This window comes from Rhodococcus sp. H-CA8f (genome assembly GCF_002501585.1).
Taxonomy (GTDB): Bacteria; Actinomycetota; Actinomycetes; order Mycobacteriales; family Mycobacteriaceae; genus Rhodococcus_F; species Rhodococcus_F erythropolis.
Map to the genome: position 1 here is coordinate 2,362,843 of NZ_CP023720.1, position 57,671 is coordinate 2,420,513.

51 protein-coding genes (2 of these 51 only partly in view) are annotated in these 57,671 nt (G+C 63.3%); 32 read left to right on the forward strand and 19 right to left on the reverse strand.

Annotation, left to right across the window (positions count from 1 at the left end):
- The 3 genes from CPI83_RS11175 to CPI83_RS11185 all read right to left on the reverse strand — a co-directional run.
- Positions 1-875, reverse strand: the 5' portion of a protein-coding gene (locus CPI83_RS11175) for an MFS transporter (protein ID WP_020970000.1). 463 nt of this gene lie to the left of the window's left edge; only the first 875 of its 1,338 coding nucleotides appear in the window; it begins with the start codon at positions 873-875; its stop codon lies beyond the left edge, outside the window.
- A gap of 203 nt (positions 876-1,078) precedes the next feature.
- Positions 1,079-3,301 carry a glycoside hydrolase family 3 C-terminal domain-containing protein gene (locus tag CPI83_RS11180; RefSeq protein ID WP_097388175.1) on the reverse strand — a complete coding sequence of 741 codons (2,223 nt, stop codon included), beginning with the start codon at positions 3,299-3,301 and terminating at the stop codon, positions 1,079-1,081.
- A 71-nt stretch (positions 3,302-3,372) separates the two neighbouring features.
- Entirely contained in the window at positions 3,373-4,047 is a 675-nt protein-coding gene (locus tag CPI83_RS11185; protein ID WP_019749082.1) for a TetR family transcriptional regulator, read from the reverse strand.
- A 127-nt stretch (positions 4,048-4,174) separates the two neighbouring features.
- Between CPI83_RS11185 and aroQ the strand changes: the two genes are divergently transcribed.
- From aroQ to CPI83_RS11200, 3 genes are read left to right on the forward strand one after another with little or no spacing between them, the layout of a single operon-like run.
- The gene (aroQ, locus tag CPI83_RS11190) at positions 4,175-4,624 is read left to right on the forward strand and encodes a type II 3-dehydroquinate dehydratase (RefSeq protein ID WP_029538345.1); all 450 of its coding nucleotides are present in this window, start codon (positions 4,175-4,177) and stop codon (positions 4,622-4,624) included.
- Positions 4,624-5,502, forward strand: coding sequence for a shikimate dehydrogenase (locus tag CPI83_RS11195; RefSeq protein ID WP_097387218.1), 879 nt, complete (start codon positions 4,624-4,626; stop codon positions 5,500-5,502). Before aroQ ends, CPI83_RS11195 begins: the two co-directional genes overlap by 1 nt.
- Positions 5,499-7,412: a sugar phosphate isomerase/epimerase and 4-hydroxyphenylpyruvate domain-containing protein gene (locus CPI83_RS11200; protein ID WP_046378772.1), complete on the forward strand. Its 1,914-nt coding sequence runs from the start codon at positions 5,499-5,501 to the stop codon at positions 7,410-7,412. The genes CPI83_RS11195 and CPI83_RS11200 overlap by 4 nt, the downstream gene beginning before the upstream one ends.
- Here CPI83_RS11200 and fdhD read toward each other — a convergent pair.
- Together fdhD and CPI83_RS11210 are read right to left on the reverse strand one after the other, a co-directional pair.
- Positions 7,363-8,232 (reverse strand): formate dehydrogenase accessory sulfurtransferase FdhD, encoded by an 870-nt coding sequence (gene fdhD, locus CPI83_RS11205; protein ID WP_097387219.1) that lies wholly within the window; start codon positions 8,230-8,232, stop codon positions 7,363-7,365. The genes CPI83_RS11200 and fdhD overlap by 50 nt on opposite strands.
- Position 8,233: 1 nt before the next feature.
- On the reverse strand, positions 8,234-10,543 hold the full coding sequence (locus tag CPI83_RS11210) for an FdhF/YdeP family oxidoreductase (RefSeq protein ID WP_192804730.1): 2,310 nt from the start codon (positions 10,541-10,543) through the stop codon (positions 8,234-8,236).
- A gap of 120 nt (positions 10,544-10,663) precedes the next feature.
- Here CPI83_RS11210 and CPI83_RS11215 point away from each other — a divergent pair, with 120 nt between their 5' ends.
- The 3 genes from CPI83_RS11215 to CPI83_RS11225 all read left to right on the forward strand — a co-directional run bounded on the left by CPI83_RS11215 (position 10,664) and on the right by CPI83_RS11225 (position 14,395).
- The gene (locus CPI83_RS11215; RefSeq protein WP_019749076.1) at positions 10,664-11,671 is read left to right on the forward strand and encodes an iron-siderophore ABC transporter substrate-binding protein; all 1,008 of its coding nucleotides are present in this window, start codon (positions 10,664-10,666) and stop codon (positions 11,669-11,671) included.
- Between the two features lie 63 nt (positions 11,672-11,734).
- Complete coding sequence (locus CPI83_RS11220) at positions 11,735-12,349, forward strand: GNAT family N-acetyltransferase (RefSeq protein WP_003944518.1); 615 nt, start codon at positions 11,735-11,737, stop codon at positions 12,347-12,349.
- Between the two features lie 12 nt (positions 12,350-12,361).
- Positions 12,362-14,395 carry a S9 family peptidase gene (locus CPI83_RS11225; protein ID WP_046379955.1) on the forward strand — a complete coding sequence of 678 codons (2,034 nt, stop codon included), beginning with the start codon at positions 12,362-12,364 and terminating at the stop codon, positions 14,393-14,395.
- Between the two features lie 72 nt (positions 14,396-14,467).
- Here CPI83_RS11225 and CPI83_RS11230 read toward each other — a convergent pair whose 3' ends face one another.
- Entirely contained in the window at positions 14,468-15,169 is a 702-nt protein-coding gene (locus CPI83_RS11230; RefSeq protein WP_097387220.1) for a hypothetical protein, read from the reverse strand.
- Between the two features lie 172 nt (positions 15,170-15,341).
- Here CPI83_RS11230 and CPI83_RS11235 point away from each other — a divergent pair, with 172 nt between their 5' ends.
- From CPI83_RS11235 to proB, 9 genes are all read left to right on the forward strand, one after another.
- Complete coding sequence (locus CPI83_RS11235; RefSeq protein WP_024487630.1) at positions 15,342-18,023, forward strand: valine--tRNA ligase; 2,682 nt, start codon at positions 15,342-15,344, stop codon at positions 18,021-18,023.
- Positions 18,020-19,459: a folylpolyglutamate synthase/dihydrofolate synthase family protein gene (locus CPI83_RS11240; RefSeq protein WP_019749072.1), complete on the forward strand. Its 1,440-nt coding sequence runs from the start codon at positions 18,020-18,022 to the stop codon at positions 19,457-19,459. Before CPI83_RS11235 ends, CPI83_RS11240 begins: the two co-directional genes overlap by 4 nt.
- Positions 19,456-19,911: a DUF4233 domain-containing protein gene (locus CPI83_RS11245; RefSeq protein WP_097387221.1), complete on the forward strand. Its 456-nt coding sequence runs from the start codon at positions 19,456-19,458 to the stop codon at positions 19,909-19,911. Before CPI83_RS11240 ends, CPI83_RS11245 begins: the two co-directional genes overlap by 4 nt.
- Positions 19,912-19,929: 18 nt before the next feature.
- Positions 19,930-20,349: a nucleoside-diphosphate kinase gene (ndk, locus tag CPI83_RS11250; protein ID WP_019749070.1), complete on the forward strand. Its 420-nt coding sequence runs from the start codon at positions 19,930-19,932 to the stop codon at positions 20,347-20,349.
- Between the two features lie 471 nt (positions 20,350-20,820).
- Positions 20,821-24,084, forward strand: a complete 3,264-nt coding sequence (locus CPI83_RS11255) for a translation initiation factor IF-2 N-terminal domain-containing protein (RefSeq protein ID WP_097387222.1) — start codon at positions 20,821-20,823, stop codon at positions 24,082-24,084.
- Between the two features lie 319 nt (positions 24,085-24,403).
- Positions 24,404-24,715 carry a 50S ribosomal protein L21 gene (gene rplU / locus CPI83_RS11260; RefSeq protein ID WP_003944533.1) on the forward strand — a complete coding sequence of 104 codons (312 nt, stop codon included), beginning with the start codon at positions 24,404-24,406 and terminating at the stop codon, positions 24,713-24,715.
- A gap of 42 nt (positions 24,716-24,757) precedes the next feature.
- Positions 24,758-25,027, forward strand: a complete 270-nt coding sequence (gene rpmA / locus CPI83_RS11265) for a 50S ribosomal protein L27 (RefSeq protein ID WP_003944532.1) — start codon at positions 24,758-24,760, stop codon at positions 25,025-25,027.
- Positions 25,028-25,239: 212 nt separating this feature from the next.
- Positions 25,240-26,691, forward strand: a complete 1,452-nt coding sequence (obgE, locus tag CPI83_RS11270) for a GTPase ObgE (protein WP_019749068.1) — start codon at positions 25,240-25,242, stop codon at positions 26,689-26,691.
- A 44-nt stretch (positions 26,692-26,735) separates the two neighbouring features.
- Entirely contained in the window at positions 26,736-27,839 is a 1,104-nt protein-coding gene (gene proB / locus CPI83_RS11275) for a glutamate 5-kinase (protein ID WP_019749067.1), read from the forward strand.
- Here proB and CPI83_RS11280 read toward each other — a convergent pair.
- The gene (locus CPI83_RS11280; RefSeq protein ID WP_097387223.1) at positions 27,812-28,669 is read right to left on the reverse strand and encodes an NAD-dependent protein deacetylase; all 858 of its coding nucleotides are present in this window, start codon (positions 28,667-28,669) and stop codon (positions 27,812-27,814) included. The two genes, proB and CPI83_RS11280, sit on opposite strands and share 28 nt — an antisense overlap.
- A gap of 50 nt (positions 28,670-28,719) precedes the next feature.
- Here CPI83_RS11280 and CPI83_RS11285 point away from each other — a divergent pair, with 50 nt between their 5' ends.
- Positions 28,720-29,241 carry a VOC family protein gene (locus CPI83_RS11285; RefSeq protein ID WP_019749065.1) on the forward strand — a complete coding sequence of 174 codons (522 nt, stop codon included), beginning with the start codon at positions 28,720-28,722 and terminating at the stop codon, positions 29,239-29,241.
- Between the two features lie 44 nt (positions 29,242-29,285).
- Here the strand turns inward: CPI83_RS11285 and CPI83_RS11290 are convergent, their stop codons facing one another.
- The 9 genes from CPI83_RS11290 to CPI83_RS11330 form a co-directional block, all read right to left on the reverse strand.
- On the reverse strand, positions 29,286-30,218 hold the full coding sequence (locus CPI83_RS11290) for a D-isomer specific 2-hydroxyacid dehydrogenase family protein (protein WP_054187685.1): 933 nt from the start codon (positions 30,216-30,218) through the stop codon (positions 29,286-29,288).
- A gap of 9 nt (positions 30,219-30,227) precedes the next feature.
- Positions 30,228-30,626: an ectoine synthase gene (locus CPI83_RS11295; RefSeq protein ID WP_003944463.1), complete on the reverse strand. Its 399-nt coding sequence runs from the start codon at positions 30,624-30,626 to the stop codon at positions 30,228-30,230.
- Positions 30,627-30,641: 15 nt separating this feature from the next.
- Positions 30,642-31,904 carry a diaminobutyrate--2-oxoglutarate transaminase gene (ectB, locus tag CPI83_RS11300; protein WP_020969986.1) on the reverse strand — a complete coding sequence of 421 codons (1,263 nt, stop codon included), beginning with the start codon at positions 31,902-31,904 and terminating at the stop codon, positions 30,642-30,644.
- Between the two features lie 48 nt (positions 31,905-31,952).
- Positions 31,953-32,468: a diaminobutyrate acetyltransferase gene (gene ectA, locus CPI83_RS11305; RefSeq protein ID WP_019749063.1), complete on the reverse strand. Its 516-nt coding sequence runs from the start codon at positions 32,466-32,468 to the stop codon at positions 31,953-31,955.
- Between the two features lie 160 nt (positions 32,469-32,628).
- Entirely contained in the window at positions 32,629-34,728 is a 2,100-nt protein-coding gene (locus CPI83_RS11310) for a DEAD/DEAH box helicase (protein WP_070386586.1), read from the reverse strand.
- Positions 34,729-34,767: 39 nt separating this feature from the next.
- Positions 34,768-35,589: a MerR family transcriptional regulator gene (locus CPI83_RS11315; RefSeq protein WP_024487633.1), complete on the reverse strand. Its 822-nt coding sequence runs from the start codon at positions 35,587-35,589 to the stop codon at positions 34,768-34,770.
- Between the two features lie 69 nt (positions 35,590-35,658).
- Positions 35,659-36,525, reverse strand: coding sequence for a ribokinase (locus CPI83_RS11320; protein ID WP_097387224.1), 867 nt, complete (start codon positions 36,523-36,525; stop codon positions 35,659-35,661).
- Positions 36,522-37,964 carry an MFS transporter gene (locus tag CPI83_RS11325; RefSeq protein ID WP_029255664.1) on the reverse strand — a complete coding sequence of 481 codons (1,443 nt, stop codon included), beginning with the start codon at positions 37,962-37,964 and terminating at the stop codon, positions 36,522-36,524. The genes CPI83_RS11320 and CPI83_RS11325 overlap by 4 nt, the downstream gene beginning before the upstream one ends.
- 243 nt (positions 37,965-38,207) lie before the next feature.
- Entirely contained in the window at positions 38,208-39,311 is a 1,104-nt protein-coding gene (locus tag CPI83_RS11330; protein WP_097387225.1) for an NADH:flavin oxidoreductase/NADH oxidase, read from the reverse strand.
- Between the two features lie 172 nt (positions 39,312-39,483).
- Between CPI83_RS11330 and CPI83_RS11335 the strand changes: the two genes are divergently transcribed.
- The 11 genes from CPI83_RS11335 to holA all read left to right on the forward strand — a co-directional run bounded on the left by CPI83_RS11335 (position 39,484) and on the right by holA (position 51,054).
- On the forward strand, positions 39,484-40,770 hold the full coding sequence (locus tag CPI83_RS11335) for a glutamate-5-semialdehyde dehydrogenase (protein WP_097387226.1): 1,287 nt from the start codon (positions 39,484-39,486) through the stop codon (positions 40,768-40,770).
- A 40-nt stretch (positions 40,771-40,810) separates the two neighbouring features.
- Entirely contained in the window at positions 40,811-41,722 is a 912-nt protein-coding gene (locus CPI83_RS11340; RefSeq protein ID WP_019749056.1) for a MoxR family ATPase, read from the forward strand.
- An 8-nt stretch (positions 41,723-41,730) separates the two neighbouring features.
- The gene (locus CPI83_RS11345) at positions 41,731-43,194 is read left to right on the forward strand and encodes a VWA domain-containing protein (RefSeq protein ID WP_021333409.1); all 1,464 of its coding nucleotides are present in this window, start codon (positions 41,731-41,733) and stop codon (positions 43,192-43,194) included.
- A gap of 18 nt (positions 43,195-43,212) precedes the next feature.
- Positions 43,213-43,929, forward strand: coding sequence for a nicotinate-nucleotide adenylyltransferase (gene nadD / locus CPI83_RS11350; RefSeq protein ID WP_003944462.1), 717 nt, complete (start codon positions 43,213-43,215; stop codon positions 43,927-43,929).
- A 46-nt stretch (positions 43,930-43,975) separates the two neighbouring features.
- A complete protein-coding gene (rsfS, locus tag CPI83_RS11355) occupies positions 43,976-44,422 on the forward strand; it encodes a ribosome silencing factor (RefSeq protein WP_003944502.1) in 447 nt (148 codons plus the stop codon).
- Complete coding sequence (locus CPI83_RS11360) at positions 44,419-45,093, forward strand: histidine phosphatase family protein (RefSeq protein WP_097387227.1); 675 nt, start codon at positions 44,419-44,421, stop codon at positions 45,091-45,093. Before rsfS ends, CPI83_RS11360 begins: the two co-directional genes overlap by 4 nt.
- Entirely contained in the window at positions 45,080-45,862 is a 783-nt protein-coding gene (gene octT, locus CPI83_RS11365) for a diglucosylglycerate octanoyltransferase (protein WP_097387228.1), read from the forward strand. Before CPI83_RS11360 ends, octT begins: the two co-directional genes overlap by 14 nt.
- Before the next feature lie 4 nt (positions 45,863-45,866).
- Positions 45,867-46,721 carry a DegV family protein gene (locus CPI83_RS11370; RefSeq protein ID WP_019749051.1) on the forward strand — a complete coding sequence of 285 codons (855 nt, stop codon included), beginning with the start codon at positions 45,867-45,869 and terminating at the stop codon, positions 46,719-46,721.
- 81 nt (positions 46,722-46,802) lie between these two features.
- Entirely contained in the window at positions 46,803-47,723 is a 921-nt protein-coding gene (locus CPI83_RS11375; RefSeq protein ID WP_097387229.1) for a ComEA family DNA-binding protein, read from the forward strand.
- A complete protein-coding gene (locus CPI83_RS11380; protein ID WP_097387230.1) occupies positions 47,720-50,080 on the forward strand; it encodes a ComEC/Rec2 family competence protein in 2,361 nt (786 codons plus the stop codon). Before CPI83_RS11375 ends, CPI83_RS11380 begins: the two co-directional genes overlap by 4 nt.
- Complete coding sequence (gene holA, locus CPI83_RS11385) at positions 50,077-51,054, forward strand: DNA polymerase III subunit delta (RefSeq protein ID WP_003944476.1); 978 nt, start codon at positions 50,077-50,079, stop codon at positions 51,052-51,054. The genes CPI83_RS11380 and holA overlap by 4 nt, the downstream gene beginning before the upstream one ends.
- Here the strand turns inward: holA and CPI83_RS30720 are convergent.
- Together CPI83_RS30720 and rpsT are read right to left on the reverse strand one after the other, a co-directional pair.
- Complete coding sequence (locus CPI83_RS30720) at positions 50,966-51,565, reverse strand: hypothetical protein (protein WP_020908211.1); 600 nt, start codon at positions 51,563-51,565, stop codon at positions 50,966-50,968. The genes holA and CPI83_RS30720 overlap by 89 nt on opposite strands.
- 155 nt (positions 51,566-51,720) lie before the next feature.
- On the reverse strand, positions 51,721-51,981 hold the full coding sequence (gene rpsT / locus CPI83_RS11390; RefSeq protein ID WP_003944567.1) for a 30S ribosomal protein S20: 261 nt from the start codon (positions 51,979-51,981) through the stop codon (positions 51,721-51,723).
- 197 nt (positions 51,982-52,178) lie between these two features.
- Between rpsT and CPI83_RS11395 the strand changes: the two genes are divergently transcribed.
- Genes CPI83_RS11395 through CPI83_RS11410 form a run of 4 tightly spaced genes read left to right on the forward strand, consistent with a single transcriptional unit; the run spans position 52,179 to position 56,501 of the window.
- Positions 52,179-53,801, forward strand: a complete 1,623-nt coding sequence (locus tag CPI83_RS11395) for a circularly permuted type 2 ATP-grasp protein (protein WP_019749047.1) — start codon at positions 52,179-52,181, stop codon at positions 53,799-53,801.
- Positions 53,802-53,857: 56 nt separating this feature from the next.
- Positions 53,858-54,829: an alpha-E domain-containing protein gene (locus CPI83_RS11400; protein ID WP_019749046.1), complete on the forward strand. Its 972-nt coding sequence runs from the start codon at positions 53,858-53,860 to the stop codon at positions 54,827-54,829.
- 8 nt (positions 54,830-54,837) lie between these two features.
- Positions 54,838-55,668: a transglutaminase family protein gene (locus CPI83_RS11405; RefSeq protein WP_007731033.1), complete on the forward strand. Its 831-nt coding sequence runs from the start codon at positions 54,838-54,840 to the stop codon at positions 55,666-55,668.
- 59 nt (positions 55,669-55,727) lie between these two features.
- Positions 55,728-56,501: an aquaporin gene (locus CPI83_RS11410; protein WP_019749045.1), complete on the forward strand. Its 774-nt coding sequence runs from the start codon at positions 55,728-55,730 to the stop codon at positions 56,499-56,501.
- Positions 56,502-56,531: 30 nt separating this feature from the next.
- Here CPI83_RS11410 and CPI83_RS11415 read toward each other — a convergent pair whose 3' ends face one another.
- Positions 56,532-57,065, reverse strand: a complete 534-nt coding sequence (locus tag CPI83_RS11415) for a type II toxin-antitoxin system PemK/MazF family toxin (protein WP_097387231.1) — start codon at positions 57,063-57,065, stop codon at positions 56,532-56,534.
- A 72-nt stretch (positions 57,066-57,137) separates the two neighbouring features.
- Between CPI83_RS11415 and lepA the strand changes: the two genes are divergently transcribed.
- Positions 57,138-57,671 carry the 5' portion of a translation elongation factor 4 gene (gene lepA, locus CPI83_RS11420; protein WP_097387232.1) on the forward strand. 1,359 nt of this gene lie beyond the right edge of the window, so 534 of the gene's 1,893 nt are visible here — the first part of the coding sequence; the start codon lies at positions 57,138-57,140; the stop codon falls past the right edge of the window.

Consider the following 57,671-nt stretch of genomic DNA (forward strand, 5'->3'; position numbering starts at 1 on the left):
ATGGCCACCCAGAGCATGGTCGACTTCGGGATCCCCACTTCCTCGGTGGTCGCGAAGGCGAGTCCGAAGACGGAGAAGATGGTCGAGACGACGGCGATGAAAGCGCAGCAGATCACGCGAATCAGATTTGCGCTGTGGGTGCGAAGGAGATCGGCAACAGGCAATTTGGCGACGGCCTTCGACTCCTGCTGCTCGGTGAACTCTTCCGGCTCTTCGAGCTTGAGACGCATGATGTATGCAGCCACGAGAACGATCAGGCTGCCCCAGAACGGGATTCGCCAGCCCCACGTGTAGAGGATGTCGTCGGGGAGTGCGGCGATGGGCAGGAAGACGAGGCTGGCGAGGATGAAGCCGGCCTGGGTGCCGTTGAGGGTCCAGCTGCAGAAGAATGCCCGTCGACCTTCGGGAGCATGTTCGAGAGTCAGTGAGCTGGCGCCACTCTGTTCACCAGCGGCGGAGATGCCCTGAGCGATTCTCATCAGGACCAGCAGTATCGGTGCAAGAACTCCGATCGAATCCGCGCTGGGAATACATCCGATGAGGAATGTTGCTGCGCCCATCATGATGAGCGTGAGCAGCATGATCTTCTTGCGGCCGACGCGGTCACCGAAATGGCCGAGGACTACAGCGCCGAGGGGACGCGCGACGTACGCGACACCGAAGGTGGCCAGCGAAAGCAGTGCCGCATGTCCGCTGTCCGGGAAGAACACGGTGGGGAAGATGAGTGCAGCGGCGGAGGCGTAGATGTAGAAGTCGTAGTACTCGAGCATGCTGCCGAGAAACGACGACGTTGCGGCGCGCTTGACCTTGGTCGTGTCCGGCCTGGCCAAGGATCCCGCCTCGGGGCCGGACGGTGTAACCGTGCTAGCTGACATGCTCATCTCCTGGGTGGAAGCGTCGTGGAGGCTCTACATCCGCCGATGGTGTTCGTCGAGGGTGTTCGTATCGAGAACGTCTGTGCGGAGAGCGATACAAGGAATGTAACCGACGCCACAGCGACTACACAAGATTATTAACCAAATAGTTCATAAAAATCTACCGGCGAACTCTTCGCACGTCGAAACCGCAGTTCAGGCGGTCAGGAGCCTGGCTGCGCGGCGGCCGCCACCAACTGCGCCACCTGTTCCTCGGTGATGCCGAGGCCGAAGGTGGCGAGTTTTCCGAGCGGCATCGAGCCTGCGAGTGCCATCATCTCGGGGCTGACCGCCTGTGCACCGTCGCCCGCTGCGGCAGCCATGGCGGCGCCGAGAACTGCGCTGCCGACGGGATGGGCGAGCCATTCGCCGATGGTCGACATGGCGTCGAGCGTGCCGACGCCGACGTTCCCGGCCAGGGTGATCGTGTCGGTGGTTGCGATGTCCCGAGACGAAAAGCCGACGCGGATCTCGTAGTCGCCAGGTTCGATCGCCCAGTCCTGCGCCGCGACGGACCAATAGGCAAATGCCCTCGTGTCGAGCGTGATGGTCACAGTCGCGGATTCGTCGGGGTCGAGGTGGACCTTGGCGAAGCCCTTCAATTCCTGCGCGGGTCGATCGATGCTTGCCGAGGAGTCGTGGACGTAGACCTGAACGACGGTGCTGCCCGATCGGTCGCCGCTGTTGCGCACGGTGACGGTCACTTCGGCGGAGTTCTCACCGGCCTCGACGGAGGTATCGGTGATGTCGAAGGTGGTGTAGCTCAGCCCGAACCCGAACGGGTACGCCACTTCGCGCAGCGCGGAGTCGTAGTAGCGGTATCCCACGTACAGGCCTTCGCCGTAGCGGACGTGCTGCTGTGATCCCGGGAAATGCAGATACGACGGATTGTCTTGGAGGCGAAGCGGAATGGTCTCCGTGAGGCGGCCGGACGGATTCGTGATGCCGAACAGAAGATCGGCAATCGCCGAGCCGCCCGCCTGGCCGAGTAGCCAGCCCTCGAGGATTGCGGCGGCATGATCCTTCCAAGGCTCGATCGAAACCACACCGCCGTTGGCGAGCACGACGACCGTGTTCGGGTTCGCGCCGTGGACCGCTTCCAGCAGGGCGATCTGGTCAGCCGGCAGTTCGATGTCGGTTCGGTCGAATCCTTCGGATTCTGTGGCGGACGGTAGTCCGAGGAACAGCACGGCGACGTCAGCGCGGCGCGCAGCGTCGACAGCCTCGGTGACCATGTCGTCGGCCGGAGTGCCGTCGAAGGTGAAGCCCGGTGCAAAAGTGACGCGGTCGGCGCCTTCGAGGTCGAGGATCGCGTCCAAGGCATTGTCGAGCTTGGTTGGAACCACCTGTGAACTGCCGGCCCCCTGGTACCGCGGGCTGCACGCGAATTCGCCGATCACCGCGACAGTTTGCCCGCCGGGGGTCAGCGGCAGTAGTTCTCCGTCGTTGGCCAGCAAGACAGCGGACTCCGCTGCAGCGGTCCGTGCCAGTTCGTGGTGACGCTCGACGTCGTACGTGTGGCCCTCGGTGCGCGCGGCGGCGGTGCGTTTCACCAGCGTCGACAGGCGCTCGGCGGCAGTGGTGAGCACTGATTCGTCCAGGTCGCCGCCGCGCACGGCGTCGACGATCTGGGTATCGGTTCCGGTCGGCGGCATTTCCAGGTCGAGGCCCGCGGCGAGTGCCGCCACGCGGTCGTTGACCGCTCCCCAGTCCGAAACGACGAGGCCGTCGAAGCCCCACTGTTCGCGGAGTACCTCGGTGAGCAGCCAATGGTTCTGGCTCGAGTACACACCGTTGATCTTGTTGTACGAGCACATGACCGTCGTCGGGGCCGCGGTCTTGACGGCGTATTCGAAGCCGGCCAGATAGATCTCGCGCAGCGTCCGTTCGTCGACGTCGGCACTGACTCTCATCCGGTCGTGTTCTTGGTTGTTGGCAGCGAAGTGCTTGAGCGAGGTTCCGACGCCGCGAGACTGGATGCCGGTGATCAGCGCTGCCGCGACGCGGCCGGAGAGGAATGGGTCCTCGGAGACGTATTCGAAATTCCTGCCACACAAGGGTGACCGTTTGATGTTGATGCCTGGGCCGAGGAGGACCGAGACCTGTTCGGCTTTGGCTTCGTCGCCCAGAGCCTCACCGACCTGGCGGATGAGGTCGAGGTTCCACGACGAGCCCAACCCGACCGCCGGTGGGAAACATGTCGCTGGAATGCTGTGGCCGAGTCCGAGTGCGTCGCCGCCCTCGGGTTGTTTCCGGACTCCGTGCGGACCGTCGGTCAGGAGTATCGATTCGATTCCGGCAACGGACTGGCTGTGCCAGAAATCCGAGCCGGACGTCAACGACGCCTTCTCCTCGAGTGAAAGCCCGTCTACGTAATTCTCGGTCACGTCATTCCTCCCGGTGGCAGCTGTGAGTTCCACTCACCACCGTAGGGGGATTTTTCGGACTTCGGGGTAGGTCAGGACGGCGCCTTCGAGGTCAGGAACGCAACAACCATGTCGCCGAGCATTGTTCGAAGATGCTCACGATGCGTCGAGTCGGTCAGATCGCGGTCGAAGAGCGCTTTGAAGGTGTACCGATTGGCGATACGAAAGACGCAGTAACTGCTGATCAACATGTGAATATCGAGAGCATCGACGTCGGAGCGGAATGCCCCAGACTGCTGCCCGTCGTGCAGGATCTGCGAGACCAGGTCGGCGGCAGGGGCGCCGAGGCCGCTGAGTAACTCGGATTTCTCGATGTGCTCGCCGCGGAGCATGTTCTCGTTGGCCACGAGCCGAATGAAATTCGGGTGCTGTTCGTGGTGGTCGAAGGTGAGTTCGGCCAAAGCGCGGACTGCTGCCGTGGGGTTCAATCCCTCGAGGTCGAGTTCACGTTCCTGCGCACGAATGACGCTGTACGCATGCTCGAGTACCGACTTGTACAGCCCTTCCTTGTCGGTGAAGTAGTAGTAGATCATGCGCTTGGTGGTATGCGTCTTGGTTGCGATCTCGTCGACCCGGGCGCCGGCGAAGCCTTTGTCGGCAAACTCCTCGGTCGCGACGGCGATGATGTTCACCCTGGTCAGATCGCTGTTTCGGCGTCGTTTCTCCGGCTTCGACACCACAGAGTTCACTGACTGCTCGGAAACCATGTGCTCACTCTATCTGCCAGCAGTTTGTCGACTTTGCTTGTCGAGTTCACGTCGGGGGAGTAACGTCCAGTGAACTAACTCACTAGTTCGTACATTAGTTTCGAGCGTCAACCCCGAGGTGCCCCTGATGACTCCATCTCTACCGGTTCTGGTCCTCAACGGACCCAACTTGAATTTGTTGGGCCAGCGCCAACCGGAGTTCTACGGGAGAGACACCCTGGACGACGTCGTTTCCCGCTGTGAAGCGGCGGCCGAGAAGTTCGGAGTGGTGGTCGAGGCAAAGCAGTCGAACCACGAGGGCCAACTGATCGATTGGGTCCACGAGGCCAGGGGAAATGTCGCGGGCATCGTCATCAATCCGGGTGGGTACTCGCACACCTCCGTTGCGTTGCGCGACGCTCTGGTCACACTCGATGCCCCCGTCGTGGAGGTGCACATCAGCAACATCCACAGTCGCGAAGAATTCCGTCACCACTCGTATGTCTCCGGCATCGCCGACGCCGTCATCTGTGGATTGGGAATCGACGGATACAGCGCCGCAGTCGAATTCGTCTGCATCCGAGAAGGGAAGAACTGATGAGTGATTCGATCCTCTGCGGTCTGATCGGCACCGGAATCGGAGCCTCCTTGACTCCGATCATGCACGAGGAAGAAGGGCGCAGACAGGGCCTGCCTTACGTCTACCGCATCCTCGATCTCGACGTGATGGGAATGGCGCCGTCGGACATCGGTGAACTTCTCACCTATGCAAGACGTTTCGGCTTCCGCGGCCTCAACATCACTCACCCGTGCAAGCAGTTGGTGATCGAACACCTCGACGAGCTCTCGCCGGATGCGAGCCGGCTCGGAGCGGTGAACACGGTCCTCTTCGACTCCGGCAAGGCGATCGGACACAACACTGATTGGTCGGGCTTCGGCCGCAACTTCGACGACGGACTTCCCGGAGCACAGCTCGATCGCGTCGTGCAGCTCGGTGCCGGCGGAGCCGGTGCGGCGGTTGCCTATGCAGCGCTCACCCGCGGTGTCGGGACACTGACGTTGGTCGATTCGAGCCTGCCTCGCGCGGAGGAACTTGCACAAACCTTCGCGCAGCAGTTTCCGGCGCAGGTTGTCGAGGCGCGGCACACGAGCGACCTCGCCGAAGTGCTCGGCAACGCAAACGGATTGATCCACGCGACTCCGATGGGAATGGCGGCTCATCCCGGAATGGCATTCTCGCCAGATCTGCTCCGTCCAGATCTGTGGGTAGCGGAAATCGTCTACCGCCCGCTCGAGACCGAGCTGTTGCGTCAAGCGAGGTCGATCGGAGCCCCGACGCTCAGCGGAGGCGGAATGACTGTCTTTCAGGCCGTCGACGCGTTCCGGATCTTCACGGGCATCGAGCCCGACAGTAAGCGGATGCTCGCGCACATGACGGAACTCGTGCACGGCGAACAGACTGCGGCAGCGCTGTGAGTGCCCCGGTCCGGACGTCGATCGCGACGGTATCGCTCAGTGGGACTCTCGAGGAGAAGCTCGACGCCATCGCTGCTGCCGGCTTCGACGGCTTCGAGGTGTTCGAGCCGGATTTTGTTGCTTCGCCGTGGTCCCCGAAGGAATTGCGAACGCGGGCTGCGGATCTGGGCTTGACCCTCGATCTGTATCAGCCATTCCGTGACTTCGACACGGTGGACGAGGCCCAATTTGCTCGGAATCTTGTTCGAGTGGAACGCAAATTCGAGCTCATGGATCAACTGGGGTGCGAGACGCTCCTGGTGTGCTCCTCGCCCCTGCCGACCGCAAGTCACGATGACGGTCAGTTGACAGAGCAATTCGGAGCTCTCGCCGAACTGGCGTCCGAGCACGGCAAGAAGGTTGCCTACGAGGCGCTCGCATGGGGTGCCCACGTCAATACGTACGGCCATGCGTGGCAGATCGTCGAGGGCGTCGACCATCCTTCGCTCGGTACCTGTCTGGACAGCTTTCACATCCTCTCGCGCGGTGACGATCCCGCCGGAATTCGCGAGATTCCCGGCGAGAAGATCTTCTTCCTCCAGTTGGCGGACGCTCCGTTCTTGGCGATGGACATCCTCCAGTGGAGCCGGCATCACCGAAACTTTCCGGGGCAGGGCAGCTTCGATCTCAGTGCGTTCGCTCAGCATGTCTACGCCACCGGTTACGACGGACCGTGGTCGCTCGAGATCTTCAACGACGTATTCCGCCGCGCGGACACCCAGCGGACGGCAATCGACGCTCATCGGTCGCTCCTCCATCTGGAAGAACAGGTCGCCGCCGCGAACCCTGCCGCCGGTGGACCCACGCTGTTCACCGCCCCGGAGCGCACCCCGCTCGAAGGGATCGTGTCTCTGCGAATCGCTGCGGGTCCGGCTAAACAGGACCAGGTGCACTCGATGCTCTCTCGCGTCGGTTTTCATCTGGTCGGACGGCACCACGATCACGACTTGCAGTTGTGGCGGCACGGACCGCTCACCGTTGCCGTCGACGCGACAGCGGGCACGGTGTGGACGGCGCCCGGGCTGCCCGCGGATCTGCCGGTTCTCACTCAGATCGGCATCAGGGCAACCGAACCCGAAGTGTGGGGAGAGCGCGCTCTGGCTCTCGAAGTACCGGCGACGCGCGTGCAGTTGCCCGGTTCGAGCGACGAGAACTCCGAGGTACCGGACGTCGTACGCTTGAAGGTCACCGATGCGACATCGATCGACCTTCGTGGCCCCGGCAGCGCTGCAGCGTGGGAATCGGCATTCGAGATCTACCCGCTGCCCGCCGAGCGCAATCGTGAACAGGGCGCAGTGTTCACCGGGATCGACCACGTGGCACTGGCAGTTCCGGCCGAGAGTTGGGACGGCATCATGCTGCTCCTGCGGTCCGTGTTCGAGATGCAACCGCACGAGGGGCAGGACGTCACCGATTCGGTCGGACTCATGCGGAGCCAGGCACTTACGCTCGTTCAGGACGGTGACGGACATACCCTGCGGATCTCACTGAACATGGTGGAGGGCAGTCGAAGCGGGCTGCCGACGGTCCGTCGCGGCGGCGTCAGCCACGTCGCTTTCGCGTGTGAGAACATCTTCGGTGCCGCTGCGTCCATGCAGGACTGGGGCTTCGCTCCGCTACCCATTTCCCCGAACTACTACGACGATCTGGACGCACGTTTCGGCCTGAATTCAGAACTGCTCGACCGGATGCGCAGCGCCGGAATCCTTTACGACGCTGACGCCCGCGGTGAGTTCTTCCACCTGTTCACCCCGACGGTCGGGGGAGACCTGTTCTTCGAGGTCGTGCAGCGAGTGGGTGGATACGAGGGCTACGGGGAGGTCAACTCCGCTGTGCGACTGTCGGCTCAGTTGCGCGCGAATCAGACGTGACCTCGACTCGGTGCGGGTGCGAGTAGATATTCATCGAATCGCCGCGGATGAAACCGGCGAGGGTCAACCCCGATTCCTGTGCCAACTCCACGGCCAATGACGACGGCGCGGAGACTGCGCCCAGAATCGGAATGCCCGCCATGACGGCCTTCTGGACGAGTTCGAACGACGCCCGCCCACTGACGATCAGGATCGTGTCGTAGAGCGGCACTCGGCCGTCGGTGATTGCCCAACCGATCACTTTGTCGACTGCGTTGTGCCGGCCGACGTCCTCGCGCAGCGCCAGGAGTTCGCCGGTGGCGGTGAACAATCCGGCTGCGTGCAGGCCTCCGGTGCGCTCGAAGATCCGTTGGCTCTCCCGAAGCGTGACCGGCATGGCCGACAGGACGGTGGAGGTGACGGAAGTCGTGTCACCGACCAGGGGATGCCGCGTGGTGGTTCGGACGGCATCGAGTGACGTCTTGCCGCACACGCCGCACGCGGAACTGACGACGGTGTTGCGATCGGTGGTGTGATCGGGCAACGGCACTCCGGGAGCGAGCGAAATGTCGAGGACGTTGTATGTGTTCGCGCCGGTTTCGTCGACGCCGTCGCAGTACCGGACGACGCTCACGTCGTCGCGGGTACCGATGACGCCTTCGCTGAGAAGGAATCCGTGGACGAGGTCGACGTCGTTGCCTGGTGTTCGCATCGTCACGGCCAGCACCTGACCGCCAACCCTCATTTCGAGTGGTTCTTCGACGGCCAGCGTGTCGGGGCGCGTGACGACCCGATCACCCGAGATTCGAACGACCGGTGTTCGTGCGGTGACCCGTCCCATCTCAGGCGCCTGATGCTTCGAGTCGAACAGTGACGGCCTTCGAGACCGGCGTGTTCGACTTGGCTGCAACGTGTTCGAGGGGAACGAGCGGATTTGTCTCGGGGTAGTACGCCGCCGCATTGCCGCGGGGGGTGTCGTAGGAGACGATGCGGAATTCCGTGACCCGACGCTCTTCGAGTGTTCCGTCTGGTGTTGTCCACTCGGACACGATGTCGACGAGATCGCCGTCGCGGAATCCGAGTGCAGTGATGTCTTCGGCATTGACGAGGATGACCTTGCGTCCGCCCTTGATACCGCGGTATCTGTCGTCGAGGCCGTAGATCGTGGTGTTGTACTGGTCGTGGCTGCGCATGGTCTGCAGTATCAGGCGCCCGCTCGGGGTGGGTATCCAGTGAAGTTCGTTCACACCGAAGTTGGCTTTGCCGGTGTGCGTGCGGAACTCACGCGAGTCACGCGGTGGGTGTGGGAGCTGGAATCCATCCGGCTGGCGAACCCGGGTGTTGTAGTTTTCGCATCCGGGCACCACTCGTGAGATGGAGTCGCGAATCAGGTCGTAGTTGCCCTCGAAGGCCGACCAGCGGACGGAGTGATCGCTGCCGAGTAGTTCGCGGGCGAGTTGGCAGATGATGGCGACTTCGCTACGTAGGTAGGGGCTGACCGGCGTGAGGCGTCCGCGCGACAGGTGCACCATGGACATCGAATCTTCTACGGAGACAAGCTGCTTTCCGCCGGCCTGGACGTCGAGGTCCGTGCGTCCGAGGGTGGGGAGGATGATTGCGGTCTGCCCGTGAACGACGTGGCTTCGGTTCAGTTTGGTGGAAACCTGAACGGTGAGTTCGCATTGGCGCAGCGCGGTTTCGGTGGCTGCGGTGTCCGGGCTGGCCTGGATGAAGTTGCCGCCCATCGCCATGAAGAAGCTTGCCTTGCCGGCATTCATCGCGCGGATCGCGTCGACGGTGTCCCACCCGTGCTTGCGAGGGCTCGAGATCGAGAACTCGGTGTCGAGCGCGGACAGGAACTCTTCCGGCATCTTCTCCCAGATGCCCATCGTGCGGTCACCCTGGACATTGGAGTGTCCTCGCACCGGACAGACCCCGGCACCGGGTTTGCCCATCATTCCACGCATGAGCAGCAGGTTGACCGCTTCTTCGATGGTGGCGACTCCGTGTGTGTGCTGAGTGATGCCCATGGCCCAGCAGGTGACGGTTCGCTCGGATCGGGCAAGCGCGGCAGCCGTTTCCTCGAGCTGCGCCATCGACAGGCCCGTCGCCTCGAGTACCGTGTCGAGATCGACCGCGCGGATGTGCTTCTCGTATTCGTCCCAACCGGCGCAGTAGCGGTCGACGAATGCGCGATCGACCACGGTGCCGGGAGCGCGATCTTCCTGCTCGAGCAGCAGCTTCCCCAGACCTTGGAACAGCGCCATGTCGCCGCCCAGCCGGATCTGCAGGAACTCATCCGCGATGTCGACTCCGTGCCCGATCACGCCGGAGACTTTCTGCGGGTCCTTGAACCGTCGCAATCCCGCCTCGGGGAGGGGATTGATGGCAATGATCTTGGCGCCGTTGCCCTTTGCCTTCTCGAGTGTCGAGAGCATTCGAGGGTGGTTGGTGCCGGGATTCTGTCCGGCGATGAGGATGAGATCGGCGTTCTCGAGGTCGGGAACCGTCACCGAGCCTTTGCCGATGCCGATGGATTCGGTCAGTGCGCTTCCGGACGACTCGTGACACATGTTGGAACAGTCGGGCATGTTGTTGGTGCCGTAGCTACGAATCATCAACTGGTAGAGAAACGCTGCTTCGTTGGACGTGCGACCGGAGGTGTAGAACACTGCTTCGTCCGGCGACGCGAGGCCGTTCAGATGTTCGGCGATCAGTGCGTACGCGCCGTCCCAGTCGATCGGCTGGTAATGGGTTGCTCCCGGGGTCAGGACCATCGGGTGCGTCAGTCGGCCCTGTTGGCCGAGCCAGTAATCGGTCTTGCCTTCGAGGTCGGCGATCGAGTGCTCCGCGAAGAATTCAGGCGTGACCGTGCGAAGCGTTGCTTCCTCGGCAACGGCCTTCGCTCCGTTCTCGCAGAACTCGGCGGGCTTGCGATGTCCGGGAGTCTCCGGCCACGCACACCCCGGGCAGTCGAAGCCGTGACGCTGGTTGAGCCTGGTGAGCGTTCGGGCGGTCCGCAAGGCTCCCATCTGCTCGATTCCTCGTTGCAGCGACACCAGAACGGCCGGCACTCCGGCGGCGTAGTCCTTGGGGTGCGTGACTTCGAGATCCGATTCGTCGATGTCTTTCGAGGGGCCCTGGCGCGTCATGTCTCCATACTGGCCCGAACGGCGCGGTACTGCCATCGAATGGGCCGGTCGAACTCACCGGAATGCGACATTCATCGGCTAGCCTTACCTACCGAACGAGCGGACTTAAGGGGTAAGAGCATGGATCGAACGGACGCAGGTCGGCTGACCCGGCGCGGATTTCTGATCGGCACGTCGGGAGCGTTGCTGGCATTCGCCGCAGCCTGCTCCAGTTCGAACGACGAGGACACGCCCCCCAGCGGGGACTCTGCGGGATCGATCACCCACAAATTTGGGGCTACCGAGCTGCCCGAGGATCCGCAGCGGATCGTCAGTGTCGGATACAACGATCAAGATGCGATCCTCGCCCTCGGTGGGACTTTGGTCGGAACCTTCGACTGGTACGGCGATTACCCCTACGGTGTGTGGCCATGGGCGCAGCCGTTGTTGAACGGGGCGACTCCCGAGATCATCGGAACCGCGGGCACCACCATTCAGATGGAGAAGGTCGCTGCCACGACACCCGACCTGATTGTCGGCACCTACTCCGGGCTTACTCAGGCGCAGTACGACAAACTCAGTGCCATTGCGCCGACGGTGGCGCAGCCGAAGGAGTTCGCGGATTACGGAATCCCCTGGCAGAACCAGACGACCATCATCGGCGAAGCGCTGGGGCAGCAAGGAAAGGCCACCGAGCTGATCGCCGGCGTCGACAAGAAGTTCGCCGACGTGAAGACGGCCAATCCGGCGTTTGCCGGCAAGACCGTTCTGGTCGGCGCGTTGAAGGGGCCGGGGCAATTCGGGGTCTACGGACCGGAAGACCCCAAGGTGAGGTTCTTCACTGAACTCGGATTCGTGAATCCGCCTGTCACCGATCAGATCACGGGTAACTTCGCCGAGATCAGCACCGAGCAACTCTCGCTTGCGGACGTCGACGTACTCGTCTGGTACGCCGGTGGTGGCTACGGCGACAAGCTTCGGGCGGAATTGGACAAGACCCCGATCTACCAGGAACTCGACGTCGTGAAGGACGGCCGCGCGATCATTCTGGAAGACGCTGCTGCCGAAGCCATGACGTGGAGCACCGTACTGAGCTTGCCGTATGCGCTCGAACAGATTCCGCCGCGGATTGCGGGCTTGCTCGTCTGATCGGTTCAAGGACAGCGCTGTTCAAAGTCCAGGGATTCGGACAGTCGGCGGTACTCTCGCCTCATGGGTGTACACGTGCGGCCGGCTGTCCGATCCGATATTCCGGCGCTGTCGGCGGTGTTGGCCGAGGCGTTCGAAGATGATCCTTTGATGGCCTGGATGTTGCCGGACGAGGACTCCAGGGCTGAGCGCCTGACGAAACTGTTTGCCGCAGAAGCTCGTTACCACCACTTCGCCGGTGGCGGTGTCGAGGTGGCCACCGATGACAACGGCGTGATCGGCGGGGCAACTCTGTGGGATCCGCCGGGGCGGTGGAAGCAGTCGTGGATTTCCGGGCTCGTGAGCCTGCCCGCAATGGTGCGTGTCTTCGGCAGGGGGCTACGACACGCGGCCGAGGTCAGCTCCGTTCTCGAAGGAGCACATCCGAATTCGCCGCACTGGTATCTCGCGACGGTCGGGACCGGCAGCGCGGCGCGCGGTGGGGGATACGGCAAAGCACTACTGAACTCCCGGTTGGAGCGTTGCGATCGTGAACACGTCGACGCTTACCTCGAGAGCAGCAAGGAATCGAACATCCCGTACTACAACCGCTTCGGTTTCGAAGTGACCCGTGACATCGTCATGCCAGGCGGCGGGCCGACGATCTACGCAATGATGCGTCAACCGCGGGGCGCGTGATACCAACTAGTGGTGACCCAGATTCCCGAGCTCCACGCAGGCACACCGTTCGACGAACTCGACGACTACATCGCCTTGGCCAGGTTGTCCGGCCTGGTGTTGTCACCCGACGGCTCGCTGCTGATCTGCGCGCGCGCCGTTCTCGACGACAAGAGCGCCGAATACGTGTCCTCGTTGTGGGAGATCGACCCGGAAGGTCGGCGTCCGGCGCGTCGGTTGACCTGGGGCTCGACCAGCGAGTCGGGTGCTGCCTTCGCGTTCGACGGCGACGTGCTCTTCACCGCCACGCGAGCCGTGCCGGGCGAGAGCGATCCGCAACCCGCACTCTGGCGCTTGCCCGCGGCGGGCGGAGAAGCTCAGCTGTTGATCTCACGTCCCGGTGGTGTCTCGTCGGTATCAGCGGCCAAGGCGGCGCCGACGTTCGTGGCCCAGACTTCGGTCATGGCTTCGGCGATCAGCCTCGACCAGGACGATCAGGTGCGATCGGCGCGCAAGGACAAGAAGGTCACGGCGATGCTGCACACCGGATATCCGGTGCGCCACTGGGACCACGACCTGGGCCCCGATCATCCGCATCTGGTTGTCGCCGAGACGGATTCGAAGGAATCCGTCGAGTTGCGGGACATCACACCAACTGCAGGCGCGGCGCTGCGAGAGACGTCGACCACGATTTCCGACGACGGTCTCTTCGTCGTGACAACGTGGACTGTCGGCGATGCGAGTGCCGCCCGCCGATCGACGTTGGTTCGGATCGACACGGTGACCGGCGACCGAACCACCCTTGTCGACGAGGCCGACGCGGACGTCTACAACCCGGTGCTCTCGCCGGACGGAACCAAGCTCGCGTTCATCCGGGAGACTCTCACCACGCCGGAGTCCGCACCGCGAATGACTCTGCAGCTCTACGACTTCGGATCCGGTGCCGTGACCGGCGTGGCCGACGGCTGGGATCGCTGGCCTACCTCACTTGCCTGGCTACCCGACGGATCCGGGCTGGTGGTCACCGCTGACGACGGCGGCCGAGGGCCGATCTTCACCATCGACCTGTGGGGTCAGCCGGTGCGCCTGACAGCCGACGACGCGGCGTACACCGATGTTCGAGTGGCGCCGGACGGCGAGTCGATCTACGCGTTGCGAGCCTCGTACGAAGCGCCGCCGCACGTGGTGCGGGTGGATCTGGGATCCGGTGAGATCACCGCACTTCGTGGACCCGACGCATTGCCGGAGCTGCCGGGAACACTGACCGAGATCACCGCTCGCGCCGAGGACGGTTCGACAATCCGGAGTTGGTTGGCACTGCCGACCGGCGCCGCACCGCACGCGCCGGTGCCGTTGCTCCTCTGGGTCCACGGCGGCCCACTCGGTTCGTGGAACACCTGGTCCTGGCGGTGGAACCCGTGGCTGCTCGTCGCCAAGGGCTATGCCGTACTGCTGCCCGATCCCGCACTCTCGACCGGATACGGGCAGGATTTCGTCCAGCGCGGGTGGGGTCAGTGGGGCAAGGCGCCCTTCACCGATCTGATGGCGATCACCGATGCTGCCGTCGCGCAGCCCGAGATCGACCCCAAGCGAACCGGCGCGATGGGTGGTTCGTTCGGCGGTTACATGGCCAACTGGATCGCCGGCCATACCAACCGTTTCGACGCGATCGTCACCCACGCAAGCCTCTGGGCACTCGATCAATTCGGCCCGACGACGGACGCGGCCTGGTACTGGCAACGCGAGATGTCGCCGGAGATGGCCGTCGAGAACTCGCCACACCTGTACGTCGCGGACATCACGACTCCGATGCTGGTCATCCATGGCGACAAGGACTACCGGGTTCCGATCGGTGAGGGCTTGCGACTCTGGTACGAACTGCTCGCCGAGTCAGGTCTGCCCGCCGACGACGACGGGAAAACGGACCATCGCTTCCTGTACTTCCCCGACGAGAATCACTGGGTGCTCAAGCCGCAGCACACCAAGATCTGGTACGAGGTGGTCACCGCGTTCCTCTCCGAGCACGTTCTCGGCGAAGATGTCGCGCTGCCGGAGATTCTGGGCTGAACGCGCGCATGCCTCGTTCGGCTGAAGCAGCCGAACGAGGCACGATCGTCTTCGCGCGGATCCGGACCGGACTCAGGCGCCGGGGCAACGAACGGTGTACGACCACTCGGTGTGGTCAGGGCCCGTGACGCGAACCAGAACGGACGACGCCCCACCGGCGGGCACGTTGACGACAGCTGAACCAGTTCCCTCGTTGATGTTGTCGCCGATGTATCCGGTGCTGTGGATCAACCGACCTTCGTAGTACACCTCGATCAGGTCCGGGACGTTTTCGGTCTCGTAGCCGAGCACGAACGAGGTCGGGCCACCGCGGCCGAGTTCGTGCTTGGTGCTGGTGATTCCTGCGCCGCCCGAGACGGTCGAGGCGTCGCAGCGCTGCGTGGGTGCAAACGATCCGCCGCCGCCGCTGCCGCTGGCCAGGCCACTGAGAATGTCCCTGACGTTGCCACTGGCCAGGCCGTTGACGATGTCCGTCGCGCTGGTCGAGCCGGCGTTCAGGCCGCCGAGAACGTCGTTGAGGTTCCCAGTGGCGATCCCGCCGACGATGTCGCCCACGCTGCCGCTGGCGATGCCGTTTGCGATGTCGTTCCCGATATCGCCGACGCTTCTGTTGATCGTGGCGCTGCCACTGTCGATGCTTCCTTGCACACTTTCTTCGATGCCGGGGGCCGCGGACGCAGTCGCCGGAAGCACGAGGGCAACCGCCGCTCCGATCGTCGCGGCCGCCGCCAAGGTTCGAACGCCGGGACGGCGAGAACTCCAGTTGTTCAACATATTTGCTCCACAGGTAGTTGGTCGGTCGTCCTTCAGAGCGATCCTGTCAGCGGAGCGGATCGGTGAATATCGTTTGTTCGGCTGACCCCGGACTGCGGGGCAGTCGTTCGTGTGCGCCGCGGCGGCCGACGGGCGAATTCGTTCACGACGGGGGAGTCATTAGGATCAAGTGGTGACCAGTGCAGCTCCAGAGAACCCCCAGACCCCCGCCGACGCCCTACCCAAGAGCTGGGACCCCAGCGCTGTAGAGGCCGATCTGTATCAAGGCTGGGTAGACGCCGGGTACTTCCAGGCCGACGCGACCAGCGACAAGCCCGGCTACTCCATCGTGCTGCCGCCCCCGAACGTCACGGGCAGCTTGCACATGGGCCATGCCCTGGATCACACCCTCATGGACGTGCTCAGCCGTCGCAAGCGGATGCAGGGCTACGAGGTGCTGTGGCTACCTGGCATGGATCACGCCGGTATCGCCACGCAGTCCGTCGTCGAGAAGCAGCTCGCTGCCGACGGCAAGACAAAGGAAGATTTCGGCCGCGAGCTCTTCATCGACAAAGTCTGGGACTGGAAGCGCGAATCGGGTGGAACCATCGGGGGCCAGATGCGGCGCATCGGTGACGGTGTCGACTGGAGTCGCGATCGTTTCACGATGGACGAGGGCCTCTCGCGCGCCGTTCAGACCGTCTTCAAGCGCATGTTCGACGAGGGTCTGATCTACCGCGCCGAGCGTCTCGTGAACTGGTCGCCGGTGCTGCAGACCGCGATCTCCGACATCGAGGTGAAGTTCGAGGACGTCGAGGGTGAGCTGGTTTCCCTGCGCTACGGCTCGCTCGACGACAACGAGCCGCACGTCATCGTCGCGACCACTCGCGTCGAGACGATGCTCGGTGATACCGCAGTGGCGGTACATCCCGAAGACGAGCGCTACAAGCACCTCATCGGAACCACTCTCGATCATCCGTTCACCGGGCGTCAGATTCCGATCATCGCGGACGACTACGTCGACCCCGAGTTCGGAACCGGCGCAGTGAAGATCACGCCGGCTCACGACCCCAACGACTTCGAGATGGGCCTGCGGCACAACCTGCCGATGCCCACCATCATGGACAAGACCGGCAAGATCGCCGACACGGGAACCGAATTCGACGGTATGGACCGCTTCGAGGCTCGCGTCAAGGTTCGCGAAGCTCTCGCCGAGCAGGGCCGCGTCGTCGCCGAGAAGCGCCCGTACCTGCACAGCGTCGGGCACTCCGAGCGCAGTGGCGAGGCCATCGAGCCTCGTCTCTCGTTGCAGTGGTGGGTCAAGGTCGAGACGCTCGCCAAGGCTGCGGGTGACGCGGTTCGCAACGGGGACACCGTCATTCACCCGGCGAGCCAGGAACCGCGATGGTTCGACTGGGTCGACAACATGCACGACTGGTGCATTTCCCGCCAGCTCTGGTGGGGCCACCGCATTCCGGTCTGGTACGGCCCCGAGGGTGAAGTTGCGTGCTTCGGTCCCGACGAAACGGCACCGGAAGGCTGGGTCCAGGATCCCGACGTCCTCGACACCTGGTTCTCCTCGGGACTGTGGCCCTTCTCGACGATGGGCTGGCCCGACAACACGCCCGAACTCGAAAAGTTCTATCCCACCAGCGTTCTCGTCACCGGCTACGACATACTGTTCTTCTGGGTCGCCCGCATGATGATGTTCGGCACCTACGTGTCCGAGGACGAGTCGATCACCGCCGGTCCGGGTAAGTCCGGCGCGCAGATGCCGTTCAAGGACGTGTTCCTGCACGGACTGGTCCGCGATCAGTACGGCAAGAAGATGTCGAAGTCTCGCGGCAACGGTATCGACCCACTCGACTGGGTCGATCGTTTCGGCGCCGACGCCCTGCGATTCACACTCGCACGCGGCGCCAACCCGGGCAGTGACCTGTCCGTCGGTGAGGATTCGGCGCAGTCCTCGCGCAACTTCGCGACCAAGTTGTTCAACGCGACCAAGTTCGCACTGATGAACGGCGCTGCTCCCGCGCCGCTGCCTGCTCGGAGCGAACTGACCGACGCCGATCGTTGGATCCTCGACCGTCTCGACACGGTCCAGGCCGAGGCGGACGCCGCATTCGATCGCTACGAGTTCAGCAAGGCGTGCGAAGGCTTGTTCCACTTCGCGTGGGACGAGGTCTGTGACTGGTACCTCGAACTCGCCAAGGTGCAGTTCGCCGCCGACGAGGCTGTCGCCGCGAACACCCGCGCCGTGCTCGGCAACGTTCTCGATGCACTGCTCCGCCTCCTGCACCCGGTCATTCCGTTCGTGACCGAAACCCTGTGGAAGGTGCTCACCGGTGGCGAATCCGTCGTCGTCGCCGACTGGCCGACGTTGTCCGGTGTGGCAGTCGACACCCAGGCCGCCACCAGGATCGAAGACACCCAGAAGCTGATCACCGAGGTGCGACGTTTCCGAAACGATCAGGGGCTCAAGCCTTCCCAGAAGGTTCCGGCTCGTGCGTCCGGGCTCTCGGAGGCAGGCATGGACGGCCAGTTCGCCTACGTGGCGGCGCTTGCCAAGCTGACCGAACCCGAAGAGGGATTCACCGCGTCGATCTCCGTCGAGGTGCGTCTGAGCCAGGGCACCGTCACGGTCGACATCGACACCTCGGGCACCATCGACCTCGGCGCTGAGAAGAAGCGGCTCGAAAAGGACCTCGCGGCAGCGCAGAAGGAGCTCGTCACCGCTGACAACAAGCTGGCGAACGAGGCCTTCCTGGCGAAGGCGCCCGACGCCGTCGTCGACAAGATCAAGACACGTCGCCAGATCGCCGTCGAAGAGATCGAGCGCATCACAGGACGTCTGAAGGAGTTGGCCGACAAGTGAGTTCGTACGAGCCGTCCCAATTCGACGCTCAGAGTTCGGTTCCGACTCCGGTCGACATCGCCGAACTGGCGCTGGTGGAAGCAGAACTCGACAAGCGTTGGCCTGAGACCAAGATCGAGCCGTCACTGACTCGTATCGAGGCGCTCATGGATGTCCTGGGCTCACCGCAGCACAACTATCCGTCGGTGCACGTCACGGGAACCAACGGCAAGACGTCGGTGACGCGCATGATCGACTCCTTGATGAGCGCTCTGCATCGTCGTACCGGCCGAACCACCAGCCCTCATCTGCAGATCGCGACCGAGCGGATCAGCATCGACGGTCATCCGATCTCCCCGCGGCTCTACGTGGACACGTTCCGCGAGATCGAGCCGTACGTGCAGATGATCGACGCACAGTCGCAGGAAGCCGGGGGACCGGCGATGAGCAAGTTCGAAGTGCTCACTGCGATGGCCTATGCGGCATTCGCGGAGGCTCCGGTGGACGTCGCCGTGGTCGAGGTCGGCCTCGGCGGACGCTGGGACGCCACGAACGTGATCGACGGACAGGTCGCGGTGATCACGCCGATCAGCCTCGATCACGCCGAGTACCTGGGCACCGACCTGGCCGGAATCGCGGAGGAGAAGGCCGGGATCATCAAGAAGGGCCGCGAGGACTTGGTTCCGGTGGACACCGTCGCGATCATCGCCGAGCAGACTCCAGAAGTGATGGAGGTATTGCTGCGCCGAGCAGTCGAGGTCGAGGCCGCGGTCGCGCGTGAAGGCTCGGAGTTCAAGGTGCTTGCTCGCCAGATCGCGGTAGGTGGACAGCAGCTCGAACTTCAAGGCCTGAGTGGTGTGTACACCGACATCTTCCTCCCCCTTCACGGTGAGCATCAGGCGCGCAACGCCGCGCTCGCGCTCGCTGCCGTCGAAGCGTTCTTCGGCGCCGGTCCGGATCGACAACTGGATCAGGACGCAATCCGCAACGGGTTCGCCTCGATCGTCAATCCCGGTCGCCTCGAACGTGTTCGGAGTGCGCCGACGGTCTTTCTCGACGCCGCCCACAATCCTGACGGTGCGCGTGCTCTCGCCGCCGCACTGGCCGCGGAGTTCGACTTCCGCAAGCTCGTGGGAGTTGTCAGCGTGATGGCGGACAAGGACGTCGACGCCATCTTGACCGCATTCGAATCCGTCTTCGACGAGATCGTCGTCACCCACAACGGGTCACCCCGGGCGATGGATGTCGAGGAGCTGGCGAACATTGCCGTCGCGAAGTTCGGCGACGAGCGCGTCGTCGTGGCGCCGGTGCTTGCCGACGCACTGGAAGTCGCGATCGAAATCGCCGAGCAGGTCGCCGAACCCGGCGAAGCCGTATCAGGGGCAGGTGTGGTGGTGACGGGATCCGTCGTGACCGCAGGCGCCGCCCGCACGCTGTTCGGAAAGGACCCCGCGTGAGTACCCCGTCAGATGCCAATCCCGAGTCCGGAGGCCACGAGCCCGGAGACCACGAGTCCGGAGACACTGCCGGCGAGTTCGGGCCTCCGACCAAGGACCCCTGGAAAAGTTTCCGCGGAGTGATGGCCGGAACCCTGATCCTCGAGGCGATCGTCGTGCTGCTGGCTTTGCCGGTTGTCGCGGTCGTCGGCGGTGGCCTCACCGCGGCCTCCGCGGGATTCATCATCGGGTTGGCGGTACTGATGATTCTGGGAGCCGGCGTCCAGGGCAAGCCGTGGGCGATGGGGTTCAACGTCGCACTGCAGGTGATTCTTCTATTCGGATTCTTCGTCCACCCGTCGATTGCCGGTGTGGCGATCACCTTCGGGATCGTCTGGGGATACCTCGTCTACCTGCAGAGAGACATCAAGCGCCGGATGGACAAGGGCCTGCTTCCCGGCCAGCGGGACTGACCATTTAGGCTGTCCGCTGTGACTGAGCGCACCCTCGTACTGATCAAGCCCGACGCCGTTGCCCGTGGATACGTAGGAGAAATCCTCAGCCGTATCGAGCGCAAAGGCCTGACAATTGCAGCACTCGAACTCCGTGTAGCTTCCGAAGAGGTGGCTGGTAGCCACTACGCAGAACACGCCGAGCGCCCGTTCTACCCGAGCTTGTTGGAGTTCATCACCTCCGGTCCGCTGGTGGCCGCAGTGCTCGAAGGCCCCCGCGCCATCGCTGCTTTCCGTCAGTTGGCCGGCGGAACCGACCCGGTCGACAAAGCTCTTCCGGGCACCATCCGTGGCGACTTCGGACTCGAAGCGCAGCAGAACCTCGTTCACGGCAGTGACTCCGTGGAGTCGGCAGAGCGCGAAATCGCTCTGTGGTTCCCCGCGCTGTCGTCCATCTGAATCTTCGATCGGGGCCTCTGGCCCACATGTAACGGGCCTCTGGCCCACATGAACGGGCCTTCGGCCCACATCTCCACAGCGAATTCTCGGCACGTATCCCACATCGGTGCGCCCTTTGCAGTTGCAGGCGCGTTGGTGTGGGATACTGCTTTCAGTTGAACCGCAATTTGTTTTACGCACGTTCAACCGGATGACACCTAGGTTCGATGCCCTTTCATCGCTGCTCCAGGTCAACAGGAAATCCCTGGACCTCTGCATGCTGGATGATCAGGCGCTCGCGCACAGGACAACGGCCATCCAGCCAGGCACTTCATGTGCTCGCAGTGAATAACGGGCATTGCGGACCATGCGGAGCGAGACCTTACAATCTCGCACTCACTTCTGAGTGCGAGTACACACAGCACGCTCCCGCGTGGCCGCGTGACAACTCGACTTCTGGGTTGGACGCGCCCGGGGGCTGAGGAGACTTACGTGGCCGATCAATCCCCAACCGAATCAGATTCCAGCACCACCCCGGAATTTCCCGACAAGATGCGCGTACACGCGCTGGCGAAGCTGCTCGGTGTCACCAGCAAGCAGGTCCTTGCCGAAGCCGCAGCGCTCGGTACCGAATTGCGCAGTGCGCAGTCGAGTCTCCAACGGGACGTTGCCCAGCGGATTCACGCCTCGCTGACTTCCGCGGCCGAGGCCATCGAGCCGGTCGTGGCCGAGCTCGATACCCTCATCGACCCGGTTGTCGAGGCCCCGGTTGCCGAGGCCCCTGTTGCGGAAGAGCCTGCTGCAGAGGCTCCGGCCGAGAAGCCTGTCAGGGCTCGTCGCACCCGCAAAAAGGTCGTTGTCGAAGAACCGGTTGTCGAAGAACCGGCCGCCGAAGAACCTTCAGCAGAAGAAGCAGTGGATCCGGCTGTCGCCGAGATCAGCGCTGGACTCGACGCCGCTGCTGCGCTGCAGAGCAAGGAAGCCGAGCAGTCCGATCTGTTCACTTCCTTCGAGGCGCCGCAGACCCATCAGCCCGAGGTGGCTCCCGCCGCGCCGCAGGTCCCGCTGTTCCTGCAGCCGGATCTCGAAGCCGCCGAGGTAGCTCCGCGTCGCCGTCGCGCACGCCGCGAGCCTGCTGCACCGGCGGTCGTCGAAGAGAAGCAGACAACTGCGGAAGCCGAAACCGTCGTTCCCGAGGCAGCACCGGTTGCAGTTCCTGCCGTCGAAGAGCCGGCTGTGACCGCACCGCAAACCGAGGGCGAGAGCGCCGAGTCCGAGGACGAGGACGACGATCAGCCGCGTCGCCGTCGTCGTGGACGCCGTGGACGTGGACGTGGTCGCGGTGAACAGGGTGGCGAGCAGGGCTCGGACGAAGAGTCGGATACCGCTACCGAATCGGAGCAGGAATCTGCCCCTGCGGCAGTCGAGAAGCAAACCGACGACGCTGCCGGCGAAGAATCCGGTGATAAGTCCGAGTCCACCGCTGATGCGGATTCCGAGAATGCCGACGATTCCGATCTCGATGCCGACGGATCGAGCCGCCGTCGCCGCCGTCGTCGTCGTCGCAAGACCGGCACCGACGGCGCCACCGACGCGACTGCGACGTCCGAGGACGATCCGCCGAACACCGTCGTTCACGAGCGCGAACCTCGCAACAAGACCCGCGTCAAGGACGAGGTCCAGGGCATCAGTGGTTCGACACGTCTGGAAGCCAAGCGTCAGCGTCGCCGCGACGGTCGTGACGCCGGTCGTCGTCGTCCGCCGATTCTGACCGAGTCGGAGTTCCTCGCGCGTCGTGAGGCCGTCGATCGCGTCATGGTTGTGCGTGATCGAGCAGACAGCGGTCAGCCGCATGCGACTACACAGGTAGCAGTCCTCGAAGACGGAGTGTTGGTCGAGCACTTCGTCACCAACTCGGCGTCCGCGTCGATGGTCGGCAACGTGTACCTCGGACGTGTCCAGAACGTGCTCCCCAGCATGGAAGCGGCGTTCATCGACATCGGACGTGGCCGCAACGGCGTTCTCTACGCCGGTGAGGTCAACTGGGAGGCTGCCGGTCTCGGTGGCAACTCGCGCAAGATCGAGCAGGCCCTCAAGCCGGGCGATCAGGTGCTCGTTCAGGTCAGCAAGGATCCGGTCGGTCACAAGGGTGCTCGACTGACCACACAGATTTCGCTTGCCGGTCGTTTCCTCGTCTACGTGCCCGGTGGTACGTCCACGGGTATCAGCCGCAAGCTTCCGGACACCGAGCGCAAGCGTCTCAAGGAAATCTTGCGCGACATCGTTCCCGCCGACGCCGGCGTGATCATTCGCACGGCGTCCGAGGGCGTCAGCGAAGAAGAGTTGGCGCGCGACGTGACTCGTCTGCAGGCTCAGTGGGCCGGCATCGAGGAGCAGGCCGCGGCTGCGGACACCGGTAAGTCTGGCAACCCGCAGGCGCTGTACGAAGAGCCTGACATGCTGGTCAAGGTCATTCGCGATCTGTTCAACGAGGACTTCTCCAAGCTGGTCATCGAGGGCGAGAAGGCGCATACGACGGTCGAGAACTACATCAACTCCGTTGCGCCCGACCTGCTTCCGCGACTGGAGAAGTACACGCCGAACAACGGTATCGACGTCTTCGCCGCTCGCCGTATCGACGAGCAGTTGGCCAAGGCACTCGATCGCAAGGTGTGGCTGCCGTCCGGCGGCACCTTGGTGATCGATCGCACCGAGGCCATGACCGTCGTCGACGTCAACACCGGAAAGTTCACCGGAGCCGGCGGAAACCTCGAAGAGACTGTTACCCGCAACAACCTCGAAGCAGCCGAGGAGATCGTTCGCCAGATGCGCCTGCGGGACATCGGCGGAATGATCGTCGTCGACTTCATCGACATGGTCCTCGAATCGAACCGGGACCTGGTCCTGCGTCGGCTCACCGAATGCCTGGGTCGCGATCGCACGCGCCATCAGGTGTCGGAGGTCACGTCACTCGGACTCGTGCAGATGACGCGGAAGAAGTTGGGCACCGGATTGGTCGAGGCCTTCTCGACCACCTGTGAGCACTGCCACGGCCGCGGCATCATCGTCCACTCCGAGCCGGTCGAGGTGAAGTCCTCGGACGACGGCGGATCGCGTTCGGGCTCGCAGCGAAGCGAATCCGGCACCTCGCGCAAGAACAAGCGTGGCCGCGGAGACAAGTCGCCTTCTACCGAGTCCAACGGACAGGAAGCTCCGGCGCCGGAGGTTCCGGCTGTCGACGCGACCGTCAAGCGGGCTCATCCGGTGGCATTGGCGATGGCCTCGCACCACCACGACGACGACGAGACCGTCGCGGCCGACTCGATCGAGTCTGATTCCACCGGTACGTCTTCGGGGGATGATGCATCCAAAAGTGCCGATCGGCAACAGGATCGGCCGATCGATACTCCTGTTGCTACTGAGCGCCATGACGTTCCTGTTGTGGACTCTGCTGCGGAAGAAGTATCCGCAGTGGACAACGAGTCGGCGGCCGCTTCGACCGAAGCATCTCCGCGCGGTCGTCGGCGTAGTCGCCGGGCGTCGCGGGCAGCGTCGGCACCGGTTGCCGAGGCAGCTCCCGAGGTGGGTACGGTCTTCGTGATTCCGACTCCGGAACCCGTGGCAGAAGCGGTCGTGGAAAACGTTCCGGCTCCGGCCACCGAAGTTCCGGCTGAGGAAGAAGTTGTCGTCGTCAAGCGACCCCGTCGCAGGCGTGCAGCAGCACGCCCCGCAGGTCCTCCGGTAGACGGAGAGTAAGAACTACTGGCTTTCGGTCGGTTGGATGACTTCGCGATGAGCGAGGACATCCAACCGTTATCCGAAGTTTCAGCTGGTAGAAGCAGTACAGAGTAGTAAGCACCACCCCTCGGCGGGGCGGTTTGACCCTGACGGTTGCTTTCCCGTAACCTTGGAGGGTCGCCACCCGGCGGTAGAGATTCCGTGTGCCTAGAGTGCGCGTGAATGTCCCGGTACGTCAGTGCCGAGCCGAGGTGACATAAACCAGACCAGTCGCGATGCATTTGAAGCCTCAGGCAGCAGCGCGAGCAAGTTCGAAGAAGCAAGGGGTAGCCCTCCGATGGCAACGTACGCGATCGTCAAGACCGGCGGAAAGCAGTACAAGGTCGCTGTTGGTGACCTCGTCAAGGTCGAGAAGATCGAGGGTGAGCCCGGCACTGCTGTCTCGCTTGCTCCCGTTCTCGTGGTCGACGGATCTGACCTGACCACCGACGCGGCCAAGCTGGCCAAGGTCGCAGTCACCAGTGAGATCGTCGAGCACACCAAGGGCCCGAAGATCCGCATCCACAAGTTCAAGAACAAGACCGGTTACCACAAGCGTCAGGGCCACAGGCAGCCGATCACGGTGCTCAAGGTCACGGGCATCAAGTAACCAGTTCTTTCTAGCTAATTTCACCCGAGGAGGGTCAATAGCATGGCACATAAGAAGGGTGCATCCAGCTCCCGTAACGGTCGCGATTCAAACGCCCAGCGCCTCGGCGTGAAGCGCTTCGGCGGCCAGTCGGTCAGCGCAGGCGAAATCCTGGTTCGCCAGCGCGGCACGCACTTCCACCCCGGCGTCAACGTCGGCCGTGGCGGCGACGACACCCTGTTCGCTCTCGCTGCCGGTGCAGTCGAGTTCGGCCAGAAGCGTGGACGCAAGACCGTGAACATCGTTCCGGCCGTCGTTGCGGCTGAGGTCTAGTCTTTCTCGCTAGTTGTGCGTCACCGGTTCTACTTTCGGTAAGAGAGTGACGCGTTCCAAGCTCCCGATAGGGGCGGACCAGGGTTGAAATAACCCGGTCCGCCCCTATCGTTTGTTTAAGCAGTGCCAGTTTTACCCCGAGCAACCCTGCTCACCAGAAGTTCAGCTCATCGCGTGAGACCCGCAATTGACTGAGGAAGGATCCGGCAGTCATGTCCCGATTCATTGACCGTGTTGTGCTGCACGTCAGCGCTGGAAAAGGCGGCAATGGTTGCGCCTCCGTACACCGCGAGAAGTTCAAACCGCTCGGCGGTCCGGACGGTGCCAACGGAGGTCGCGGTGGCGACGTCATCCTCGTGGTCGACGAGAACATCCACACCCTCCTCGACTTTCACTTCCATCCCAACGCGAAGGCGACCAACGGCAAGCAGGGCGCCGGCAGTAACCGCGAGGGTGCAAACGGTGAAGACCTCATCCTCAAGGTCCCGGATGGAACTGTGGTTCTCGATACCGACGGCAACGTCCTTGCCGACCTCGTCGGTGTCGGCTCGCGCTACGACGCCGCTCAGGGCGGCCGCGGCGGACTCGGCAACGCAGCACTCGCCTCGAAGGCTCGCAAGGCCCCAGGTTTCGCACTCCTCGGTGAAGACGGTGTCGAGCGTGACCTGGTTCTCGAACTCAAGTCGGTAGCCGACGTCGGTCTGCTCGGATTTCCCTCTGCCGGTAAGTCTTCGCTGGTGTCCGTTCTCTCGGCGGCCAAGCCGAAGATCGCCGACTACCCCTTCACCACTCTGGTCCCCAACCTCGGCGTCGTCTCGAGCGGTGACACCACCTTCACCGTCGCCGACGTGCCCGGGCTGATCCCCGGTGCCAGCGAAGGCCGCGGTTTGGGCCTGGACTTCCTGCGCCACATCGAACGCTGCGCCGTATTGGCGCACGTGATCGACTGCGCCACCCTCGATCCGGGGCGTGACCCGATATCCGACATCGACGCCCTGGAAGCAGAGCTGGCCGCGTACACGCCCGCGCTCTCCGGCGACTCGGGACTCGGTGACCTCGACAAGCGCCCGCGCGTCGTCATCCTGAACAAGACCGACGTTCCGGAGGCAGCCGAGCTGGCCGAAATGGTCACACCCGAGATCGAAGCTCGCGGATGGCCGGTCTTCACCATCTCGGCGGTGAGCCGAGAAGGTCTGCGACCGTTGACATTCGCGCTGGCGAAGATGGTCCGCGACTACCGCGAAGCTCATCCGAAGCCCGAGCCGAAGCGCCAGGTCATTCGCCCGGTCAAGGTCAAGGATTCCAGCTTCACCATCGAGAAGGATCCCGATATCCCTGGTGGGTTCGTCGTCCGAGGCACCCGCCCGGAGCGGTGGATTCGTCAGACCGCCTTCGACAACGACGAAGCCGTTGGTTACCTCGCCGACCGTCTTGCACGCTTGGGTGTCGAGGACGCATTGGTCAAGAAGGGCGCTCAGCCAGGGGCTTCCGTCACCATCGGTGACGTCAGCTTCGAGTGGGAGCCGATGACGCCGGCCGGTATCGATCTGACCCGTACGGGCCGTGGAACCGACCCGCGTCTCGATCAGGTGGAGCGTATCGGCGCCGACGAGCGCAAGCATGCTCGTCGCGTCCGCCGCGGGCTGCTCGACGAAGACGCCTGACTCACGCGATTTCAGGACGAAAACCGAAGAGAGGGAACGGGACTGTGCTCGGGTCCACCAGGGAGTCGATAGCGTCGGCTCACAGTATCGTCGTGAAGATCGGGTCGTCTGCGCTCACCAGTCTGGTGGCGGGACTCGACACTCACCGACTTGATCTGTTGGCCGATGCCATCGAGGCCCGCATGCGCGCGGGCTCCGATGTAGTCGTCGTCTCGTCCGGTGCCGTCGGCGCCGGACTGGCGCCGCTGGGACTGACCAAGCGACCGCGGGATCTCGCGACCAAGCAGGCTGCGGCCAGCGTCGGTCAGTTGGCGCTGGCTCACGCCTGGGGTACGTCGTTCGCCCGTTACGGGCGTACCGTCGGGCAGGTTCTACTCACGGCGGACGACATCGCTCGACGGACGCAGCACCGCAACGCCCAACGGACACTCGATCGTCTACGGGCATTGCACGCGGTGGCGATCGTGAACGAGAACGACACCGTTGCCACCACCGAACTTCGATTCGGTGACAACGATCGGCTGGCTGCTCTGGTTGCTCATCTCGTCGGCGCCGACGCGTTGATCCTGTTGTCGGATGTGGACGGCCTGTACGACGGGGATCCCCGAAAGGGCGATGCCACACTGATTCCCGAGGTCAACAGTCCCGAGGATCTCGACGGTGTGGTTGCCGGATCGGGTGGCGCTCTCGGTACCGGAGGCATGGCGTCAAAGCTCTCAGCAGCACGCCTGGCCGCTGATTCCGGAGTGCCGGTGCTGCTCGCGGCAGCATCGGACGCTGCGCAGGCACTCAGTGGTGCCGATGTCGGAACAGCATTTGCGCCCCGGCCGACGCGATTGTCGGCTCGCCGATTCTGGGTACGTCACGCCGCTGACACATCGGGTGACCTTCACCTCGACGAAGGCGCCGTTCGCGCGGTGGTGTCCAAGCGTCGAAGCCTGCTGTCCGCGGGCATCGTCGGTGTGTCCGGCGATTTTCACGCCGGCGATGTCGTGTCGCTGATGGGACCGGGGGAGAAGCCCGTCGCTCGGGGTGTCGTTGCGTTCGACGCTACGGAGATCGAGGAGATCCTGGGGCGCTCCACCGCCGATCTACCGGCCGACATGCAGCGTCCCGTGGTTCACGCGGACGACTTGGTGGCGCTGTAGCTGTCGTACTCGACCAGGGCGGAAAGTGCTTCAGCACAACCGACTTCGAGCTTGAGGTCGGCGTATTCGTCACCTCGGGTCGTTCCGCGATTGACGATGGCGATCGGCTTCCCGGTCTTGGCGGCATGCCGCACGAAACGCAGACCGGACATCACCGTCAACGACGACCCGGCTACCAACAGTGCATCGGCTTGGTCGACGAGGCTGTACGCCCGGGCCACACGTTCCTTGGGGACGGATTCACCGAAGTAGACGATGTCCGGCTTGAGTAGCCCACCGCACACGGCGCAATCCACGACGCGAAAGTGTGCGGTGGATTCGATCACGGCATCTGCATCGGGCGCGATCTCGACTCCCGTTGCAGCAGCCACAGTTTCGGCAAATCCGGGGTTGGCTTCCTCCAGTCTCTCGGCGAGAGTGGTGCGGGAGATCAGCCGCTGGCAGCTCAGGCATCGAACCTGCGCGTAGGTGCCGTGGAGGTCGATGACGTTTCGCGCGCCGGCCTTGGTGTGCAGGAGGTCGACGTTCTGGGTGATCACACCGACGGCTCGCCCTGTTTGCTCGAGTGCCGCGACGGCCCGGTGGCCCTGGTTGGGCCGCGAGCTGTCCATGTATCGCCAGCCGATGTGGTTACGCGCCCAGTAGTGACGTCGAAACGCCGGATCGCCGATGAACTGCTGGAACGTCATCGGATTGCGCGGGGGTGAATCGGGGCCACGGTAGTCCGGGATTCCGGAGTCGGTGGAGATGCCTGCACCCGTCAGAACTGCCAGGCGACGGCCGGACAGGAGCTCGGGAAGGGCGTCGAGGCGGCTGTTGTCGGTAGGCACCGTTCCAGGATAGGCGCGTGTGCGAGACGGCGGCGCGGAGGAAGTCCGAAATGTTCAATAGAACACGTGTACGACTGTCGATACTCGTAGACATGAACACAGTGAACCCAATTCCCGCTGGTTACCACACGATCACTCCCTACCTTGCGGTGCCGGACGGCCATGCCGCACTCGACTACTACAAACGAGCACTCGGAGCTGAGATCGTCGACGCGATGAATGCACCTGACGGCACTCTCATGCATGCCGAGATTCGGATCGGTGATTCGATGCTGCAGCTTTCGCAGGAGATGCCGGACTTCGGTCTCAGGTCGCCGCAGGACGGCTGGGTGCATTCGTCCATCGTCGTTTACACCGAGGACACGGATGAGTTCGTCGATCGGGCCGTCGCCGAGGGAGCCACGCTGGTCACGGCGGTCGCCGATACGTTCTCGGGTGACCGGCACGGAGTGTTTCTCGACCCATTCGGCCATCGGTGGGCCGTATGCACGAAGGTCGAGGACGTACCTGCGGAGGAGGTGGCTCGCCGGGCGCGGGCGCTCTTCTTCCCGGATACGGATTCGCCACAGTAACTTTCGGCAGCTTTCGCCGGATCATTCAGGCTGCGGCGGCGTGCTCAGTATCCGGCGACCGGGTCGACGAGGGCAGCCAGTGCCTCGCCCTTCGCGAAGCGGGTCACGTTCTTGGAGACGTGATCCGCAAACGCGGCGGGGCGAACTCCCGGCGGATTGGAATCGTGGGGTGTGATGATCGCATTCGTCAGATCCCACAGCGGGTGGCCGTCCGGGAGGGGTTCGGGGTCGGTGACGTCGAGACCGGCGCCGCCGATCTGTTCCGACTCGATTGCCTCGACCAGCGCGTCGGTATCGACCAGCGATCCGCGCGCGACATTGATCACCCAGGAATGGGGTTGCATCGCCGCCAACTGCGTGCGGCCCACGAGGTGACGTGTGGCCGGGGTGGCGGGCGCAGCGATCACGAAGTGATCTGCGCGAGAATAGATTTCATCCATCCTGGAGGCGGGGTACGTCGAGATGGCCCCGGGAACCGGGCTACCGGAACGATTGACTGCGATGCTGTCCGCCCCCTGCGCGGCCAGCATCGGAATCAGCGCGCGGCCGATACCGCCTGCGCCGATGATCGCAACCGTCGAGCCACGAAGGGTGCCGATCTTGGGAAAGAACTCGAACTGACGCCACGTTCGAGCTTCGATGTGTGCGGGCAGGTGACGAACTCCGGCCAACAGCAGCATGAGCGCGTGCTCGGCCACCGAGGCCGAAAACGCGCCGGCCGCCGAGGTCCACGTGATTTCGGTGTCCTTCGGAATCACACCGGAGTCGAACCAATCCTCGATTCCCGCCGACGGCAGCTGCACCCACCTGACCGACGCCGGTAACTCCGACGGAAAAGTTTCGGGTGAGCCCGCCCAGATCAGGGCGTCGGCAGTGTCGATCGGACTGATCAGACCTCCGCCCCGAAGCACCGCGCTGTCGAGCAGTGCATCGGGGACGGGGCCGATCGCTACGCGTGGAGAGGTGTCAGTCGCCATGACTAGACGCTACGCGGGGACCTCCACCAGTGGGTAGACACCGTTCTCGTCGTGTACCTCACGCCCGGTGACCGGCGGATTGAAAACGCAGAGCATGCGCATCTGCGTATCGGGCTCGACGCGGTGACGCTCGTGACCGTTGAGCAGGTACATCGACCCCGGTGCGAGATCGTATTCCTTGTTGTTGTCCAGGTCGATCAGCTTGCCGGTGCCCTCGACGAGCCAGACCGCTTCGACGTGGTTGGCGTAGTGGAACTCGTTGACCGAACCTGCCTTGATGGTGGTTTCGTGGAACGAGAACCCGACGCGGTCGCCGCCGAGGACGATGCGCTTACTGCGCCAGTTGCCGTCCTCGCTCGTGATGTCGCGGTCGGTGTCGGTGATCTCGGTGGTGGTGCGAACGATCATGGGAGAGTCCTTCCTCTAGCTGCAGACCTTGAGTGTCGCCTCGGCCAGGATGGAGAGGCCGTGCTCGAGCTCGTCATCGGTAATCGTCAGTGCCGGAAGCAGTTTCACAACCTGGTCGGAGGGTCCGGAGGTCTCCGCGAGCAATCCCTCGTCGAATGCCAGCTGGCAGACCTTGCCGGCGCGCTCGGGCTGATCGAAAACGAGGCCCTGAACCAGGCCGCGTCCACGGTGCGAGACCTCGCCGGGGAACTGATCGGAGAGATTGGCGAAGCATTCGCTGATGCGTGCGCCCTTCTTCAAGGTTGTCTTCGTCAGTGCGTCGTCGGACCAGTAGTGGTCGAGTGCAACCTTGGAGGTGACGAACGCCGGGTTGTTGCCACGGAAGGTGCCGTTGTGTTCGCCCGGTCCCCAGACGTCGAGTTCACGCTTGAACAGCGTGAGCGCCATCGGCATTCCGTAACCGCTGATCGACTTGGACAGCGTGACGATGTCGGGAACGATTCCGGCCTCTTCGAAGGAGAAGAACGGCCCGGTGCGGCCGCAGCCCATCTGGACGTCGTCGACGATCAGCAGGATGCCACGATCCGAGCACAGTGTTGCCAGCGCCCGAAGCCATTCGGGGCGAGCGACATTGACGCCACCTTCACCCTGAACGGTCTCGACGATCACTGCCGCGGGACGGTTGATGCCGCTACCGGAATCATCGAGAACGCGGGAGAACCACTGGAAATCCTCGGTGACGCCGTCGAAGTAGTTGTCGAAGGGCATCGGTGTCGTGTGCACGAGCGGAACACCGGCGCCCGCGCGCTTCATCGAGTTGCCGGTCACGGAGAGTGCACCAAGTGTCATTCCGTGAAATGCGTTGGTGAAGTTGATGACTGCCGAACGTCCGGTCACCTTGCGAGCCAGCTTCAGTGCGGCCTCGACGGTGTTCGATCCGGTCGGGCCGGGGAACTGGACCTTGTAGTCCAGGCCGCGCGGCTCGAGGATGTTGCGCTGAAAGGTCTCGAGGAACTCGCGCTTGGCGACTGTCGACATGTCGAGGCCGTGCGTGATGCCGTCGCTCATGATGTAGTCGACCAGTGCCGATTTGAGCACCGGGTTGTTGTGGCCGTAGTTGAGGGCGCCGGCACCGGCGAAGAAATCGAGGTATTCGCGTCCGTTTTCGTCACGAATCCAGGATCCGGATGCGCTGGTGAACACTGCAGGCCAGTCACGGCAGTAGCTGCGGACCTCGGACTCGAGGGTTTCGAAAATGCTTGCTTCGTTGATATTCATATCTTCTTTGTTCCTCCGGGGCATGCTGTATGCCGAGCGCGAAGTGCGCTAGGCGCCGATCGTGTAAAGATCTTCGGCTTCGTGTCCATCGGGAAAATCTTTGGGCGAGAACAAGTTCTGCCTGGTTATCGGTACTTCGCGTCGACGTGCGAGCGCAGTGAAGAGTGCGATCGAAGCCTCGTTGTCGGGGCTGATCGTCGTCTCCAGATGTGTAACACCCAGTGGGGCAGTGCGATCCATCAAGTCGGACAGCATGCGGGCAGCAATTGCCTTGCCGCGCTGGTCCTCGTCGACCGCGACTTGCCACACGAACAGAGTTTCCTGCGCGCTGGGACGGGTATAACCGGAAACGAATCCGACTACGCGGCCGTCTACCTCTGCGACGATGGATGTCGCGCTGAAATCCCTGCACCACAACAGGTATGCATAACTCGAATTGAGGTCGAGCACCTTCGAATCACGTGCGATCTCCCAGAGCCGGACTCCGTCATCGATCTGTGGGCTTCTGAACAACACCGCGTCCGGCGCGGTGGTCGGGATAGCTCTCGTATCAACAGGCTTCATCGGTCATCTGAACGTAACAATCATTGCTGTCGAAGTCATGCAGATGTCCGTTTCGGGCCGTGCGGAACCCGTTGCGCCCCAGGTGAGGACATGAATGTGATCGTGCTCACATTATGTAACTTTTGGTGTTGTCCGAGCGACTATTTCGGGCCAAAACTCGCTATTTGGGGCTCGCGAGCGCCAATGGGAGGACCGAATGCGCACCTGCCTGCCGAAGTGCGCGTGCGGCCATCGTGAAAGTCCAACCGGTGTCGGCGATTGCGTCGACGAGAAGTATCGGTCCCTGATGGATACTCATGTCCGGGACTTCCCAAACATCGACCAGTCCGGACACGCGATAGGCGGAGTTCGCTGCCGACACCGGAGGGTGGTCGGGTCGCAAGCGAAGGGTGCCCAGGTCGGTCAATCGCCCGACCTCGGCCAGCTTGGCAGCCAGGCTCGACACCAGCAATGGATGCGTCGTGGATTCGAGGGCCATGACACCGGTGGGGCGCTCGGCCCAATTCCAGGCGGCCAGAACGCTGATACACGCGCTGACCACCGCATCGGGTACCTCCGCGTCGGGTCCGTCGAAAAGCGCGCGGAGACGTTGGCCCCAGCCCAGGTCCGACATCCGTCCGAGAATGCGCCCGGTTTCCGGTCCCTCGGTGATCTTCCCGGACAGCTTGACGCCCAGCTTGCTCAGGCCGGTCGGCCACATCTTGCGCGGCTCCAGGTCGAATCCGGGGCGCTGCAAGCGCGCCCGAGTCTCGTCGAGGGCGGTGGTGTCGACAGTGGTGTCGTAGCGATTGCCGGTGCAGTTGTCACAGCGTCCACACTGTGAGTTCTCCGATGTCAGACCCGGATCGTCGAGTTGTTCACGCAGGAAGGTCATTCGGCACGTGGTGATGCTCTGGTACTCGACCATTGCAGCCTGCTCGGCCTGGCGAGCGTCGTCGAGTCGACCGTAACGCTCGGCGTCGTACACCCAAGGTTCTCCGGTGCTGATCCAACCGCCCTTGACTCGTTTGACCGCGCCGTCGACGTCGAGAACTTTGAGAACCATTTCGAGACGGGTGCGATTGAGCTCCACCAGCGGTTCGAGTGCCGGTGTCGACGTGGCCTTTTCGGTGTCGAGGTGCTCGATGACGCTGCGGACCAGATGCTCGCGGGGGAAGGCGACCGAGGCGAAGTAGCTCCAGATCTGCTTGTCCTCGGCGCCCGGCAGCAGGATCACGTCTGCCCTGTCGGTGGAACGCCCGGCGCGGCCCACCTGCTGGTAGTACGAGATAGGTGACGACGGTGCGCCGAGGTGGACGACGAACCCGAGATCAGGCTTGTCGAAGCCCATCCCGAGGGCCGAGGTGGCCACCAGAGCCTTGACGCGATTGCCCAACAGGTCCTGCTCGAGGGATTCACGTTCGGTGGGATCGGTCTGGCCAGTGTAGGCGGCGACGGTATGACCGCGCTCGGAGAGCAGGCTTGCGAGGTCGCGAGCGGCCGAAACCGTCAGCGTGTAGATGATGCCCGATCCCGGCAGCGTCTCGAGCATGTCGGCGAGCCAGGCAGCGCGCGCCGTCGCCTCGGGAATGTGAACCACGGAAAGGTGAAGTGACTCGCGTTCGAGCCCGCCACGAAGTACGAGAGTTTCCTCGCCGCCGACGCCGAGTTGCGCGGACACGTCCTCGACGACGCGGTTGTTTGCCGTAGCCGTGGTCGCGAGGACGGGAATGCCCTCGCCCAGTTCGGCGATCAAAGTCCTGATACGCCGATAGTCGGGACGGAAGTCGTGTCCCCAGTCGGAAACACAGTGAGCCTCGTCGACCACTACCAAGCCGGCATCAGCTGCCAGGGACGGGAGAACCTGATCGCGGAAGTCGGGGTTGTTGAGGCGCTCGGGGCTGACCAGCAGTACGTCGAGATCGTTGGCTGCAACGCGGGCGTGGATGTCGTCCCACTCCGTGACATTGCCCGAGTTGATGGTCGCGGCTCGCACCCCGGCACGCTCGGCAGAACTGACCTGGTTTCGCATCAGGGCCAACAACGGAGAGACGATGACCGTGGGGCCATGACCTGCTGCCCGGAGCAGCTTCGCCGAGATGAAGTAGACCGCAGACTTGCCCCAGCCGGTCCGCTGGACGACGAGGGCACGCTTGCGTTGCACCACCAGCGCCTCGATGGCCGTCCACTGGTCCTCGCGTAGGCGGGCATCCGGCCCCGCGAGTTCACGGAGCAGTCGCTCGGCTTCGTCGCGCATGGCTGGGGCAGTGGCGGTGGTCATGGAACCCATGGTGCACGACCCTGCCGACACGTGCGGGCTTCAGGCCTTGGCAACAGGTTCCTGCAGCTCGGTGACCCAGCCGTCGACGTCCTCCGGGCACGCCAGCGTGACCTCCCGGCTGGGGCCGGCATTGCGGTATCCCGCTGCGTCGATCCACTGAGCCAAGGCTTGATAGGCGGGCAGGCAGTTGTCCATCGACCCCTTGTGCAGCAGCGAGGCCACCTGAGCTTCGGCCTGCAGTTCGACGACCGCGAACTCGTAGTCGCCCTCGGGATCCGCATCGACCGGTAGTGCGGCATGCACGACGACGTTCTCGTCGTCACCGGCATCCTCGTAGTACGCGAGCGCAGGTCCGATCGCGGCGATACCGGCGCGATCCAAACCGGTGCACAGGCGCTCGTACAGCCCGCGAACCACCGGACCGATCGACGACGGATCCATCGTCTTGGCGGTACCGGTCAACTCTGCGACCCGCAGCGCCGGAACGGACTTGATCACAACCTCGTATGCGGACATCTGTCCCTCACTTTCGATGATGCGTAGGCGCGCCTGTACATGCGCCAGTCGCGCGGTGTCTTCCTGGATTCGGGTCTCGAGTTCTGCTCGGCGAAGCGTGAGCATCCCGCGGATTTCGTCGACGGTGACCGCCGACTCCACCACCTGCTGGACCTGGGCCAGGGTCAGGCCCAGCTCCTTGAGTGCGACGATGCGGTTGAGCAGCGCCAACTGGCCCGCGGTGTACGAGCGGTACCCGGTGGATGCGTCGACCCTCGCGGGCGTGAGCAGGCCGACGGCGTCGTAGTGGCGGAGCATGCGCACGGACACGCGACCTGCTCTCGCGAAGTCTCCGATGCTCAACATTGTTGCTCGCCCCGTTTCTCTCTCACAAACCCGATACCTACAGGTTTACGACCTCACACGGTGTCAGAGTCAAGCCTGACGCTTCAGCACTTTCTCGATCACAGCGCGAGTGGGCGACGACACCGACGCGCCGCGGACCGTCGTCGCCAGACTTCCCGCCGTGGCAGCGAACTGCAGGGCGCGGTCCTGGGCCTGCACCCACTCCACGGCGAAGGCGCCGGTGAAAGCATCGCCTGCGCCAGTTGTATCCACGGGTGTCACGGCCGGGGAGTCGGCGTGGATTGTCTCCTCGCCCGACCGGAGATCCGCGCCGCCGGCCCCGAGCGTCGTGACGAGGTATCGGACGCGACCGGTGACCGCGGCCAACTGCTCCGACTCGGTCTGGTTGACGATCAAGATGTCGACTGCATCGATCAGTGGATCCGGAAGTTCTTGCACAGGAGACGGATTGAGGATGACCGTCGTCCCGTTGGCATGTGCGTGCTCGGCTGCTGCTGTAACTGTCTCGACCGGGATTTCGAGTTGGCACAGTAGAACGTCGGCGTGTGCGATCGCGTCGAGGTCTGCTTCTGACAACGAGGTGACCGAGGAATTGGCGCCCGGGACTACGATGATGTTGTTCTCCGCGTCTTCGCTCACGGTGATGGCGGCAACGCCACTCGGGCCGTCGACACTACGAAGCAACGCGGTGTCGACCCCGGCGTCTTGCAGGGTCTCGCGCAATTGGGTACCGAAACCGTCGTCGCCGACCGCGCCGACGAACGACACGTCCCCACCGGCTTTCGCGGCGGCGATGGCCTGGTTGCTGCCTTTGCCTCCCGCCGCGGTGGCAAAGGCAGTGCCGAGCAGCGTTTCTCCCGGAGCGGGGAATCTGGACACTGACGTGGTCAGATCCATGTTGATACTGCCGACGACGACGATTCGAGGCGTGCTCATACCTCGAGGTTATCGGCCTTCATTCTCTTGCGGCGAACCTTGCGGATGATCCGACGTGCTTCCTCGTCGGTGGCGACGGAGGGCGGAGAGCCGTCGAGTGGCTTGCGTGCGGTCTCGGGGATCATCAGGACTGCGATACCGCCGATCACGGCGGCGATCATCATGTACATCGGTGCGACCAAGTTGCTGCCCGTTGCACTTTCGAGGGCGGTGAGCACCAGGGGAGTGGTTCCACCGAAGATCGACACCGCGAGGTTGTATCCGATTGCCAAGCCGCCGTACCTGATTCCGGTCGGAAAGAGCGCGGGAAGCACGGACGGGAACACCCCGACGAACAGCAGGAGCAAGCCGCCGAGAATTGCGAGTCCCAGGAAGACCGTCACGTAGTTGCCGATGCCGATCAACAGGTAGGCAGGCAGGGACAGGACGAAGAATCCGATGAAACCGCTGAGCAGCAAGGGTTTACGCCCGACGCGGTCCGAGAACTTTCCGACGTAGCTGATTCCCATCATCATCACGATCATGACGATGATCATCAGAACGAGTCCGTGGGATTCGTCGTAACCCAACGTGTTGGTCAGATACGTCGGCATATAGCTGAGCAGGCCGTAGTGAGCGATGTTGTACGTGGCCACCAGAACGATGCACAGAACAAGCGGACGCCAGTTGTCGACGAGAGTTTCGCGTAGTTTCTTGCCGGTGGATTCGTCTGCGAGGGAACGCTCTTCGGCCTGCTCCATCATCTGGAATGCGGGAGTTTCCTCCAAACGTAGACGGAGGTACAGGCCGATGAGACCCAGCGGTCCGGCAATGAGGAAGGGGATGCGCCAGCCCCACTGGAGGAGGTCCTCGGCGCTGACGACGGTCTGGATGATCGTCACGATGCCCGCTGCCGCCACATATCCTGCCAGAGTCCCGAATTCGAGGAAGCTGGCGAAGAAACCGCGCCGCTTGTCCGGCGCGTATTCGGCAACGAACGTACTGGCCCCGCCGTATTCGCCGCCCGTGGAAAAGCCCTGCAACAGGCGTAGGAGTACCAGCAGGATCGGGGCGGCGATACCGATGGATTCGTAGCTCGGGATGAGGCCGATGGCGAAGGTACTGCCGGCCATCAGAATGATGGTGGTGGCAAGGACTTTCTTGCGTCCGATGCGGTCACCGAGTGGACCGAAGAACAATCCGCCGAGAGGGCGGACGATGAAGGCAGCCGCAAAAATTGCAAACGTCGAGAGGAGTTGAGCGCTGCCGCTCGCGTCCGGGAAGAACACTTTTCCGATAGTGGTAGCTAGATATGCGTAAACGCCGAAATCGAACCACTCCATGGCATTTCCGAGCATCGTTGCCTTGACAGCGCGCTTGACGGACGCATTGTCGGTGACGCAGACATCGGGTGATTCGGCCACTTCGAGAGCGCTGATCGAGTTCTCTGGTGTAGTCATGACATGCGCTCCCCAGCGCAATCATCGAACCGAGCGGGGCACGTACCTGATGCACGCATCTTTTCGTTGCCCACTCGCCGATGAGCCGGTCGGGAAATCGAGCGTCCGCGTGCCCTGTGGCTCGTTGCGACCCCCGTCGCACGGCTCTGGCCCGCGGCAGTGTCCGGAGCCCACAGGGCTCCGGACTACCGGCAAGTAAGACGCTTACGCTATCAAAGTTGGGCGCGGGAGCCGATTTTCGGGCTAGAAGGCGCGGGCGTACTGCGACGGGATATGCGGTCCTACCTCGGCGTTCAGTTCACGGGCCGCCCGGCGCGCCCAGTAGGGATCACGCAACAGTTCGCGGCCGAGGAGCACCGCCACTGCGCTTCCGTCTTCGACGATCTTCTCGGCCTGTTCGGGTTCGGTGATGAGGCCGACGGCGGCGGCCGGTAGCAGGCTCTCGTTCTGCAGGCGACGGGCGAACGGAACCTGGTATCCCGGTTCCACCGGAATCTGTGCCGCCGGTGAATTGCCGCCGGTGGAGACGTCGACGAGATCGACCCCGTAATCGGAGAGGATGTTGGCCAGGGCAACGGTCTGATCCGCGGTCCAGCTGTCGACCTCGAGCCCACGCTCTTCCGTCAGCCAATCGGTCGCCGAGACCCGGACGAAGAGCGGTAACTCGGCCGGCCACACCTCGCGGACTGCTGTCAGGATTTCGAGGAGCAATCGAATGCGGTTCTCGAAGCTGCCTCCGTAGCGGTCCGTTCGCTTGTTGCTCTCGGGGGAGAGGAACTGATGGATCAGGTATCCGTGGGCCGCGTGAATTTCCACGACCTTGAATTCGGCCTTCAATGCGCGGGTAGCCGCCGCTGCGAAGTCCGCGACGACCTTCTCGATGCCCTCCGTGGTGAGCTCTACCGGATCGGCAAGGTGCCCGAACGGAACCGCGCTCGGGGCAACCGTCTGCCACGAGAGTCGGTCGTCGGCGGGCAGGCTCTTGCCGCCGCGCCACGGAACCTGCGTCGACGCTTTTCGTCCGGCGTGCGCCAACTGGATTCCGGGCACTGCGCCGAAGTACGCGAGTTGCGCATTGATCTCGGCGAAGGCTTGCGCCTGCGTGTCGTTCCAGATCCCCAGATCAGCTGCCGATATCCGGCCTTCGGGACTGACGGCCGTCGCCTCGGTGAGAATCAGGCCGGTGCCGCCGATTGCACGGCTCACCAGATGCGTGCGATGCCACTCGTTGGGCGCTCCGACCTGGTCGCCGATGACGTCGGCCGAGTACTGGCACATCGGTGCCATCCAGACGCGGTTCGGGATGGTGACGCCACGCAGGGTCAAAGGCTCGAACAACACACTCACGGATGGCTCCTGACTCGAAGAAGAAGGTCGGTGGGTGCAACAGCGCCGCGCATCGGAATTGTTCCCCGGCGGTCCGCCGAAATGTTCGCAGCCGGTCCGCCGGAATGGTCCCGGGTGGTCACAGCCTCGTTCCGCCGAGCAGGCCGCGGAGGTGGGTGGTTAATGTGTATTCATGACCGCTGTGACTTCCAACGCAGAAACCGTCGACTCGAACGCGTCCGACACCAAGTCCGTCGTGCACGACGCCGCACGCCGAGCCCGTAAGGCTTCGCGTGTCCTGGCTTTGCTGACCACGGCGCAGAAGGATGCTGCGCTCCACGCCGCAGCCGACGCGGTACTCGCGGCAAGCGATCGGATTCTCGCGGCCAACGCTCTCGATATCGACACCGCGAAGGCGGGCGGCACCGAGGAATCGCTGCTCGACCGTCTTCGTCTGACCGCTGACCGGATCGAGGGCATCGCGTCGGGTTTGCGTCAGGTTGCCGGACTACCTGATCCGATCGGCGAAGTTCTTCGCGGCTCCACTCTGCCGATCGGTTTGGAACTACGGCAGCAGCGCGTTCCGCTCGGTGTCGTCGGCATGGTGTACGAGGCTCGTCCCAACGTGACCGTCGATGCCTTCGGGCTCACCCTCAAATCGGGAAATGCTGCGCTGCTTCGTGGTTCGTCCTCGGCGGTCAAGTCCAACGAAGCGTTGGTAGCGGCCCTGCGTGCGTCGCTGGTTGCTCAGGGACTGCCCGAGGACTCCGTTCAACTTCTGCCAAGTGCGGATCGCTCCACGGTCACTCATTTGATTCAGGCCCGTGGCCTCGTCGACGTCGTCATCCCACGAGGCGGCGCCGGCCTGATCAGCGCCGTAGTTCGCGATGCCACCGTTCCCACCATCGAGACCGGTGTCGGTAACTGCCACGTCTACGTTCACTCGGCCGCCGATCTGCTCATGGCCGAGAAGATTCTTCTCAACTCCAAGACCCGTCGGCCCAGCGTGTGCAACACCGCGGAGACTGTGTTGGTCGACGCCGCCATCGCCGAGACGGCCGTGCCGAAGTTGCTTCAAGCGCTTCAGATGCACGACGTCGTCGTGCACGGCGATCTGCCTGGACTCGTCCCGGCCACTGAGGACGACTGGTCGAAGGAGTACCTCACCCTCGACGTCGCGCTCAAGGTCGTCGAGAACCTGGACGCTGCGGTCGAGCACATCGACCAGTACGGGACCGGCCACACCGAAGCCATCGTGACTTCCGATCTCTCGGCTGCCCGTGAGTTCAGCGCTCGCGTCGACGCCGCCGCCGTCATGGTCAACGCGTCGACTGCCTTCACCGACGGTGAGCAATTCGGGTTCGGCGCCGAGATCGGCATCTCCACCCAGAAACTGCATGCGCGTGGCCCTATGGGGTTGCCGGAACTGACGTCCACCAAGTGGATCGTCTGGGGCGACGGGCACACCCGACCCGCCTGAAAAGTTCACCAGACTTGCCCCACCCTTTTAGGAGTTAACCGTGGACCGAGCTCTTCCCGATACAACACCGTTCTTCTCGAGCGTCGACGACGTGATCGAGCGTTTGGCCGAGACGGGTTACCTGTCCGACAAGGGCACTGCAACGGCAGTGTTCCTTGCCGACCGACTGGGCAAGCCCCTGCTCATCGAGGGACCGGCCGGTGTCGGTAAGACCGAGTTGGCGCGCGCGGTAGCCCAGACGACAGGCGCCGAGTTGGTGCGTCTGCAGTGCTACGAGGGCGTCGACGAGGCTCGTGCGCTGTACGAGTGGAACCACGCGAAGCAGATTCTTCGGATTCAGTCGGGCGGGGCGAGCGGAGCGAGGGGTGATGTCGCGGTCGACCACAGCTGGGACTCGACGAAGGCGGATGTCTTCTCGGAGGAGTTCCTGCTCGCACGTCCACTGCTCAAGGCCATTCGCCGCGAGGACCCGACGGTGCTGTTGATCGACGAGACGGACAAGGCAGACGTCGAGATCGAAGGTCTGCTCCTCGAAGTGCTCAGCGACTTCGCGGTCACGATCCCCGAGCTCGGAACGATCACCGCCACCCGCAAGCCGTTCACGGTGCTGACGTCCAACGCCACGCGCGAACTCTCGGAGGCTCTGAAGCGTCGTTGCCTCTTCCTGCATCTCGATTTCCCGGACGCCGACCTCGAGCGTCGCATCCTCGCAAGCCGGGTGCCGGAGCTTCCTGAAGCGATTGCCGAGCAGCTGGTCAACACCATTCGTGTTCTTCGCGGAATGCAGCTCAAGAAGGTTCCGTCGGTGTCCGAAACCATCGACTGGGGACGCACCCTTCTCGCTCTGGGCATGGACACGCTCGACGACGACGCCGTACGCGCCACGCTCGGTGTCATCCTCAAGCACCAGTCCGATCAGGTGCGCGCCGCCGCTGAACTTCGGCTGAACTGAGGTCTGTCATGGCTCCCGCAGGATCGACGTCGCCGCTCGCACCCGGCGGCCTGGCAGCGCCGCACGGGATTCCCGGTCACCTCGTCGATTTTGTCGAGGCTCTGCGACGACGCGGAATCATGGTCGGCCCGTCCGAGACCGTCGACGCCGGTCAGGTCATGTCGGTTCTCGACCTGCTCGATCGTGAAGCGCTTCGTGAAGGGTTGGCATGCTCGCTCCTGCGTCGACCTACCCACCGGGCGACGTTCGACGCCGTCTTCGACCTGTGGTTCCCCAAGGCGATCGGTGACCGTGCGGTCGGCGACGTCGACGTCACACTGCCGCGCAAGCCAGACGGCTCGATCGACCTACAGGCATTGCGTGAGCTGATCGCCGAACTGCTGACAGACGGCAGTGACGAGGCGATGGAGATGACCGAACTCCTGACCGCCGCGATGGTCGAGGAACTCGGGCAGTACCAGTCGAGTAACGGCCCGTCGTTCTCCGCCTATCAGGCGCTGCGTGACGTCGCCCCGGAGACGTTGCTCAACAAGATCCTGCAAGGTCTACTCGGCAACCAGGAAGGCGCCGGGTCCGAGGGCAAGGACAATTCCGACTATCAGTCCGAGGTCGCCAAGCGCACGGCAGCGCAGCGCATCGCGGACTTCCGCAAGATGGTCGAGAAGGAAACGCGTCGACGCACCGCCGAGAATCTGGGTAAGGAACGCGTCGCCACGTACGGCGTTCCGAAACTCGCCGAGGAAGTCGACTTCCTGCGGGCCTCCGACGCCGAACTCACCACACTGAAGAAGAACGTCGCACCACTCGCGCGTCTGTTGGCCAGCCGTCTCGCGGTGCGTCGTAGCCGCTCTCGCTCGGGTTCGATCGACCTGCGTCGCACGTTGCGCAAGTCCATGTCGACGGGCGGAGTGCCGATCGATCTGGTGCAGCGCAAGCCGAAGCGAGCGCGGCCGGAACTTGTGGTGATGTGTGACGTGTCGGGTTCGGTAGCGGGGTTCAGCCATTTCACCCTGCTCCTCGTCAACGCGTTGCGCGAGCAATTCTCACGAGTGAGGGTGTTCGCGTTCATCGACACGACCGACGAGGTCACGCGGTTCTTCGACTCGAACGCAGACCTCGGGTCCGCGATGTCACGGATGGTGCGTGAAGCCGAACTGATCACCTACGACGGCCACTCCGACTACGGGCACGCCTTCGGGGTCTTCCAGGAGAAGTTCGCGCAGTCGATCACCAGTCGCACGTCGCTGCTGGTACTCGGCGACGGTCGCAACAACTACCGCGATCCCAACCTCCAGTCGCTGTCGCAGATGGTTGCGGTTGCCAAGCACGCACACTGGCTCAACCCTGAGCCGAAGGGGCAATGGGGAACGGGTGACTCCGCGGCGAAGGTGTACAACGAGGTCATCAGCATGCACGAGTGCCGCTCGGCCCAGCAGCTTGCCGACGTCGTGTCCCGTCTGCTGCCGGTCTGACCCGTAAGCTCGACACTCGTGCAGAAGGGACTATCGGTGGAACGTGCTCGACGCCTCGGAGTGATGGGTGGCACCTTCGACCCCATTCACCATGGCCACCTCGTTGCGGCCAGTGAGGTCGCCGACCGGTTCGGACTCGACGAAGTGATCTTCGTCCCCACCGGGCGGCCCTGGCAGAAGCAGGGGAAGGGCGTCAGTCCTGCCGAGGACCGGTACCTCATGACGGTCATCGCCACCGCCTCCAACCCGCGGTTTTCCGTCTCTCGGGTCGACGTCGACCGTGAAAAAGTGACGTACACCGTGGACACACTGCGAGACCTCCGGGCCTACCATCCCGACGCCGAACTCTTCTTCATCACCGGTGCCGATGCGCTGGCCAGCATCCTTTCCTGGCAAGATTGGGAAGAGTTGTTCGCATTGGCGAAGTTCGTCGGGGTATCGCGACCGGGTTTCGATCTCAATGCAGAGCACCTGGCCGGTCACCTCGACACCATGCCCGCCGACGCGGTCACGTTGATAGAGATTCCGGCACTTGCCATTTCGTCGACCGAATGTCGTCGTCGGGCAAGTGAAGACCGCCCTGTCTGGTACCTGGTGCCGGATGGAGTGGTGCAGTACATCTCGAAGCGGAACCTGTATCGACCTGTCGACGCGGAGCGCCGCGACGGAGCTACAACGATGTCGGAGCCCGCACCGGGGAAGTCGGAAGCCGTCCCGGGCGCCGAATCGAGCTAGCCGAGAACAACAAGTACTTTCTGAAGACGAAACTGGAGAACATCGAGTGAGCGCAAACACCGAAGCCATCGACATGGCACGCATCGCGGCCTTGGCAGCCGACGAGAAGCTGGCCACCGAAGTGGTGGTGCTCGATGTGTCCGAACAGTTGGTCATCACGGACTGCTTCGTGATCGCATCTGCGACCAACGAGCGTCAGGTCAACTCGATTGTCGAGAACATCGAAGACCGCCTCCGCGAAGCGGGACACAAGCCGGTCCGCCGTGAAGGCACCCGCGAGGGCCGCTGGGCACTGCTCGACTACGCCGACATCGTCGTCCACGTCCAGCATGACGAGGAGCGCAACTTCTACGCTCTCGATCGTCTGTGGAAGGACTGCCCGACGGTCGAGGTCGAAGGCCTCGGACAGAACCGTCCCGGCCCCGCCGATGCCAACACGGTGTTCGAGACCGACACGGTTTCCGAGCCGGACGCGCAGGATCCCTCGCTGTGACTTCGTCGGCGCCCAGTGCGGCGTCGAACCCTGTCCGCCGGCTCATCCTGCTGCGTCACGGACAGACCGAATACAACGCCGACTCTCGGATGCAGGGGCAACTCGACACCGACCTGTCGGAGTTGGGACGCACGCAGGCCAAGAGTGCAGGTCCGGTGATCGCCGATCGCAGACCGTTGACGATCGTGTCCTCGGATCTGCGGCGCGCGTATTTCACGGCAGTCGCTGTCGGTGACGCCGCCGGACTTCCGGTCCTCACCGACACGCGTCTGCGTGAGACACACCTGGGTGAATGGCAAGGCCTGACTCATCATGAGGTCGACGAGCGCACTCCCGGTGTGCGATCTGCCTGGCGAGCGGATGCCACGTTGGCGCCGCCCGGCGGCGAAAGCCGAATCGACGTCGCGAATCGCAGCCTCCCCGTAGTTCACGAATTGCTCGACACGCACCCGGACTGGGCCGAGCGGCCCGTAGTTCTGGTGGCGCACGGAGGCTTGATCGCGGCACTGACAGCGGCATTGCTCGACTTACCCGTCGATCGCTGGGCCGTCCTCGGCGGATTGGGAAACACCAGTTGGGTGCAACTCAGCGGACACGGTGACGTCAAGTCGATCGAGTGGCGACTCGACGTATGGAATGCTTCTGCGAGTGTCGCAAATGACGTACTCTGAAAGTGCCGACGGGCAGCGCCCCGTCCTCCTCGTGCTCGCGGATTCGCTGTCGTATTTCGGCCCCAAAGGCGGCCTCGCGGCAGATCATCCACGCATCTGGCCCAACATCGTGGCCGACGAACTCGGCTGGGACGTCGAGTTGGTCGCCCGTATCGGCTGGACGTGCCGCGACGCGTGGTGGGCACTGACTCAGGATCCTCGTGTGTGGGCGGCGGTGCCGCGGGCCGGCGCCGTCGTGTTCGCGGTCGGCGGTATGGACTCGCTACCGTCCCCATTGCCTACCGCGCTCCGCGAGACCATCCGCTACGTTCGTCCTCCGGCGCTTCGACGCGTGGTGCGCGAGGGTTATCAGTGGCTGCAGCCGCGGCTTGCACCTCTGGGCCGCCCGGTCGCACTTCCGCCCAAGCTGAGTGTCGAGTATTTGGAAAGCTCGCGAAATGCGTTGGAGTACATGCGGCCGGAACTGCCGATGATCGCGACCCTGCCGTCGGTGCACCGCAGCGATGCCTACGCGAGCGTGCATGCCGGCCGGCCTGCCGCGGTGTCCGCGATCACCGAGTGGGCTACGGAGAAAGACGTTCCCGTAGTCGATCTCGCGGATGCAGTGCGTGACAACGTCTTTTCCGAGAACGGCAACCCCGACGGTATTCACTGGGGTTGGGACGGTCATGTCGGTGTAGCCCGCGCGATGATCGCTGCGATTCGCGGGGTGGAGTCGAAGAAAGTGGTTTCGCCGCAACTGGTATCACCGCCGAGCGAAGTCGGGTAGCAGAATGCCGGTCGTCGTCGTCACGGATTCCTCCGCCTGCATCCCGCAGGAGTCGGCCGACGCATGTGGGATTCAGGTGGTTCCGCTCCATGTGCTCCGTGACGGCTGCGACTTGCGTGAGGGTGTCGACGCAATGCCGAGCGACCTGTCAGGAGTGACAACGGCCGGAGCGTCGCCCGCCGAGTTGTCCGAAGCGTATGCACGCGCCCTGGACATGAGCGACGGTGACGGCGTTCTCGCCGTGCACATTTCACGGCAACTCTCGGGAACGTGGGAAGCCGGACGAGTCGCAGCCCAGGAGTTCGGAGGAGCCGTCCGGATCGTCGATTCGCAGTCGGCCGGAATGGGTTTGGGCTATCCCGCTCTCGAAGCTGCGCGCTTGGCCGAGAAGGGCGCGTCACTCGAAGAGGCGTACGGCCGGGCGGTCGACGTCGCGAGTCGTGGGCGCTGCTACATCGTCGTCGACAAACTTGATCAATTGCGTCGGGGCGGACGAATCGGAACCGCAGCCGCGTTGTTGGGTACTGCATTGGCGATGAAGCCGATCCTGCATCTGGTGGACGGCAAGCTCGTGCTCGGTGAAAAAACACGTACGACCACCAAAGCGCTTGCACGCTTGGTGGATTCGGCAGTCGAGCGCGCCGGTCTCGGCCGCGTGGCGATAGCCGTGCATCACATGCGAGCGCGAGAGCGTGCCGACGCGATAGCGGAACAGTTGGCCGAGCGCATTCCCGATGTGGCGGAATCCGTGGTCACCGACTTCAGCGCGGTTATCGGAGCGCACGTCGGTGTCGGCGCGATCGGTGTTGTCGTGTGTCCGCTGCCGGAGATCGACAGCGCGGTGGACGCGAACACCTGATCGTTTCTCCACAATCCGCGAGTTCTCCACAGATTGAAATTGCTCGTCTTCGGCGGCATGGTCTCTCGTTAGCGTCCAGTCATGAGGATCAGCGAGGAGCGCGAGCGGGCGCGTGATCGCCTCGCGGCGATGGACGGGAACTACCGGCAGCGACAGGCCGTCGACGACTTCGAGGATTCAGCGTCTTTCGAGAGGTCCCCGCAGCCATTCGAGAGGTCCCCCGAGTGGCTTCAGGACTTCGACGAAGACGAATACGAGGCTCAATCCGACGCGTCACGGTTCGATCGGCTGCCCGAGCGCTGGCGCGGTACACGTTGGCGCCCGAGCCGATCGGCGACCTGGGTGTTGGCGATCGTTGCAGCCCTGGCCACGGCAATCGGCTTGTTCACCGTGTGGTGGGATTCTCCGAGTTTGCAGGCGGTCCCACCGTTGCCCTCGCCCCAGAATGTCACGGCGCAGAGTGTCACGGCGCAGAATATCACTGTCGACGATGGTGAATCAGCCAGTCCCGTACCGACCGGCGTCGTAGCGGAGCAGCCGCCTGAGGCTTTGGTGGTCAGTGTCGTCGGACTCGTGCGCACGCCTGGGCTTGTCAACCTACATTCGGGCTCGCGCATCGCCGACGCGCTCGCTGCGGCAGGTGGAGTGCTCGAGGGCGCCGAGACGGTGGGCCTGAATCTGGCACAGAAGCTTGCCGATGGTGATCAGATCGTGGTGGGGGCCGCCGATCAGTCCGGTGGTGTTTCAGCGAGTTCGAGTACCACTGCGGGAGGGACCGGCCCCGCCGCCGCGGGGGAATCCGGCGGGGCTGGGTTGGTGAACCTCAACACCGCTACCGAGGCCGAACTGGACGACCTTCCCGGGGTAGGGCCGGTAACGGCTGCGGCGATCATCTCCTGGCGAACTTCCAACGGAAAATTCACGGACATAGAACAATTGGGGGAAGTCGACGGGATCGGCCCGGCAAGGTTGGCCAAACTGCGAGTGCTGGTGTCGGTGTGAACGAACCGGAAGCCTCGCCGGCCCTCGACGCTCGACTGCTTCCGTCGGCCGTCGCGGTGTGGGGGAGCAGTGCGGTGGGGATCCTGTTCGGCGCGATCGCCGCGTGGGTACTGGCGGTGGCATGCGCTATTCCAGCGGCAATCCTTACTTACGTGGTTGTGCGCCGGACATCTGCGGTGTGGGCACGAATCATGTTGGTTGCATTGCTGTTCGGTGCCGGGTGTAGTGCCGTCAGCGGGTGGCGGGCGACCGAGGTCGAGGGGCACCCACTGACCCGGGCTGCCCTCGAAGGAGCGTGGGTGAGTGTCGAAGTGGAACCCGCGGAGGATCCGCACGCAGTCTCTGGCGCTGCGGGTCAAGGTCAGGTTTTCTTCAGGGCAACCGTCAATTCGGTGACTACCCAGAATCGCAGGTACTCCGGAGGCGGCCTGGTCACGATCCGGGCGCCCAGTTCGTCGTGGCTCGAAGTTGTTCCAGGGCAGAGCCTGACGGTTCGCGGCCGGGCGAGTCAGCCATGGCGTAGCGATTCCACACTTGCGGTGATCACGTCCGAAGGGCCTCCCGTCGCGGTGGGAGAAGTGCCCTGGCATCAGCGATGGGCGAGTGCGGTGCGTACTCGTTTCGCCGCTGCGTGCTCGGCTGCGCTCCCGCCGGATCAGGCAGGTCTGCTGCCTGGCCTCGTCGTCGGAGACACATCGGCGTTGTCGCCGGTGGTGAAGGACAACTTCACCATTGCCGGGCTTTCCCATCTCACCGCGGTGTCCGGCGCCAATATCAGCATTCTGCTCGGGGCGGTTCTGCTGCTGGTCAGAGCCGCGGCGCTCAGTCCGCGCGTCGGAGCTGCTTTGGCGCTGGTAGCCCTCGTTGCGTTTGTTGTCGTCGCGAGGCCGTCGCCGAGTGTTCTGCGCGCCTCGGTGATGGGCCTGATCGGCCTGCTCAGTCTGGTGACCGGTCGACGCAAACAGGCACTGCCTGCTCTTGCCGCAGCCGTCATCGTTCTGGTTGTCGTGATGCCCGAACTTGCCGTCGACTGGGGGTTTGCGCTGTCGACCACGGCCACGGGCGCGTTGGTAATCATTGCTCCGGTGTGGGTGGAGGTGCTTCGTCGACGAGGTTGGCCCCGTTGGTTTTCGGAGATGACAGCCGTTTCGAGTGCTGCGTTTGTCGTGTCTGCGCCACTGGTGGGCGCCATGGCGGGAACCTTCAGTGTGGTCACGATTGCCGCGAACATGGCCGTGGCGCCTGTGATCGGAATCATCACGGTGTTCGGTGCGGTGATTGCCTTGTGTGCGCTGATCTGTCCACCGATCGCGGTGTTCATCACGCCGCTGGTCCGGCCGCCGATGGGGTGGCTGCTGTACGTGTCCGAGCGGGCGGCGGCGCTTCCCGGAGCGTCGGTGGTGGTGCCGTCAGGGCTCATCGGTGCTCTGGTCGTCGTGGGCGTCTTACTGGCCGCGGCCCTGACGCTGTGGAATCGGATCTCGAGATGGGTGGTCGGCGTCCTCGTTCTGGGAGTTGTTCTAGCCCTCGTCTTTCAGCACGTGTTCGGCGGTGGTCGTATTGCTCCGGGGTGGGTACTGGTGATGTGCGACGTCGGTCAAGGGGACGGTCTTGCGCTCTCGACTGGAGACGGCAGGGTGATCGTCATCGATGTCGGTCCTGATCCCACGTCGATGGATCGTTGCCTGAACATGTTGGACGTCAACGACATCGCGTTGCTGATGATCAGTCATTTTCATGCCGATCACATCGGTGGATTGGAAGCAGTCCTGGGTGGGCGTTCGGTCGCTGCGGTCGGAGTCGGGTCGATGTTGTTGCCGGAGTCAGGTTTTCGGACGGTAAAGGATGCCGCCGAGTCGCACGGCGTTCCGGTTGTCTCGTTGCGGGCAGGTATGGAGTTGACGTTGGGATCGGTGAACGTGGAGGTTCTCGGACCGTTGCTTCCGGCTCCCCGAGATACGGGGGACGGCGCGGACGCCGCCAACGATCAGTCGCTGGTGGTGATGGCGCACACGGGCGCGGGTCGCATTCTGTTGACGGGCGACGCCGAAGTTGCGGGGGAGGAGGCCATCCTCCGATCGGGAACGGACGTGAAGGCCGATGTGTTGAAGCTGCCCCATCACGGTTCTCGGACCACGTCGTCGGCTTTTCTGGAAGCGGTGCGTCCGAGGTTGACGATGATCAGCGTCGGCGACGGCAACAGTTTCGGGCACCCGAATGAGGAGATTCTCGACGAACTGGTTTCGTTGGGCGGGGCGGTGGTTCGGACCGACGTCGACGGCACCGTCGCTGTGTACGGCGGGGGCGGCGGGTCTGTGTCGATCGTGTCGGTTCCTCGTGGGACCATCTTCGGGTGAGTAATCCGTCTGGAGTCGATCCGCTGCATCTTGTTCTCGGGGACGACGAGTTCCTGATCGACCGCACGGTATCGCAGCTCATCAGAGCCGTCCGCGGTGACCGCGGCCAGGGTATTTCGGATCTCCCGGTGACCAAGATGCGTGCCGGAGACACCAATGCTCCCGAGTTGGCTGAGCTGCTCAGCCCCTCTCTTTTTGCCGAAGACCGTGTGATCGTCCTGGAATCGGCCGCAGAAGCAGGCAAAGATGCCGTAGCTCTTGTTCTCGAGGCGGCGCGTGAGCCGGCAGAAGGCGTCGTTCTGATCGTCGTGCACTCGGGCGGCGGTCGCGCAAAGGCGTTGGCGCCGGCCCTCGAGAAGCTCGGCGCGACGGTTCACAACTGCGGAAAACTGAACAAGAGTCAGCTTGTCGACTTCGTCCGGGGTGAGTTTCGGACCGCCGACGTGAGGGTTGCTCCCGATGCGATCGCCGCGATGATCGAAAGCGTCGGCTCCAACCTTCGCGAACTTGCGTCGGCCTGCTCGCAATTGGCGGCAGATACCGGCGGCAAGATCGACGTGGATGCAGTCCACAAGTACTACTCGGGCAAAGCCGAGGTTTCCGGATTCGATGTGGCCGACAAAGTTATCGTCGGCGATACCCGGGGTGCGCTCGAGGCTCTGCGATGGGCTGACCAGATCGGAACTGCGCACGTTCTGCTCGCTGACGCCCTCGCCGATGCAGTCCACACCATCGCGAAGGTCGGCCCGTTTGCACGGGGCGGTGACCCGTTCCGGTTGGCGTCGGATCTCGGGATGCCGCCGTGGAAGGTCAAGAAGGCGATCAAGGAAGTCGGCGGTTGGGATCCCACGTCGATCGGCGCTGCGATGCAGATCGTCGCCGCTCTCAATGCCGACGTGAAGGGCGCCGCAGTCGACTCGTCCTTCGCTCTGGAGATGGCAGTGCGGAAAGTGTGCGCGTTGCGGAAGAACTGAGGACAACATGGCCGATCGCGCGGCCGGCCAGAAGTAGTCCGACGACAGTGGCGGCCGTGGCCTCGGCCACCCGGTAGTCGAGGCGTTTCACGCAGGCTTGCTCCAACTGGGTGTGCGGAATGGCCTGAGGCCGTGTCGTTGGTTCACCAGTCCTGATGTCGGTCACTCGTAGGGAGTAGTTCGGCGCCGGATTCATCACACTGCCGCAGACAATTGTTTCTTGGCCGATGCTGTCTACCGGCACCTTCACGGTGGTGAGTAGCGCTCGTCCAGCGGCGAGAAACGCCAAGACTGCAACGAGCGAACACACCACGCCGAAGAAGATCCAGAATTCGCTGCGGCGCCTGCGGCTCCACCATCCGTAGCTTGCTGCGACTCCGACGACTGCAACCGTCAATGATTCCCACCAACGAGGGATCCCCAGGGCTGCCAATACGCCGAAAGCGACGACCGCCCAGAAGACAGTCGTGAACAACCAGCTGCGAGGGCGTTTCCCGTTGACCGCCATCATCAGATGGTCGCAGCCCGATCCACATATTCCGTGCAAGACATGGATGGCGGGTTTTCGCTCTGATCCGATTGAGCACGCAAAATAGCCGCCTGGTCTTTCGACCTGGCGGCTATCGAGACGAACCAGTATGACGGCGAACCGTCACAGTGGAAACGTCAGAGCTTGTTGGCAGCCTGCGAGAGTGCAGACTTCTTGTTGGCAGCCTGGTTGGCGTGAATGACGCCCTTGCTGGCTGCCTTGTCGAGCTTGCGGCTGGTGGAGACGAGGAGCTCGTTGGCCTTGTCCTTGTCACCGGCTGCCGCAGCCTCGCGGAATGAACGGATCGCGGTACGCAGCGAGGACTTCACCGACTGGTTACGGAGTCGGGCCGCCTCGTTGGTACGGATTCGCTTCACCTGGGACTTGATGTTGGCCACGCGTAAAATCCTTGTCGTCTTTAGCTGGTTACGGTCGAGAAAGCTGTGGGCGCACTGATGCACCGACTGGCAAGATTACCAGCCGAGGGCCCAAGAACCCAAACCGTCGCACGTTGCGTCTGTCGAGAAGAGTACACCGAGCGCCCGATTTCTCGCCGCGCTGCCGAATAGCCCCACTTGTAGCAGCATGTTGCCCTATGACGCCGCCGCCTTCGAAAAGTTCGAGTAAAACAGGTTCGACCACCACCCGAGCGCGTCCTGCCGCAGTGTTCGACGGATATTCAGACATCGGTCGCTACGAGTTGGCTTTCGACGAGATGTTCGAGCCCGACGGCTCGGTGCGTGCCCCGTACAAGGGTGTGTACAAAGCCCTGGCGCCGACGAGCAGCGCCGACCTTGCCGCGCGTGCCGACGCACTCGGACGCGCATTCATCGACCAGGGCGTGACGTTCTCGCTGTCCGGGCAGGAACGACCGTTTCCGTTGGATCTGGTGCCGCGCGTCATCGCCGCGCAGGAGTGGTCGCGGCTGGAAAAGGGCATCAAGCAGCGGGTGAAGGCGCTCGAGCTGTTCCTTGCGGACATTTACGGCGAGCAACGAATCCTGCGCGATCACGTATTGCCGCGCCGCCTGGTGACCTCGTGCGAGCACTTCCACCGTGAAGCAGCCGGCATCGTGCCGCCCAACGGTGTGCGAATCCATGTCGCGGGTATCGACCTGGTCCGAGACGAGGCGGGAGAGTTCCGAGTTCTCGAGGACAATCTGCGATCTCCGTCCGGTGTCTCCTATGTGATGGAAAACCGTCGCACCATGACTCGGGTGTTCCCGGATCTGTTCATGTCCCACAAGGTGCGGGCGGTAGGTGATTACGCAACACACCTACTGAGGGCGCTGCGTGCGGGTGCTGCACTCAACGAAGCGGACCCGACAGTGGTTGTTCTCACACCGGGTATCGCCAATTCCGCCTATTTCGAGCATTCATTGCTCGCTCGTCAGATGGGTGTGGAACTCGTCGAAGGTCGCGACCTGTTCTGCCGCGACAACATGGTGTACATGCGCACGACGGAAGGCGAGCGTCAGGTCGACGTCATCTATCGCCGCATCGACGACGAGTATCTCGACCCGATGCACTTCCGTCCGGATTCGATTCTCGGCGTCGCAGGCCTACTGAATGCGGCGCGAGCGGGCAACGTGGTGATCTCGAGTGCCGTCGGCAACGGAGTCGGTGACGACAAACTGGTCTATACCTATGTTCCGCAGATCATCGACTACTACCTCGGTGAGAAGCCGCTCTTGCAGAACGTCGACACGTTCCGCTGTTGGTTGGACGAGGAGTGCGAGCAAGTCCTCGACCGCGTCGCCGAACTCGTCATCAAGCCGGTGGAAGGGTCCGGCGGCTACGGAATCGTCTTCGGACCGGACGCGAGTCCCAAGGAACTGGCCGCGATCACCCGCAAGATCAAGGCAGACCCGCGCGGGTGGATCGCGCAGCCTCTCGTGCAGTTGTCCACGGTGCCGACCAAGATCGACGATGTTCTCTCGCCGCGCCACGTGGACTTGCGACCCTTTGCCGTCAACGACGGTGAGGACGTGTGGGTGTTGCCCGGCGGCCTGACCAGGGTGGCACTTCCGGAAGGTTCGCTGGTGGTCAACTCGAGCCAGGGCGGCGGAAGCAAGGACACATGGGTGCTCGCCAGCCGCAGCTCGGACGAGGACCCAGAGCTGTCCGGTGAGGAACTGGTGTCCGAGCCCCCGGAATCCGCGGAGCCGGTGCAGGGACCCGAACTGAGCACCTCTCAACAGCAGCAGCAACAACAGTGAACACCTCAGAAGTGCCCAGCTACCAAGAACTATCAGCGAACGGAGCGTGGTGACCGATGCTTGCTCGCAACGCAGAGTCCCTCTACTGGATCGGCCGCTACGTCGAGCGCGCCGACGACACCGCTCGGATCCTCGACGTCGCCGTCCACCAACTGCTCGACGACGCAACCGTCGACCCGGACCGCACGTCGCGTCTGCTCCTGCGTGTCCTCGGCATCGAAGCGCCGGAGGAGAAGCTCGACGTACGCTCGCTCACCGACCTGGTTGCGTTCAGCCGCAATCAGGTTGGATCGATCGTGGACTCGCTGGCAAGTGCCCGTGAGAATGCTCGCGGAGCACGTGAGGTCACGTCGAGTGAGATGTGGGAGTGCCTGAACACCACGTACAACGGACTGGCGGAGCGTGAACGCGCGTCACGCAGGCTGGGGCCACACGAGTTCTTCCGCTATGTGGAGGAACGCGCAGCGATGTTCGCGGGGCTGGCGGATTCCACGCTCAGCCGCGACGACGGTTACCGGTTCCTTCTGCTGGGCAGGTCGATCGAACGTGTCGACATGATCGTGCGGATGCTCCTGGCGCGCGCCGGTGACCGCCCGTCGTCGCCGGCGTGGGTCAGTGTTCTACGCTCGGCGGGCGCACATGACACGTATCTGCGAACGTATCGCGGAGCGCTCGACGCCAACCGCGTCGTCGAGTTCATCTTGTTGGACAGACTCTTTCCGCGCTCGGTGTTCCATTCGATCAGGCAGGCCGAGAAGTGCCTGCAGGAACTCGACCCGCAGCCGGGCAGTCGCGTCGGAATCCGGGCGGAGGCGCCGCGGCTTCTCGGCCGCGCACGCAGCGAACTGGAGTTTCTGCCGCAGGGCGTGTTGCTCGAAGATCTGCAAGGACGGTTGCTCGGTTGGCAGGAGACCTGTCGCGAACTGGGTGAGGCGATTGCGTTGCAGTACTTCCACGCTGCGCCGTGGGTCGCGTGGACGGATGCCGGCGCCGCGTATGCGGAGTCGACGGTGGAGGGAGAGCTGTGAGCTGGCGAATGAGGGTCGTGCACACCACGGGATATGCGTACGACGCCCCGGTGACGTCGTCGTACAACGAAGCGCGATTGACACCCCGCGGCGACACCAGACAGACGGTGATCCTCACGCGCGTCGAAACCCAGCCGGCAACGCGTTCCTATCGGTACACCGATTACTGGGGCACCGCGGTGACCGCCTTCGACTTGCACGCCCCGCATACGGAGCTGGAAGTGACCGGACTGTCGGTGGTGGAGACGGAACCGTTTGTTCAACCCGAGGAAACCGTCGACTGGGATGAATTGTCGGGAAACGCGATTAAAGATCGATTCAACGAACAACTGAGTTTCACGAGATATGTTCCGCGTGATCGTAAGCTGGCGACAATTGCCAAGGAATTGCGCAAAGATAAATCACCTGAAGATGCAGTAGTGGCTGCGTCGCAATGGGTTTACGGTGAAATGTCATATGTTCCGGGTACGACCGGAGTGCATACGTCGGCGGTCGAGGCCTGGTCGGCCAGGAAAGGCGTCTGCCAGGATTATGCGCATCTGACCTTGGTGTTGCTTCGAACGATGGGCATTCCCTGTCGGTACGTTTCCGGCTATCTCCACCCCAAACGTGATGCGGCAGTCGGGGACACGGTGGTCGGGGAATCGCACGCGTGGATCGAAGCGTGGACCGGCGCGTGGTGGGGATATGACCCGACCAATGCGATAGCTGTGAATGAACAGCATGTCTCGGTCGGAATAGGAAGGGACTATTCGGATGTGCCGCCTTTGAAGGGAATCTTTTCCGGTGGACGCTCCACAGATCTCGAAGTTGTTGTGGAGATCACCAGGCTTGCGTAAAGTCCGGCAAATCTAGGCGCGTGAGCATTACTACCGTTCGATGAGAAGAAGGTGGGAATATGTCTCCAACTGCACAGGAATTGACTGAGATCGAACCGATCTCGGATGTGAAGAAGTATGCGGCCGAAGCGGTGGGGACATTTGTGCTCGTGTTCTCCGCGGTCGGAACTGCCGTCTTCGCAGGTGCGAAAGTCGGCAATCTCGGAGTTGCCTTCGCATTCGGCTTGACCCTGCTGTTCCTCGTATATGCGATCGGACCGATTTCCGGTTGCCACGTCAACCCAGCCGTGACTCTCGGCCAATTCGTGATCGGGCGCATCTCGGCCGTCAATGCGGCGATTTACGTTGTCGCGCAAGTGATCGGCGGCTTGGTCGCCGGCGTCGTGATCTACACGGTGGCCAACAGTCTCCCGGCGTACAACCGGGCCGCAGACGGCCTCGGCGCAAACGGTTGGGGCGCACACAGTCCGTCGGCCGAGAAGAATCTTCTCGGACAGGTGGTTTCCGACGGTTACGGCATCGGTGCCGCGATGATCATCGAGATTCTCCTGACCGCTCTGCTCGTGTTCGTGGTTCTCGCGTCGACCGACCAGATCTCCGACGTGCCGCTCGCCGGGGTGTCCATCGGCTTCACCCTGGCCGTCATTCACCTGATCTCGATCCCGATCGACAACACCTCCGTCAACCCCGCTCGAAGCCTCGCTGTCGCGCCGTTCCAGGACGGTGCACTAGGTCAGGTGTGGTTGTTCATCGTGTTCCCGCTGATCGGCGGTGCGCTCGGTGCACTCATCTATCGAGCACTCTTCGGACGGTTCAACCGTCTGGACAGCTGATCGATACTGTTTCCATCGTTCGGGTCGGCTTCAGCTCCAGCTGAAGTCGGCCCGAAGTTTTGCCGCGACCGCGTCGAACTTCTTGTGATCCATGACGGCGCCCTCGCGCCGGATCCCGCTCTCGGGAACGTCGAGCACCCGGTCGAGCCGGATCCAACTCGGCCGACCTTCGCCGTCCCACGGGCCCGAACCGATTGCGAGCCAATCACGCTCGCCTTCGCGTTTGCTCTGCGAGGACAGCATCAAACCGAGCAGCGTGTTGCCGTCACGGCCGACAACCAGCACCGGGCGGTCTTTGCCCTGGGTCGGATCCTCCTCGTAGGCAACCCAGGTCCAGACGATCTCGCCCGGATCGGCCTTGCCGTCGAGGTCGGGGGAGTACTCGACCTTGCGGGCGCGATGTGCGGTCGGAGACGTCCGCGCGGCGATCGGCCGGCCGGACGGACCCGGCTTCGAGGCAGACGACTGAGACGTGGACGACTGCAACTGGCGCAGCAACGCAGGGCCCTTCTCCACCGCGAGGGCGCCGAGGGTTCTGCCGATCTGCTTCCACATGCTTGCCATAGCGTTCGAGCATAATCACCCACCCGTGGGAACCCCTGGTACGGCGGCGCCGAGACTTGGATATCCTGAGGGTTGACAGTGGCCCGGATCCGGGCCGGTGCCGGTCCGACTAAGGGGTCTCCCATCAGCAGCTTCGCCGACAAGACGTTCACGGATCCTGCGCAGATCCGGAACTTCTGCATCATCGCGCACATCGACCACGGTAAGTCGACGCTGGCAGATCGCATGCTTCAGCTCACCGGCGTGGTCGAAGAGCGGGCGATGCGTGCGCAGTACCTGGACCGCATGGACATCGAGCGTGAACGCGGCATCACCATCAAGGCCCAGAACGTTCGTCTGCCCTGGATCGTCGACGGCGAAGAGTTCGTCCTCCACCTCATCGACACACCCGGCCACGTCGACTTCACGTACGAGGTCTCCCGCGCGCTCGAAGCATGTGAGGGTGCAATTCTGCTGGTCGACGCAGCTCAGGGCATCGAAGCTCAGACGCTGGCCAATCTGTACCTGGCGATGGAGAAGGATCTCAAGATCATTCCCGTCCTCAACAAGATCGACCTCCCGGCCGCGGATCCCGACCGCTATGCCGAAGAGATTGCGCACATCACC

What these genes read in the sequence shown, in the direction of transcription:
- CPI83_RS11375 (WP_097387229.1), top strand. Translation starts at nt 46,803, where the DNA reads ATGAGGATCAGCGAGGAGCGCGAGCGGGCGCGTGATCGCCTCGCGGCG.
- CPI83_RS11400 (WP_019749046.1), top strand. Translation starts at nt 53,858, where the DNA reads ATGCTTGCTCGCAACGCAGAGTCCCTCTACTGGATCGGCCGCTACGTC.
- rpmA (WP_003944532.1), top strand. Translation starts at nt 24,758, where the DNA reads ATGGCACATAAGAAGGGTGCATCCAGCTCCCGTAACGGTCGCGATTCA.
- CPI83_RS11215 (WP_019749076.1), top strand. Translation starts at nt 10,664, where the DNA reads ATGGATCGAACGGACGCAGGTCGGCTGACCCGGCGCGGATTTCTGATC.
- fdhD (WP_097387219.1), bottom strand. Translation starts at nt 8,232, where the DNA reads ATGGGACGGGTCACCGCACGAACACCGGTCGTTCGAATCTCGGGTGAT.
- CPI83_RS11230 (WP_097387220.1), bottom strand. Translation starts at nt 15,169, where the DNA reads ATGTTGAACAACTGGAGTTCTCGCCGTCCCGGCGTTCGAACCTTGGCG.
- CPI83_RS11220 (WP_003944518.1), top strand. Translation starts at nt 11,735, where the DNA reads ATGGGTGTACACGTGCGGCCGGCTGTCCGATCCGATATTCCGGCGCTG.
- CPI83_RS11395 (WP_019749047.1), top strand. Translation starts at nt 52,179, where the DNA reads ATGACGCCGCCGCCTTCGAAAAGTTCGAGTAAAACAGGTTCGACCACC.
- ectA (WP_019749063.1), bottom strand. Translation starts at nt 32,468, where the DNA reads ATGAAGCCTGTTGATACGAGAGCTATCCCGACCACCGCGCCGGACGCG.
- CPI83_RS11310 (WP_070386586.1), bottom strand. Translation starts at nt 34,728, where the DNA reads ATGACCACCGCCACTGCCCCAGCCATGCGCGACGAAGCCGAGCGACTG.
- CPI83_RS11370 (WP_019749051.1), top strand. Translation starts at nt 45,867, where the DNA reads ATGCCGGTCGTCGTCGTCACGGATTCCTCCGCCTGCATCCCGCAGGAG.
- CPI83_RS11345 (WP_021333409.1), top strand. Translation starts at nt 41,731, where the DNA reads ATGGCTCCCGCAGGATCGACGTCGCCGCTCGCACCCGGCGGCCTGGCA.
- obgE (WP_019749068.1), top strand. Translation starts at nt 25,240, where the DNA reads ATGTCCCGATTCATTGACCGTGTTGTGCTGCACGTCAGCGCTGGAAAA.
- CPI83_RS11195 (WP_097387218.1), top strand. Translation starts at nt 4,624, where the DNA reads ATGAGTGATTCGATCCTCTGCGGTCTGATCGGCACCGGAATCGGAGCC.
- CPI83_RS11185 (WP_019749082.1), bottom strand. Translation starts at nt 4,047, where the DNA reads ATGGTTTCCGAGCAGTCAGTGAACTCTGTGGTGTCGAAGCCGGAGAAA.
- CPI83_RS11405 (WP_007731033.1), top strand. Translation starts at nt 54,838, where the DNA reads ATGAGGGTCGTGCACACCACGGGATATGCGTACGACGCCCCGGTGACG.
- CPI83_RS11415 (WP_097387231.1), bottom strand. Translation starts at nt 57,065, where the DNA reads ATGGCAAGCATGTGGAAGCAGATCGGCAGAACCCTCGGCGCCCTCGCG.
- CPI83_RS11290 (WP_054187685.1), bottom strand. Translation starts at nt 30,218, where the DNA reads ATGGCGACTGACACCTCTCCACGCGTAGCGATCGGCCCCGTCCCCGAT.
- CPI83_RS11285 (WP_019749065.1), top strand. Translation starts at nt 28,720, where the DNA reads ATGTTCAATAGAACACGTGTACGACTGTCGATACTCGTAGACATGAAC.
- aroQ (WP_029538345.1), top strand. Translation starts at nt 4,175, where the DNA reads ATGACTCCATCTCTACCGGTTCTGGTCCTCAACGGACCCAACTTGAAT.
- CPI83_RS11315 (WP_024487633.1), bottom strand. Translation starts at nt 35,589, where the DNA reads ATGTTGAGCATCGGAGACTTCGCGAGAGCAGGTCGCGTGTCCGTGCGC.
- CPI83_RS11295 (WP_003944463.1), bottom strand. Translation starts at nt 30,626, where the DNA reads ATGATCGTTCGCACCACCACCGAGATCACCGACACCGACCGCGACATC.
- CPI83_RS30720 (WP_020908211.1), bottom strand. Translation starts at nt 51,565, where the DNA reads ATGATGGCGGTCAACGGGAAACGCCCTCGCAGCTGGTTGTTCACGACT.
- ectB (WP_020969986.1), bottom strand. Translation starts at nt 31,904, where the DNA reads ATGAATATCAACGAAGCAAGCATTTTCGAAACCCTCGAGTCCGAGGTC.
- CPI83_RS11335 (WP_097387226.1), top strand. Translation starts at nt 39,484, where the DNA reads ATGACCGCTGTGACTTCCAACGCAGAAACCGTCGACTCGAACGCGTCC.
- CPI83_RS11320 (WP_097387224.1), bottom strand. Translation starts at nt 36,525, where the DNA reads ATGAGCACGCCTCGAATCGTCGTCGTCGGCAGTATCAACATGGATCTG.
- CPI83_RS11410 (WP_019749045.1), top strand. Translation starts at nt 55,728, where the DNA reads ATGTCTCCAACTGCACAGGAATTGACTGAGATCGAACCGATCTCGGAT.
- CPI83_RS11210 (WP_192804730.1), bottom strand. Translation starts at nt 10,543, where the DNA reads ATGACGCGCCAGGGCCCCTCGAAAGACATCGACGAATCGGATCTCGAA.
- rplU (WP_003944533.1), top strand. Translation starts at nt 24,404, where the DNA reads ATGGCAACGTACGCGATCGTCAAGACCGGCGGAAAGCAGTACAAGGTC.
- CPI83_RS11325 (WP_029255664.1), bottom strand. Translation starts at nt 37,964, where the DNA reads ATGACTACACCAGAGAACTCGATCAGCGCTCTCGAAGTGGCCGAATCA.
- octT (WP_097387228.1), top strand. Translation starts at nt 45,080, where the DNA reads ATGACGTACTCTGAAAGTGCCGACGGGCAGCGCCCCGTCCTCCTCGTG.